General features: G+C 45.2%; 50 protein-coding genes and 1 riboswitch (2 of these 51 running past the window's edge). Of the genes, 29 read left to right on the forward strand and 21 right to left on the reverse strand.

What is annotated here, in order from left to right; genetic code table 11:
• The 5 genes from ACXAD4_RS19530 to ACXAD4_RS19550 form a co-directional block, all read left to right on the forward strand.
• On the forward strand, positions 1-185 hold the 3' portion of the coding sequence (locus ACXAD4_RS19530) for a hypothetical protein (protein WP_475243536.1). 37 nt of this gene lie to the left of the window's left edge; 185 of the gene's 222 nt are visible here — the last part of the coding sequence; its start codon lies beyond the left edge, outside the window; the stop codon is at positions 183-185.
• Positions 186-604: 419 nt separating this feature from the next.
• A complete protein-coding gene (locus ACXAD4_RS19535; RefSeq protein WP_475243538.1) occupies positions 605-3,025 on the forward strand; it encodes a multicopper oxidase family protein in 2,421 nt (806 codons plus the stop codon).
• A gap of 65 nt (positions 3,026-3,090) precedes the next feature.
• On the forward strand, positions 3,091-4,014 hold the full coding sequence (locus ACXAD4_RS19540) for an SCO family protein (RefSeq protein ID WP_475243540.1): 924 nt from the start codon (positions 3,091-3,093) through the stop codon (positions 4,012-4,014).
• Positions 4,015-4,748: 734 nt separating this feature from the next.
• A complete protein-coding gene (locus ACXAD4_RS19545) occupies positions 4,749-6,821 on the forward strand; it encodes a multicopper oxidase domain-containing protein (protein ID WP_475243541.1) in 2,073 nt (690 codons plus the stop codon).
• A gap of 387 nt (positions 6,822-7,208) precedes the next feature.
• Positions 7,209-8,000, forward strand: coding sequence for a hypothetical protein (locus ACXAD4_RS19550; RefSeq protein ID WP_475243543.1), 792 nt, complete (start codon positions 7,209-7,211; stop codon positions 7,998-8,000).
• 88 nt (positions 8,001-8,088) lie between these two features.
• Here ACXAD4_RS19550 and ACXAD4_RS19555 read toward each other — a convergent pair whose 3' ends face one another.
• Positions 8,089-8,514 (reverse strand): hypothetical protein, encoded by a 426-nt coding sequence (locus ACXAD4_RS19555; protein ID WP_475243545.1) that lies wholly within the window; start codon positions 8,512-8,514, stop codon positions 8,089-8,091.
• Positions 8,515-8,713: 199 nt separating this feature from the next.
• Here ACXAD4_RS19555 and ACXAD4_RS19560 point away from each other — a divergent pair, with 199 nt between their 5' ends.
• The 10 genes from ACXAD4_RS19560 (at position 8,714) to ACXAD4_RS19605 (ending at position 19,714) form a co-directional block, all read left to right on the forward strand.
• A complete protein-coding gene (locus ACXAD4_RS19560; RefSeq protein ID WP_475243547.1) occupies positions 8,714-9,256 on the forward strand; it encodes an RNA polymerase sigma factor in 543 nt (180 codons plus the stop codon).
• Positions 9,256-10,017 (forward strand): hypothetical protein, encoded by a 762-nt coding sequence (locus ACXAD4_RS19565; RefSeq protein WP_475243549.1) that lies wholly within the window; start codon positions 9,256-9,258, stop codon positions 10,015-10,017. Before ACXAD4_RS19560 ends, ACXAD4_RS19565 begins: the two co-directional genes overlap by 1 nt.
• Before the next feature lie 145 nt (positions 10,018-10,162).
• Positions 10,163-10,612 (forward strand): hypothetical protein, encoded by a 450-nt coding sequence (locus ACXAD4_RS19570; protein ID WP_475243551.1) that lies wholly within the window; start codon positions 10,163-10,165, stop codon positions 10,610-10,612.
• Positions 10,613-10,663: 51 nt separating this feature from the next.
• Positions 10,664-11,155: a copper chaperone PCu(A)C gene (locus tag ACXAD4_RS19575; protein WP_475243552.1), complete on the forward strand. Its 492-nt coding sequence runs from the start codon at positions 10,664-10,666 to the stop codon at positions 11,153-11,155.
• Between the two features lie 142 nt (positions 11,156-11,297).
• Positions 11,298-12,179 carry a LysR family transcriptional regulator gene (locus tag ACXAD4_RS19580; RefSeq protein WP_475243553.1) on the forward strand — a complete coding sequence of 294 codons (882 nt, stop codon included), beginning with the start codon at positions 11,298-11,300 and terminating at the stop codon, positions 12,177-12,179.
• A 165-nt stretch (positions 12,180-12,344) separates the two neighbouring features.
• Entirely contained in the window at positions 12,345-13,523 is a 1,179-nt protein-coding gene (locus ACXAD4_RS19585; RefSeq protein ID WP_475243555.1) for an efflux RND transporter periplasmic adaptor subunit, read from the forward strand.
• A 9-nt stretch (positions 13,524-13,532) separates the two neighbouring features.
• Complete coding sequence (locus ACXAD4_RS19590) at positions 13,533-16,622, forward strand: efflux RND transporter permease subunit (protein WP_475243557.1); 3,090 nt, start codon at positions 13,533-13,535, stop codon at positions 16,620-16,622.
• Entirely contained in the window at positions 16,609-18,063 is a 1,455-nt protein-coding gene (locus tag ACXAD4_RS19595; RefSeq protein WP_475243559.1) for an efflux transporter outer membrane subunit, read from the forward strand. Before ACXAD4_RS19590 ends, ACXAD4_RS19595 begins: the two co-directional genes overlap by 14 nt.
• A gap of 226 nt (positions 18,064-18,289) precedes the next feature.
• The gene (locus tag ACXAD4_RS19600; protein WP_475243561.1) at positions 18,290-19,039 is read left to right on the forward strand and encodes an MBL fold metallo-hydrolase; all 750 of its coding nucleotides are present in this window, start codon (positions 18,290-18,292) and stop codon (positions 19,037-19,039) included.
• Between the two features lie 72 nt (positions 19,040-19,111).
• Positions 19,112-19,714 carry a sigma-70 family RNA polymerase sigma factor gene (locus ACXAD4_RS19605; protein WP_475243562.1) on the forward strand — a complete coding sequence of 201 codons (603 nt, stop codon included), beginning with the start codon at positions 19,112-19,114 and terminating at the stop codon, positions 19,712-19,714.
• Positions 19,715-19,791: 77 nt separating this feature from the next.
• On the opposite strand, the gene ACXAD4_RS19610 is transcribed toward ACXAD4_RS19605, so the two are convergent.
• Entirely contained in the window at positions 19,792-20,625 is an 834-nt protein-coding gene (locus tag ACXAD4_RS19610; RefSeq protein ID WP_475243563.1) for a MalM family protein, read from the reverse strand.
• Between the two features lie 20 nt (positions 20,626-20,645).
• A complete protein-coding gene (locus ACXAD4_RS19615) occupies positions 20,646-21,908 on the reverse strand; it encodes a maltoporin (protein ID WP_475243565.1) in 1,263 nt (420 codons plus the stop codon).
• A 698-nt stretch (positions 21,909-22,606) separates the two neighbouring features.
• Between ACXAD4_RS19615 and malE the strand changes: the two genes are divergently transcribed.
• Together malE and malF are read left to right on the forward strand one after the other, a co-directional pair.
• Positions 22,607-23,788: a maltose/maltodextrin ABC transporter substrate-binding protein MalE gene (gene malE, locus ACXAD4_RS19620; RefSeq protein ID WP_475243566.1), complete on the forward strand. Its 1,182-nt coding sequence runs from the start codon at positions 22,607-22,609 to the stop codon at positions 23,786-23,788.
• Between the two features lie 48 nt (positions 23,789-23,836).
• Positions 23,837-25,393 carry a maltose ABC transporter permease MalF gene (gene malF / locus ACXAD4_RS19625; RefSeq protein ID WP_475243567.1) on the forward strand — a complete coding sequence of 519 codons (1,557 nt, stop codon included), beginning with the start codon at positions 23,837-23,839 and terminating at the stop codon, positions 25,391-25,393.
• 8 nt (positions 25,394-25,401) lie between these two features.
• Here malF and ACXAD4_RS19630 read toward each other — a convergent pair whose 3' ends face one another.
• Positions 25,402-25,989, reverse strand: coding sequence for an AAA family ATPase (locus tag ACXAD4_RS19630; RefSeq protein ID WP_475243568.1), 588 nt, complete (start codon positions 25,987-25,989; stop codon positions 25,402-25,404).
• A gap of 319 nt (positions 25,990-26,308) precedes the next feature.
• On the opposite strand from ACXAD4_RS19630, the gene ACXAD4_RS19635 reads away from it, so the two are divergent.
• The 4 genes from ACXAD4_RS19635 to ACXAD4_RS19650 all read left to right on the forward strand — a co-directional run bounded on the left by ACXAD4_RS19635 (position 26,309) and on the right by ACXAD4_RS19650 (position 29,542).
• Positions 26,309-27,328 carry a permease gene (locus tag ACXAD4_RS19635; protein ID WP_475243569.1) on the forward strand — a complete coding sequence of 340 codons (1,020 nt, stop codon included), beginning with the start codon at positions 26,309-26,311 and terminating at the stop codon, positions 27,326-27,328.
• A gap of 35 nt (positions 27,329-27,363) precedes the next feature.
• Positions 27,364-27,600, forward strand: a complete 237-nt coding sequence (locus ACXAD4_RS19640; protein ID WP_475243571.1) for a thioredoxin family protein — start codon at positions 27,364-27,366, stop codon at positions 27,598-27,600.
• Positions 27,601-27,763: 163 nt separating this feature from the next.
• Positions 27,764-28,189: a cupin domain-containing protein gene (locus ACXAD4_RS19645; protein ID WP_475243573.1), complete on the forward strand. Its 426-nt coding sequence runs from the start codon at positions 27,764-27,766 to the stop codon at positions 28,187-28,189.
• 130 nt (positions 28,190-28,319) lie between these two features.
• Positions 28,320-28,419, forward strand: a riboswitch (purine riboswitch).
• A gap of 112 nt (positions 28,420-28,531) precedes the next feature.
• Positions 28,532-29,542, forward strand: coding sequence for an adenosine deaminase (locus ACXAD4_RS19650; RefSeq protein ID WP_475243574.1), 1,011 nt, complete (start codon positions 28,532-28,534; stop codon positions 29,540-29,542).
• Between the two features lie 112 nt (positions 29,543-29,654).
• On the opposite strand, the gene ACXAD4_RS19655 is transcribed toward ACXAD4_RS19650, so the two are convergent.
• The 3 genes from ACXAD4_RS19655 to norV are packed head-to-tail and all read right to left on the reverse strand — an operon-like array spanning position 29,655 to position 32,716.
• Positions 29,655-29,999, reverse strand: a complete 345-nt coding sequence (locus ACXAD4_RS19655; RefSeq protein ID WP_475245594.1) for a TehB family protein — start codon at positions 29,997-29,999, stop codon at positions 29,655-29,657.
• Between the two features lie 47 nt (positions 30,000-30,046).
• Positions 30,047-31,207, reverse strand: coding sequence for an NADH:flavorubredoxin reductase NorW (gene norW, locus ACXAD4_RS19660; RefSeq protein WP_475243575.1), 1,161 nt, complete (start codon positions 31,205-31,207; stop codon positions 30,047-30,049).
• A gap of 3 nt (positions 31,208-31,210) precedes the next feature.
• Positions 31,211-32,716 (reverse strand): anaerobic nitric oxide reductase flavorubredoxin, encoded by a 1,506-nt coding sequence (gene norV / locus ACXAD4_RS19665; protein WP_475243576.1) that lies wholly within the window; start codon positions 32,714-32,716, stop codon positions 31,211-31,213.
• Between the two features lie 226 nt (positions 32,717-32,942).
• Between norV and norR the strand changes: the two genes are divergently transcribed.
• Positions 32,943-34,535: a nitric oxide reductase transcriptional regulator NorR gene (gene norR / locus ACXAD4_RS19670; RefSeq protein ID WP_475243577.1), complete on the forward strand. Its 1,593-nt coding sequence runs from the start codon at positions 32,943-32,945 to the stop codon at positions 34,533-34,535.
• A 5-nt stretch (positions 34,536-34,540) separates the two neighbouring features.
• Here the strand turns inward: norR and ACXAD4_RS19675 are convergent, their stop codons facing one another.
• The 7 genes from ACXAD4_RS19675 to ACXAD4_RS19705 form a co-directional block, all read right to left on the reverse strand.
• Positions 34,541-36,427, reverse strand: a complete 1,887-nt coding sequence (locus tag ACXAD4_RS19675) for a methyl-accepting chemotaxis protein (RefSeq protein WP_475243578.1) — start codon at positions 36,425-36,427, stop codon at positions 34,541-34,543.
• Positions 36,428-36,651: 224 nt separating this feature from the next.
• Positions 36,652-37,995 carry a VpsR-related response regulator gene (locus ACXAD4_RS19680; RefSeq protein WP_475243580.1) on the reverse strand — a complete coding sequence of 448 codons (1,344 nt, stop codon included), beginning with the start codon at positions 37,993-37,995 and terminating at the stop codon, positions 36,652-36,654.
• Positions 37,996-38,292: 297 nt separating this feature from the next.
• Positions 38,293-38,802 (reverse strand): hypothetical protein, encoded by a 510-nt coding sequence (locus tag ACXAD4_RS19685; RefSeq protein WP_475243582.1) that lies wholly within the window; start codon positions 38,800-38,802, stop codon positions 38,293-38,295.
• Between the two features lie 8 nt (positions 38,803-38,810).
• A complete protein-coding gene (locus ACXAD4_RS19690; RefSeq protein WP_475243584.1) occupies positions 38,811-39,485 on the reverse strand; it encodes a C39 family peptidase in 675 nt (224 codons plus the stop codon).
• A gap of 79 nt (positions 39,486-39,564) precedes the next feature.
• Entirely contained in the window at positions 39,565-40,131 is a 567-nt protein-coding gene (locus tag ACXAD4_RS19695; RefSeq protein ID WP_475243585.1) for a hypothetical protein, read from the reverse strand.
• Positions 40,132-40,305: 174 nt separating this feature from the next.
• Complete coding sequence (locus ACXAD4_RS19700) at positions 40,306-40,641, reverse strand: carbon storage regulator (RefSeq protein WP_475243586.1); 336 nt, start codon at positions 40,639-40,641, stop codon at positions 40,306-40,308.
• Positions 40,642-40,686: 45 nt separating this feature from the next.
• Entirely contained in the window at positions 40,687-41,283 is a 597-nt protein-coding gene (locus ACXAD4_RS19705) for a hypothetical protein (protein WP_475243587.1), read from the reverse strand.
• 431 nt (positions 41,284-41,714) lie between these two features.
• Between ACXAD4_RS19705 and ACXAD4_RS19710 the strand changes: the two genes are divergently transcribed.
• From ACXAD4_RS19710 to ACXAD4_RS19720, 3 genes are all read left to right on the forward strand, one after another.
• The gene (locus ACXAD4_RS19710) at positions 41,715-42,749 is read left to right on the forward strand and encodes a transporter (RefSeq protein WP_475243588.1); all 1,035 of its coding nucleotides are present in this window, start codon (positions 41,715-41,717) and stop codon (positions 42,747-42,749) included.
• 124 nt (positions 42,750-42,873) lie between these two features.
• Positions 42,874-43,272 carry a DUF2750 domain-containing protein gene (locus ACXAD4_RS19715; protein ID WP_475243590.1) on the forward strand — a complete coding sequence of 133 codons (399 nt, stop codon included), beginning with the start codon at positions 42,874-42,876 and terminating at the stop codon, positions 43,270-43,272.
• 70 nt (positions 43,273-43,342) lie between these two features.
• Entirely contained in the window at positions 43,343-43,702 is a 360-nt protein-coding gene (locus ACXAD4_RS19720) for a HopJ type III effector protein (protein WP_475243592.1), read from the forward strand.
• Between the two features lie 50 nt (positions 43,703-43,752).
• Here ACXAD4_RS19720 and ACXAD4_RS19725 read toward each other — a convergent pair whose 3' ends face one another.
• Positions 43,753-44,082, reverse strand: coding sequence for a hypothetical protein (locus tag ACXAD4_RS19725; RefSeq protein WP_475243593.1), 330 nt, complete (start codon positions 44,080-44,082; stop codon positions 43,753-43,755).
• Between the two features lie 371 nt (positions 44,083-44,453).
• On the opposite strand from ACXAD4_RS19725, the gene ACXAD4_RS19730 reads away from it, so the two are divergent.
• The 3 genes from ACXAD4_RS19730 to ACXAD4_RS19740 all read left to right on the forward strand — a co-directional run bounded on the left by ACXAD4_RS19730 (position 44,454) and on the right by ACXAD4_RS19740 (position 46,786).
• Positions 44,454-45,242 carry a phosphoribosylglycinamide formyltransferase gene (locus ACXAD4_RS19730; RefSeq protein ID WP_475243595.1) on the forward strand — a complete coding sequence of 263 codons (789 nt, stop codon included), beginning with the start codon at positions 44,454-44,456 and terminating at the stop codon, positions 45,240-45,242.
• A 269-nt stretch (positions 45,243-45,511) separates the two neighbouring features.
• Positions 45,512-46,291 carry a RelA/SpoT domain-containing protein gene (locus ACXAD4_RS19735; protein WP_475245595.1) on the forward strand — a complete coding sequence of 260 codons (780 nt, stop codon included), beginning with the start codon at positions 45,512-45,514 and terminating at the stop codon, positions 46,289-46,291.
• Between the two features lie 207 nt (positions 46,292-46,498).
• Complete coding sequence (locus tag ACXAD4_RS19740) at positions 46,499-46,786, forward strand: Rho-binding antiterminator (RefSeq protein ID WP_475243597.1); 288 nt, start codon at positions 46,499-46,501, stop codon at positions 46,784-46,786.
• Positions 46,787-46,838: 52 nt separating this feature from the next.
• Here ACXAD4_RS19740 and ACXAD4_RS19745 read toward each other — a convergent pair whose 3' ends face one another.
• From ACXAD4_RS19745 to mrcB, 4 genes are all read right to left on the reverse strand, one after another.
• Entirely contained in the window at positions 46,839-48,125 is a 1,287-nt protein-coding gene (locus ACXAD4_RS19745) for an L-cysteine desulfidase family protein (protein WP_475243598.1), read from the reverse strand.
• A gap of 369 nt (positions 48,126-48,494) precedes the next feature.
• A complete protein-coding gene (locus ACXAD4_RS19750) occupies positions 48,495-49,073 on the reverse strand; it encodes an NUDIX hydrolase (protein WP_475243599.1) in 579 nt (192 codons plus the stop codon).
• 62 nt (positions 49,074-49,135) lie between these two features.
• Entirely contained in the window at positions 49,136-50,827 is a 1,692-nt protein-coding gene (locus ACXAD4_RS19755; RefSeq protein WP_475243601.1) for an asparagine synthase-related protein, read from the reverse strand.
• A gap of 213 nt (positions 50,828-51,040) precedes the next feature.
• Positions 51,041-53,392, reverse strand: a complete 2,352-nt coding sequence (mrcB, locus tag ACXAD4_RS19760; protein ID WP_475243603.1) for a penicillin-binding protein 1B — start codon at positions 53,390-53,392, stop codon at positions 51,041-51,043.
• 196 nt (positions 53,393-53,588) lie between these two features.
• Here mrcB and ACXAD4_RS19765 point away from each other — a divergent pair, with 196 nt between their 5' ends.
• Entirely contained in the window at positions 53,589-54,044 is a 456-nt protein-coding gene (locus ACXAD4_RS19765; RefSeq protein WP_475243604.1) for an exoribonuclease R, read from the forward strand.
• Positions 54,045-54,171: 127 nt separating this feature from the next.
• Here ACXAD4_RS19765 and ACXAD4_RS19770 read toward each other — a convergent pair whose 3' ends face one another.
• Both ACXAD4_RS19770 and ACXAD4_RS19775 read right to left on the reverse strand, forming a co-directional pair.
• The gene (locus ACXAD4_RS19770; protein WP_475243605.1) at positions 54,172-55,878 is read right to left on the reverse strand and encodes a phospho-sugar mutase; all 1,707 of its coding nucleotides are present in this window, start codon (positions 55,876-55,878) and stop codon (positions 54,172-54,174) included.
• A 211-nt stretch (positions 55,879-56,089) separates the two neighbouring features.
• Positions 56,090-57,671 carry the 3' portion of a DEAD/DEAH box helicase gene (locus ACXAD4_RS19775; protein WP_475243606.1) on the reverse strand. It continues 308 nt past the right edge of the window, so the window shows 1,582 of its 1,890 coding nt (coding positions 309-1,890); the start codon falls outside the window, past its right edge; it ends in the stop codon at positions 56,090-56,092.

Genomic DNA, 57,671 nt, shown 5'->3' on the forward strand with positions numbered 1-57,671 from the left:
TTGTACAAAACAAGGCGCCAAAACGAGAGTTAGATGTAGCAATAGATTTACTTAAACAACGCTATGATATCGACCTGTCCCGCTTAGAGAGAAAAAGGCATCGTCCGCAAAACCGGTTCGATATTAACAGCTATGGTGCAGGCGGATCACGAACAATGAATCAAACCCGTCAGATGCAATCTTAAGAACATTAAATAAGTCATATCTGATAAAGAGTAAAGTTAAATTTGTATAACAATTTATCAATAACTTAAATTCAACTTACTGACTAATAGAGAAAAGGAAAAATCAAATGACATATAATTAATGATAAATAATTTACCGTGTATTAAAACCACACCGTTCTATTTCAAATGAATTTTAAAAAGTTACTTTTATATATAGAATCGATATATAAAAAAATAATTGCAACCTTTTCCAGACATTACAATCCAACTTGACAATCACGACATTGAACAGGCCTCAATAAATCAATATCTTATATCAGCAAATAGAAAGTAGTCTTATTGTGATATTTCTTGTCGCTGCTACGATATAACTTGCCATTTTTTATAAACTTAGTTCTATCAAAAACGCTAACCTCTCAATTTGTATGGAATTCAAAATGAGTGATACAGCCCCCAGAAATATAGTAAGCGGTACAAATATTGAAATTGAAAAAGCTGCATTCAAAGCAGACATATTCAAAACCAACACATTTAAAACAGGAGCCTTAACATGTATAATCACATGCCTATTTTACTCCGTTAACTCAAACGCTGACGGATGTGATATACCAACCGGTGCACCTCTCAGCCCTTTATTTGATGCGCAGCCTTTCACCCAGGCGCTTTATCGAATGGAGGAGTTTGGAACAAGACCCATACCGTCATCAGCTCCGACTTCAAATTGGGATTCCTTCCCTCAACCTACTAGAGGAGATAACTCCCCTGACGGCCCTCTTTTAGATAGCTTCCTCGCTCAATCTCTGTTTCCAATTCCATCAAGAAAATTAAAGGGAGCAGAAGCTAATATCAGTGACCACAACCCTTGGCAGACAAGAATTAACCAGATCCTCAATCTCAATTTAACCAATGCTCCCGCTGAGGGTCGTCCACCGGGTAAGGATTGGGCCCATCAACGTTGGGAAGAGTTCTACCCCACCGAATATACTATTACAGCCCAAGCAGGTGTTCGTACCAACAACGGGTTTAGAAACCGTTTCCAACGCCACGAGTATAATTCAGTAGAGTTTGGAGAAAACGGGCTTTACCATTCAACACTTCAGTGGAGCAATGGATCAGAGTCATTAAACATAACTGGCACCACCGCAGGTATTCCTCCTCGATTCCATCCTAAAATGCCGTTACAAGACAGAAATTCATTATGGACTTTTGACGGGACATTTCCGCCAAAACTCCTCAAGATGCGTTATGGGGAATCGTTGTTATTTAGGCACTACAATGCCCTACCGATTTCACCCAAAGCGAATAATGGCTTCGGCCTTCATACTATTTCTACCCATCGTCATAATGGGCACAATCCTGCAGAGAGTGACGGCTACACCCAAGCGTTTTTCTTCCCAGGTCAATACTTCGATTACCGTTGGCCAATGGCTCTCGCTGGCCATGATTCTATCAACATAGATGCCAGTGATAAGCGTGCGGGAGGTCCTGACGGTGCTGGCGGGATCAAGAAGGTACAAGGTGATTACCGGGAAACCATTAGTTCCCAATGGTTCCATGATCATATGCTCGATTACACCGCACCTAACGTTTACAAAGGCAATGCCGCTCTTTTGAATATATACAGTGCGCTCGATCGGGGGAAAGAAAACCACTACGACAAGGTAAACCTGCGTTTTCCTAGTGGTACCGACCTCGACTGGGGAAATAGAGATTACGACATAAATCTATTGATGGCAGACAAAGCCTGGGATAAAGATGGGCAGCTCTTCTTCAATATTTTTAGTGTTGATGGCTTCCTCGGCGATCAAATGCTGGTCAACTGGCAATACAAACCTTATCTCGATGTCAGGGCCAGAAAATACCGATTTAGGCTACTTAATGGATCTGTCTCCCGGTATATGAAAGTGGCGGTCATGACGGAGGATAGAGAACCTGTTCCCCTCTATATGATTGCCAACGATGGCAACATCATGGAGCACAGTGTGTACTTTGCCAACGGTATCCTTCCTACTCAAGCGATTGCTGAACGCTACGACATCATTATCGACTTCAGCCAATTTGAAAAAGATACCAAAATCTATTTCGTTAACCTAATGGAACACAAAGATGGCCGCGAACCAGAGGGGACGCTTGGTCGCAACAAAGCATTCAATGACCCATTTGAACGAGGTAACACCTGTGACCCAGCCGTCGGTAAATTCCTTGAAGTCAGGGTGCATGAGTACGGAGGCAAAGATCACAGCATGAACCCAGCCGACTATGTCAAAGGGAAGAAGAAAATGATCCCTTTGCCTAAGTTCACCAATAAAGAGTTGGCCAATGCCACGCACCGAACGTTTGATTTTGGCCGCAGCAGCGGGACAGACACCTCGCCGTGGACCATAAAAACTGATGGTGGCCAAGGCCTTACCGCAGATCCCCGGCGCGTATCAGCAGCACCCACGGTTGGCGATGTCGAAATCTGGCATTTTAAATCCGGTGGGGGCTGGAGCCACCCTATCCATGTCCACTTTGAAGAGGGTCAAATCCTCAGCAAAGACGGAGAAAAACCACCAGAATGGGAACGCTGGGCAAGAAAAGATATTTACCGGCTGGGTGATGAGGTCAACAGTAGTCGGGAAATAACCATTGCCATTCGGTTTAGGGAATTTATGGGCAGTTATGTGGAACATTGCCACAATACCCAGCATGAAGATCATGCACAACTACTTCGCTGGGATATTGAAAATCCGAATCAAGCGATCCCTATACGCAGTCCTATGCCGAGTTGGGAGGGCGTAAAGTATGTCGATTCCTTCACTCTTCCCACCTATAAAACCGGCGATGAAGATGCAAAAGAAGACTTTAACGACGATTAATTCAGATTGACGAAAAACGTTTAACAGGTGGCATCAATGACTGATGCCACCAAGGAGATATGATAATGAAAATAAATAAATCACTGCCAATTTTGGCAATCTGTGGTTTTATACTTCTGTTAAATAGTTCCCCAACCTTTGCCGCAAAATGGCGCGAAAACTACTTCCCTAATACTGAACTCACAACACACAACAACACCAAAGTTAATTTCTATAGTGACCTACTCAGAGACAAAGTTGTACTCATTAATTTCATCTTTACCCGCTGCCAGAATGTCTGCCCAATGGAAACAGCCAGGCTGGTTGCTCTGCAGCGAAAACTCGGAGATAGGGTCGGCAAAGATATATTCTTTTACTCTATATCCATCGATCCTGAGTATGACACACCTGAAAGGCTCAACGACTATGCTAAACAATATCAAATTGGCCCAGGCTGGCTTTTTCTGACCGGCAAGAAAGACGAAATTGATGAGCTCAGAACCAAGCTTGGCCTATCCATTGATGATTTGGAGATCTCAGAGGACGGTCAACTAGATCACAATTTAAGCCTTATCATAGGTAACGAAGCTACGGGTCGTTGGATGAAACGCTCCCCCTATGAAGATACCGCTGTTCTTGCGGCTATGATTGGTGATTGGCTTCATAATTGGCAGTCTCCTTCTAGCCAACAACTCGCCTCCTATGACAAAGCACCAAAGCTGGATGAAGAATCCCATGGCAAATATCTCTATCGCACACGATGCGCAACATGCCATTCTTATTCCGATAGCGATGAAATGCTTGGCCCTAATTTATCTGGCGTGACTGAGCGCAGGAAAGAAGAGTGGCTGCGCCGCTGGCTCAAAGAGCCTGATATCATGCTTGAAGAAGACCCTGTTGCTATCGCCATGCTCAAGCAATATAACGGGGTTCGCATGCCAAACTTCCAGCTTAGCGACACCGACATAGACAGCCTGATGTTATTCATGAAAGAACAGGACAGCCAGTAAACAGTTCAATGTTGTCGTTTGAGATACCTTGTGTAAGTCATTATTACTCACATAATGGCTTACACTCGTGCAGCTTAAATCTAATTGAAGCTGTAACGCTGATGACCATTTATATTATCAATATCAAGTAAGTGACAAAATAGTATTTTAAATGACAACATAAAAAACATATATTTTCTGAAATTATAATAGGTTCATATTATAGAATAATTAATTCTAACAGGAATAAATGTAGTCATTTCCAGACATTGCATCAGGGTTTAATACCCACAATTTTAGAGTGGATAAAATATCAACAACTTAGCAAACTGTAATAAATACATAATCTTTGTGATATTAATCTCGACTGCTAGGCTTTTAAATTAATTTATAAGCGGTAAAAGAATCCATCAGATACGTCCAACAACCCTATTTGTATGGTATTCACAATGAATAATACAAATTCTACTAATAACGTCAGCGGTACACGGAATTCTCTTCAAACAACAAAAATAGGAGCTTTAACATGTCTCATTTCATGTATTCTTTACTCCAATAATTTATTGGCTGACTGTGATATTCCAACAGGCGCATCGCCAAGTCCATTATTTGGCGCCGAGCCATTTACTCAAGCCTTATATCGATTAGAAGAATTTGGGACGATTTCCCTGCCAAATTCATCGAACCCAGGAAATCCATTTCCAACCCCTAGCGATAAAAATTCATCGCCAGCGGGTTATAAATTGGATAACTTCATGGGGCAGACTCTTTACCCTATACCGGACTCATCACACTCTGGTTCCTACGCTAATACGTCGGACCTGAACCCTTGGAAAGCCAAAATTAACAGCTTCCTTGGTCTTAACTTGGTGAATCCCCCAGCTGAAGGCCGGCCACCTGGAATAGATTGGGCGCACCAACGCTGGAGTGAGTTCTACCCAGAAGAGTATACGGTGACTGCGCAATCTGGCGTGAGGGTAAACCTCGGCTTTCGAGATCAATACCAAAGTCATGAGTTTCAATCCCATGAGTTCAAAGAAGGCGGTTTATACCACTCAACCTTCAACTGGGATAAACAACCTGATCTCAGCGATGACTTCAAAGCAACAACCAATGGTATACCGGCGCAGTTCCATCCGAAGATGCCTGTCCAGCAAGCCAATACCTTGTGGACATTTGATGGCACGTTTCCGCCTAAATTGCTGAAGATGCGTTATGGCTATCCAGTATTATTCAGGCATTACAATGCTTTGCCTATATCACCTTCAGCCAACAATGGTTTTGGCCTGCATACCATCACTACCCATCAACACAATGGTCATAACCCAGCTGAAAGCGATGGGTATACCCAAGCGTTCTATTTCCCTGGCCAGTATTATGACTATCGTTGGCCGATGATTTTGGCAGGACACGACCATAGGAACAAGAAGGCAACGGATTATCGAGCAGGCGGTCCAAACGGTTATGGAGGTATTCGGAAGATCCCCGGCGATTACCGAGAAACCATGAGCTCACTCTGGTTTCATGATCATATGCTCGATTTCACCGCCCAGAATGTTTACAAGGGCAATGCTGCTTGCTTGAACCTCTACAGTGCCCTGGATAGAGGTAATGAATACATTGATGACGGCGTTAACCTCCGTTTTCCCAGTGGCACCCATTTAGACTGGGGAAACCGTGATTACGACGTAAACCTGATGGTGGCCGATAAAGCCTGGGATAGGAAAGGCCAGTTATTTTTCAATATTTTCAATCTCGATGGCTTTCTTGGCGACCGAATGCTAGTCAACTGGCAATATATGCCTTACATGGATGTCAGGGCACGTAAATATCGTTTCCGGGTCCTTAACGCTTCGGTCTCACGCTGGATGAAAATCGCGGTGATGACTGAGGACAAAGACCCTGTTCCACTCTACATGATTGCCAATGATGGCAACATCATGGAGCACAGTGTATTTTTTGAGAAAGGAGAACTTCCCACCCAAGCTATTGGTGAACGCTATGACATCATCATAGACTTCAGCCAGTTTGCTCCCGGCACCAAAATTTACTTAGTAAACCTTATGGAGCATGAAGATGGCCGTGAACCAGAAAGTACCCTAAGTCGCTCTAAAGCCTTTAATGACCCATTCAAAAAGGGAAACACCTGTGATCCTGCAGTCGGCAAGTTCATGGAGTTTAGAGTTCATGAGTATAATTATGTCGACCACAGTATGAATCCTGCGAATTACGTTAAAGGCAAGCAGAAGATGATCAAGCGTCCGAAATTCACAAAAACAGAATTAGCCAACGCCCGTCATCGCTCCTTTGAATTTGGCCGCAGTAGCGGAACAGATTCAGCCCCTTGGACCATCAAAACCGATGGCGGCTCTGGCTTTGCTACCGATCCAAAAAGGCTCTCTGCTGCCCCTAACATTGGTGATGTTGAAATTTGGCACATCAGTGGTGGCGGAGGTTGGAGCCATCCTATCCATATCCACTTCGAAGAAGGGCAAATCCTCAGCCGAGACGGTGGTAAACCTCCTGAGTGGGAGAAATGGGCAAGGAAGGATATCTACCGAATAGGCGATGTCAAAGACAGTAGCCGCGAGCTCACGGTAGCTATCCGGTTCAGGGAGTTTATGGGCAGTTATATGGAACATTGCCACAATACTCAGCATGAAGATCATGCCCAGTTACTCCGATGGGATATTGAAAAACCGGGGCAAACTGTACCCATCAGAACCCCAATGCCCACATGGGAAGGCGTCGGTTATGTGGACTCCTTTACCCTGTCCACTTATAAAAAAGGTGATGTGGACGCTAAAGAGGACTTTAACGACAACTAAGCTATACATTTTCACTCTCTCCTAATTATGGCGGTATCACTTTGATGCCGCCTTGGATGGAGTTGATACGATTAACTTTTGGCTCTCTGTCATATTCCCTTACATTTACCGATATAAACTTGCAGTGATTTTCACTTACACACACACTTCACCACAAGATCATGCTCGTATTTAAAAACAGCGTTTTTAAAATCAAGCACATAGAACCAAGCGCTTAATCGCTAAACGCTAGCTGAAAAATGCAAGTATTTTTACATTTTGAAATATAAAAAACACCGTTCAATTCATACAGGAATGATTCAGTTTACAGTTGGTAAATTAGCGCCATAACAAAACGCAATCACATCAGTGATAAGCCTTAAAGCATATTTATCAGCAGGAATCATCATGAACACTTTCGCCAAAACTTCTATTGCTTCTATCATCGGCCTGGCTCTTCTTACTGGCTGTGTTAACCCTGACAACCAAGATGATCCAAACGCCCTAACCAAACAAGGCGCAGCCGGTGGTGCCCTACTTGGCCTGACCCTGGGTGCTTTGACTGGTGATGCAGACCTAGCAGTTAAAGGCGCTATCGCCGGCGGTGTTTCTGGTGGCGTAGCAGGTGCTTCTGCTGATATTCAAAACAACCGTGAAAACCAGCGCCATGACAGCCGTAACGATGCATTGACTCAAATCGGCAGCGGTGGTCAGGTTGCTGCAACCAACGCACAGCCACAAAACTGGGATAAGTTGGATAACTTCACCGGTAACTGGAACGTAAGTATTTGGAGCGGTGCAACCGAGCAAGCCGTCAACGCAACGGCGAAAGCAACTGGCTCTCTGGCTAAAACCACAGAAGCTAGCGTAAACATCAACAACATGAGCATTGACGGTCAATCACAGGCGCTCTCTTTTACTGCTAACTTTGCCTATACGCCTGAAACTGGTTACAGCCTGACCGTGACTGATAACGCAAGCAATGTTCCGGTTACTTTTGCCGGTGAATTCCAGCAAAGCATGAACCGTTACAACTTCTACCCAACAAATGCACAGGCCAGCATTTACGAAAACTTTGACTCTTCAACAGTTCGTCTAGAACTTGGTTTTGCAGGCCCAAGCGTATGGATGGTTGACACCTACGCTCAGGTTGATGGCCAAGAGCAAAAGATTCAAACTTACCGCTTCACCAAAAGCTAATCAGTACTTAACTGAAACCTAGTTTCCTGTAGCGCTGTGCCTTTCTAGATATCAAATCTGATATCGATAAAAGACACAGCGTCTTTTTTTAGAAAGAGCAGCTCAAGTACCCAACTGAAATATGGGTCCCCTTGCCAACATTTTCAGGGAAGTTTTCAGGGAAAGGCTGGCTATCATCATATTTACCCTCAACCTGAGTATCAAACTCCAGATCACCTTGTAAATCATATCCTTGGTAATAAAGCACCATATAGCCTACTTTTTCGTAATTAACATGGACTTCAAGGATGTCTCCAGACTCATAATAACCTTTAGGTGCCGCTTCAAACGAGACATCAAATTTTTCCCTGCCATCTCGCACTTCAAACCTTGCGTCCATACTGGTGTCATAGGGGCCGGGTTCCCAACATTCAAACCTTGTTCTATCTTCATCTTTTGCAACCGTGCCCGTTGAAAAAACAAGCACACCCATTATTCCCGCTGCTGTTAATAGACCTTGAATACCATTTTTCATGTTCTCACCTAATCAAGTTGATTCAATCAAACATGCCACTGCTTTTCCAAGCGGTACTACAAACATCCATGTTTCACGGGTATGAGACAGCTGTCGAGAAATTGTTCCATGTCGATATTGAGAAATATCGTCTGCAATTTTCACTCTATGATTACGACCATGTGTGGAACAAAAATAAAACTATAAGCCTCTTATTAGCATGAGTAGACTCACTCAAACACAGCATGACTACAGTAAGCTTGTGGATCAGTACTATGCAAAGCTTTACCGCTTTGCGTACAGCTTGACGAACTCACAAGCAGATGCCGGTGATCTTACCCAACAGACATTTTGTATTTGGTTGGAAAAAGGCCACCAGTTGCGTGACCAAGACAAGGTTAAGACTTGGCTGTTTACCACGCTGTACAGGGAGTTCTTGCATACAAAGCGTAAGCTCAGTGTGCTTACGAGTGATGAAGATATTGTCGAAGGTTCAACAGAAGACTTAGAAAGCCAAGATCCACTATGCATTGATCCGAAGAAGGCCATGACAGCCATATCAAACTTGAATGAGTTTTATCGTACTCCCTTGATTCTGTTTTACATGCGAGAGCACTCATATCAAGAAATTGCAGAGATCATTGGCGTTCCTATGGGTACGGTTAAATCAAGAATTTCAAGAGGCAAAACAATGCTATACAAGATCATTGAATCTGATTTAACCGACTTTGACGATAGCTTGGAGCAAGTAGGAGCAGACTAATGGATAGCATCAAAGCGAAATCAATTTTAAGACTCTATCGTCCAGGTGTAGATGAAATCACTAAACTCACCTCAGAGGCTCTTGCTTTAGTAGAAGAAGACCGTGAGCTAAAAGTTTGGTATGAAAAGCACTTAGACAATGAAGATGCCATCAGTGAGCAGTTAGACAGTATTGCAATCCCTAGCGACTTGAAAGACCAACTTATCCAGCAGTTCACTGAAAAAGGCGAAGAAAAGACAAAGGCAAATCCTACACTTTCAAAGCGTCATTCATGGCTAGCCCCACTCGCCATTGCGGCTTCATTGCTACTGATCGTATTGTCCTGGGGGATCTTTAAGCCAACAGAAAAACCAAGCTTCTCCCAGTTTCAGCAAGACATGATCGCTTTTGCCAGCCAGCCTTATGAAATGGATATTACTGTCGAAGATCTAACATTGATCAATCAAGAGTTTGGTAAAGCCAACTGGCCAACGACCTATGTCACCCCAGAGCCACTAGACACCATGCATGCTTTAGGCGGCGTCACCCAGTTATGGGATGATAAAAAAGTCTCAATTGTTTGTTTAGAAGATGAGGCCGGTAAATATATTTGGTTGTTTGTTACTCAGCTCAATGTCTTTGGTGAAGACTCGAGTGCTGTGCTTGAACCAATGCTAATCAGTGAAAAACCGCTTCTCACCCATACCGCATGGCAAGATCAACGTTTCCACTACTATATGATTGCTGAAGGCGATATCGACTTTATTAACAGCTATCTCTAGACGATTCCTCCTCAAAAAACCATAGCCGAATTAAACCGGCATGGTACTTTGATCTCAAAATGGCCACAAACTATTAACAAAAACAGTTACATGATAGATATTGCCTGTTACTCTTTATATATCAGAACAATAACAACGAAACTTCATGCCAAGCAATATTCCATTTTCTCATCTCACTTTTTATTCCCGAAAATGGCTCTGTTCGCTGCTGGTTATCGCGTTATTTACCTCTTCCCTACTGTCATCCATTGTTGTTCTTAATCCCCAATATTTTGACAAACAAACGGGTTGGTTAACGGGTGATAACGTCCTGGTTTGTACTTCTGAGGGGTTAAAGTGGGTTTCTGTCTCTTCTCTTGATAGGCACAGTAACCATCAGAGCCATGACGAACATTCAGACTTTAATGCCCACTGCCCTGTTTTTAAACTGCATGACGGAAAAGGCTTCTCGTTCGATGGCGCCTACAATTTTGTAGGTTTTATCCAGTTTGTCGGCCACATTGGAAGCTATCAGTCTCAATACCACAACCTTGCAAATAAGCTATACCGAATTGCGCCTAAACACTCTCCACCTATATCGATTAAATTTTCATAAATTTAATGTATACCCATAATTTTATTGGCATGACGCCAGATGGAGAACGTAATGAAAACAATAAAAAGCATTTTGCTAGGAAGCCTTTTTGCATTTGCCGCCGCAGCTCAAGCACACGACTACAAAGCCGGCGATTTACATATCGATCACCCTTGGTCAAAGCAAGTCCCGCCGACCTCTCAGGTCGCGGCGGCATTTTTCAATATCATGAACCACAGCGACAGTAGTGATGAGCTGATCAGTGCCTCTTCTCCAATTGCAGGAAAGACTGAATTACATGCCCATATCCACGAAGATGGCATGATGAAAATGCGTGAAGTTGGCAAAATTGATGTGCCGGCCCATGGTGCACAAATGCTTAAGCCGGGCGGTTATCACGTTATGTTTTTTAACCTCAATGAAGTACCACAGCTCGGTGATAGCTTCCCTCTGACCCTAAACTTCAAACACGCAGGAACCGTAGAAGTTGAAGTGAAAGTAGAAGAAGCGACCTATGTGCCTGAAGGCATGAAAGACGAGAAGATGGATCATAGCCATCACTGATGCTTTAAGCATCCTCATAACCAATAATTAAAGCCGACATCAAGTCGGCTTTCTTCTTCCCCCTTCATGATATTTATCATTCCCTTGCAAATGCTCGGCATTTACACTGTAAAACAGTGAATAATATCTATAAGTGCCACTTATGCGTCTGGATGACCTCAAACTTTTTACCACGGTAGTAGAACTCGGTAGCTTTTCGGCTGCCGCCAATGCCCTCGACCTTCCTCGGGCCAACGTGAGTCGCCGAATAGGCGAGCTGGAAAAGCACCTCAATGCCCAATTGTTTTTCCGCACAACTCGCAAACTTCGCCTAACCCAGCACGGGGAAGTGCTTTACCAAGAGCTATTGAAAGTGGTTCAGGGGATAGAGAAAGCCCAAGAAGCGATGTACCAGCTCGATAACAAACCCACAGGTAAGATTAAAATCGGTGCCCTTCCAGACAGTGATGAACTGCTGCAACCTATCCTCACCCAATTTCAGCAAGAGTTCCCTGATGTGGAACTGGATGTGCGTTTCAGTACCAATGGTTACCATGATCTGTACGAACAAGGGCTTGATTTAAGTTTTCATGTTGGGCCGCTGCAAGACTCCAGCCTGGTTGCTCGCCACATTACTTCTATCCATCGCTTTTTATTAGCGAGCCCAGCCTATATCGAACAACACGGTGAACCGAGCAGTATTGATGAACTCACTCACCATCGCTGTATTTGCTATCGCTGGCCAGATGGCAGAATCGAGGATACCTGGCGCTTTACAGACACGACTGTAAAAGTAAAACCCGTACTCAGTAGCAACAGTACAGGCTACATTCGCCACTCAATGATCGCCGGCCAAGGGATAAGCTTCCTTCCGTTGCTTCTCGCAATCAAAGCGATGGAATCCGGCGAGTTAGTCCAGATCCTTCCCGACTGTAAATCACAGTCAGAAGATGTATGGCTGATTTATCCCGACCGGATGGGTATAAGCCAAGCAACTCGAGCGCTTATTGACCACTTACTCGAATACTTACCCAAGGCCTTTTGATTGTTGCATTTTTTGAATCAAATACAGAGAACATCCTAATTTAGCAAGAAGAGAATCGCTTTTATTGTCACAAATATCGTGACAGTGTTTCACGTCGCAGCATGATTATTCATCCTCATCCACAACTTAAAATAACACTGTTTTTTTAATTGAGTGGAATGGATGATGAAAACAATAACTCCATATGCATTGGCCCCTATTGCCATGCTCGTTCTCAGCGGCTGCAGTGACATTACGCCACCAGCTGCTGAAAAGTCTCTACGACCAGTGCAAGTTATTGAGCTAGGTAGCCAGCATCAATTTAATACCCGCCAATTTTCTGGGGTACTAGAAGCAATTGATACCGCCAACCTTGCGTTCAAAGTGCCAGGGACCATTAACGAAGTACTGGTAAAAACGGGAGAGCAAGTTAAACAGGGCCAAGTCATCGCAAGGCTAGACCCACATGATTATCAGGTTGCGGTACTTGAACTGGAAGCTAGATTGGATGAGGCTAAGGCCGCTAAAGCATTGGCGGATATCGAACTTAAGCGGGTCAAACAAGCCACCAGCGACAATGCCATTGCTGAAGTAAATTTAGACAGGGCCGTATCGGGCTACAAACGCAGTCAGGCAATGGTCAAGGTGGTTGAGCAGAATCTACAAAAAGCACAAGATGCCCTCTCCTACACCGAGTTGACCGCCCCTTTTGACGGCGTGATTGGCAAACGCTTTAGTGAGCAATTTGAGCAAGCCGCTCCAGGCCTGCCCGTTTTCACTATCCATCAACCTAGCCATCTTCAGGCTGTGGTAGATATCCCTGAAAGCCTCATCAACCAGTTCGAAGGTCAACCAAGCGGAGCGGTGTCATGGTATGGCAATAACACTCCTATCCCTGCCACGCTTAAAGAAATCAGTACGCTGCCAGATCCCATCAAGCAAACGTATCAGCTCACCTACCGGTTGGATCAAAGCGCGCTGACAATGAATGACTCAGCCCTACCAGGAAAAGCTATTCAGCTGAATATCGCATTCGAACAAAGTGATGGCCAGTATTGCATTCCCTATTCGGCAATTATGCAGACAGGCCAAACACATACCGTCTTAACCATCAAAAATGGAACAGCCAATCCAAAAGGCGTAACAATACACTCTCTGCAAGCGAATACAGCGTGTATCTCCGGAGACATAAACGCTGGCGATAAAATCATCACAGGGGGAGTACCTTATTTAGAGCCTAGCCAACCGGTCGGTAAGGTGATCACCACAGCATTAGTGCCACCACAGGCTCAAAAAAATGAGGTAATAGTTGCTTCCGCAGCAGACTCTTCATTGTCCAATGACTCTGCGCCACAAACTCGATAGGTGACCAAGATGAATCTTGCAGAATTTGCCATTCGTCAGCGCACCTTCATTGTATTTTTTAGTGTGCTATGCGTGATCGCCGGTATCACATCCTATTTCAAGCTTGGCAAGCTTGAAGACCCGACATTTACTGTTAAAAGTGCCGTTGTCGTGACGCTCTACCCTGGGGCCTCGGCACAAGAGGTTGAGGAACAAGTCACAGATAAGATCGAGACCAAGTTGCAAGAGATGGAGACGCTTTGGAAATTGCGTTCACTATCACGGCCGGGTAGCTCGATGATTTTCGTCGACCTCCAAGAAGCGACCAACTCAAAAGAGCTTCCCCAGCAGTGGGACTTGCTTCGCCGCAAGGTCAATGACGTTAAGCTCAGCTTGCCGGCAACCGCCCAGATCAGCATTGTTCAGGATGAGTTCTCTGAAGTGTACGGTATGCTATTTGCCGTAACGGGAGATGGTGTTGAGCCTAGCGAACTGCGACTTTATGCCAAAGAGCTTCAGCGCCGCCTAAAAGCCGTCGAAGGTATCAAGAAAATTGAGCTACACGGCGTACGCAACCAAGTCGTGAATATCGACCTACCTGATGAACGTTTGGCTGATTACGGTATATCTTCCGCTCAGGTGATCAACCAACTTGCTAGCCAAAACATGATTTATGAAGCGGGTAAGTTCAAAGCGGGTATCGAACGTATCAGAATCGATCAAGGAAGTGAATTCAAAAGCTTGGATGATGTCCGGAACTTGATGATCAAGGGTGGCATTGGTGATTTAGGTACTGGCCTTATCCGCCTTGGTGATATTGCTACTGTCTCGATGGGTTACCAGACACCAGCCCTTTCTGAGAGCCGCTTCAATGGTATCGATGCCATTACACTGGCAGTAAGCCCTAACTCGGGTATCAATGTGGTGTCACTTGGTGATCAACTCAATCAGGTGATTGATGAATACCAGCAGACCTTACCGCTGGGCGTTGAGATCAACACCGTTGCATTCCAGCCGGAAGAAGTACAAAAGTCGATCAACAATTTCGTTTCCAACTTGGTGGAAAGTGTCGCTATCGTCGTTGTGATCCTATGGCTATTCATGGGCATGAAGAGCGCACTCATTGTTGGCAGTAGCTTAATTCTCACTATTCTTCTGACACTTATCTACATGAAGATAGATGCGATTGATCTCCAGCGGGTTTCGCTTGGTACCTTCATCCTTGCCTTGGGTATGTTGGTAGATAACGCGATTGTCGTAACAGACATGATCATCTCAAAGATCAACAAAGGCATCGATCGTCTAAAAGCGGCAAAAGAGACTGTTCAGGAAACTGCCGTACCGCTTCTTGCCGCTACTTTCATTGCAGTAATGGGTGCCAGCCCTGTGATGTTCTCTAAGACAGACTCTGCTGAATTTTCCGGTTCGGTATTCTGGGTAATGTGTGCATCACTGCTGCTTTCGTGGCTGATAGCAATGACCATCACGCCTTTGATGTGTTGGGCGTGGATAAAACCAAGCAACAAACAGTCGGCATCAAAAAATGCACGATCAGAAAACAAACCTTCCTTGTACCGCAGAGCCGTCCACTATACCGTGCGCCACCCGCTCAAGGGGCTAAGTCTATTAATCCCGCTGCTTGGTGTTACTGCGTTTGTGGTACCGCATATCGCAGTGAACTTCATGCCAACTTCTGATCGCCCGATGGTATTCCTGGATTACTGGCTACCTAATGGCGCTCAAATAGAACAGACTTCAGCAGATATGGTTCGTATCGAAGATTGGCTTCGTGAGCAACCAGAAGTGAAAGACTTTACTACGTTTGTCGGCGCCAGCGCACCGCGCTTCTCGGTAACGGTCGAGCCGGAGCCTTATGATCCAAGTTACGGCCAGATCCTGATCAACACCCATGATTTTGATGGAATAGCGGCGCTTGAACGAAGAGGCGATAAATGGCTGCAGGAACAGTTCCCACACGCAGAGCCTCGTTTTCGTGCCCTCAAGCTTGCTACTAAGGACAAATTCAGCATCGAAGCTAGGTTTATCGGCCCTGATCCTGACGTGCTGCATGACTTATCTAAGCAAGCGCAAGCCATTCTGCAAGCTCATCCAAACACCAAATATGTTCGTGATGACTGGCGCCAAAAAAGTAAGGTCATCGTACCGCAGCTTAACCAAGAGCAAGCGCGCCGAGCCGGTATCAACCGGACAGATGTGGCTCTGGCGATTCAACGGGCAACAGAAGGTGTTACCTTGGCACAACTCCATCAAGGTGATGAGCTGATCCCTATCAAGATACGTAGCGCAGAGGCTGACATTAGCTCGCTAGAAACCCTGCCGGTACGCTCTCTTATGGGTATGCACTCTGTGCCTCTTGGCCAGGTGGTCGACAAATTCGAACTAAAAGACGAAGAGAGCATGATGTGGCGCCGCAACCGCGTACCAGCCATCACAGTACAAGCTGCTGTTACAGGCATGACGGCTTCTGATGTACGCAAAGAGTTGGTCACCGACATTGAAGCTATCGAGCTGCCGTATGGCTATAGCTTCGAGTGGGGTGGTGAATATTACGATGAAGACAGGGCTATTACCGATACCTTCAAACAGCTACCAAAAGCCCTATTGATTATGGTGATCATCCTTGTTGCGCTGTTCAATGGCTTTAAGCAACCCATCATCATCCTGACCACAGTTCCGCTGGCTGCCACTGGTGCAAGCTGGTTCCTGTTGATGACGGATAAACCGTTCGGTTTCATGGCGTTAATTGGTGCCATCGCCCTCTCTGGCATGATCATCAAAAACGGCATTGTGCTAATGGATCAGATCGAATTGGAAAGGAAAAACGGCAAGGAGTTGGAAGAAGCGATTGAGGAAGCAACCTTAAACCGCACTATGGCTATTTCAATGGGTGCCCTAACAACCGCCCTAGGTATGATCCCATTACTGTCGGACCGCTTGTTTGACCAAATGGCGGCGACCATTATCGGCGGTTTGGCAGCAGCGACGGTATTATCCCTGTTTGTGATGCCAGCTCTATATCGCCTGTTTTACCGAGCAGATTTGAAACAAACAACCCAAAGCACTGTGGTTAACGAGGAGCTGACTAATGAAAAAGCGTAATTTATCAGTATTGGTCGCCGCCTTGATCCTAACTGGTTGTGCATCGGCACCTGACTACCAGCAGCCGAGTCACTCGTTGACGGAGACCTTCCTAAATCAATCCGTTGCAGGTACAAGTTCAGGCCAGCGTCTAGCCAATGAACCTATCAGTGCTCATTGGTGGTCACAATTTAATGACCCAACGTTAAATCAGCTGATTAAGGATGCCCAGAACCAAAACATCCCGCTTAAAGTGGCCTCAGAGAGGATCAAATCCGCCCAGGCATTTAACCAGATCGTCGAGTCTTTCAAAGTGCCGACGGTTAGCCTTGGCGCGGGTTATACCTCGTATGGGATCAGTGATAACGACCCGCTGCTCGGTGCCGCAGTGTCATCCAACAACCCACTGGGTACACCTATTCTGGACAGTGATCAAAGCGCATTTCATGCCGGCATGACTATCGCTTGGGAATTGGACTTGTTTGGTCGCATCGACAACCAAGCCAAAGCCGCTTCAATCCGTGCAGAACAAGCTGAGATCATGCGACAAGGGCTGACAACCTTGATCACCAGTGATGTGATTCATAATTACCTGCAATTACGAGGCGCACAGGATCGTAAAGCCATCGCACTCGATCTTATTGAAGATCAACAACAAACCCTGGAACTGGTCGAAAAAGTCCATCGAAGTGGCTACGGCTCGCAACTTGATGTTGCAAGAGCTAAAGCCATGCTGGCGGCAACCAAAGCCGTTATCCCTCAGCTAGAAACGGCTGAAACTGCCCACCAGCAACGCTTGGCAATACTGCTAGGTGAATCACCAAGACAAATGCAGCAGCGACTAGCAGCCACTTCTCCGCTGCCGGCCTTTGACGGTGTCATTCCAACCGGATTGCCATCAGACCTGTTACAAAGAAGACCTGATCTTCGCATCGCCGAACGGGAAATGGCTGCACAGAATGCCGAGCTCGCTGCGGCTGTTGCCAACCAATACCCGAAATTCTACCTGACCGGCGCGCCGGGAGTACTAGCTAACGACTTTGATGATTTGTTTAGCAGTGACTCGGCGACCTGGATGGCGAGTTTAGGTGTTAGTTGGAACATCTTCGACGGTGGACGTACCGATGCCATGATAGAGCTTCAAGAGTCACGCTTTGAAGCTAGCGCCCTTTCCTACCAGCATGCTTTTAACAGCGCAGTTGGCGAGGTTGAAACCTTACTGGCAGGCTACGGCAACAGCCAGCAATACCAAACACTGTTACTAGAGGCTGAAGCCGAAACTGACAAAGCAGTAAACAAAGCGCTTTCACTATACAAGGCAGGCTTGATTGACTACTTGTCGGTACTGGACGCCCAACGCCAGCAGCATGCAATGCGTGACCAAGTGGTAGCCGCCCGCCTTCAGACCGCCAACATGGTTGTTGGCCTGAACAAAGCACTAGGAGGTGACTGGGAAATTTAAATCCGCTCTCTGTTCGTTATTTTTTGCCCGGCAAGTTGCTCGCTCTACCACTCATAACAGGGCTTGCTGGGCCTTTTTCTTCACTTTCATCAGAAATATAACCTACCTCTTTATCCCTTTTCTCCCACACCCATGCATTTCCCTGCTTGATTGGTCTGATGAGTTGTTAAATAATGATTTCATTACGGAAAGGCTCAATCGCTTTCATCCATATAGGGATATCAAGATGAAACTACACCACATCAATGGTTACATTCAGTCGATCTATCTCGTGGAGTATCGTCATGGTTTACTCCTTCTCGATGGCTGCTGCCGGGCGGATATCCCAATTCTGCTGGATTTCATATCTAAACAGCTCAATCGCCCAGCCAAAGCTCTAAAGCTCGTCGTAGTTACTCACATGCATCCCGATCATGCCGGAGCCGCACACCGCCTTCGAAAACTGACAGGCTGCGCAATTGCTGCCGCCAATGTGCCAGGCCATTGGTACCAAGGCATTGACGGCGCATTAATGCATTGGACGGACTTACTGCTGGCGGGTTGGGTAGCAAAGCGAATGAAAAAACCGCGTACGAACTTATGGTATGACGCCAAGTTAAAACCGGACTATCTATTGGATGACCAAGAAGCACTGCCCGGCTTCCCCGAATGGCAGGCATTGGCAACCCAAGGCCATACCGACAGGGATTTATCTTTATATCACAAGGATTCAGGCAAGATTTATGTTGCTGATTTGATAGTGAAAGTAAAAGGGCGCTATATCCCGCCATTCCCTGTGTTCTACCCTAAGCGTTACCGCAGCTCGGTCGAGAAAGTTATCCATCTATCACCTTCAAGTGTGCTACTTGCTCACGGTGGCGAAATCAGCCCTCAAGCAGAGGATTACCAACACCTGCTCGACAAGGCTCCAACAACACCGGTCACCCATTGGCGCTCGGTAAAAACGAAATTCAAACGAGCGATTTCTGCAACGTGAGTTGCCTGTTTTGAAGTCCACTTTGAAGTAATATCTTTGCGTACGTTACGCGCATACGGAAAATACACCACAATGAGCCAGCCTCTTGCAGAAACAGCCACAAATACTGTCGCAGATTTAGCATCAAACGCCCGGCCATGCTTAATGTCGGCGTGGTCTGAACACGCCCAACCTCTCAGCCAATGGCTAAAGGCAAAATCCCACGACGAAGCCCTGGCTGAAGACCTGCTTCAAGAAGTGTTTATCCGCGCCATGCTCAAAGATGCTGATTTCTGTGACATTACCAATCCCCGCGCTTGGCTTTATCGTGTCGCCAATAACCTACTTATTGACAACAGTAGAAAGAAACGTCTTGATCCACTTGAACAAGATATCGAACAAGAACCAAACTCAGAAGCTATCATCGACACGCTTACCCAATGCTTGAGCCGTGTATTAACAGAGCTTCCGGAGCAAGACAGCCACATTCTAAAGGCTTGCGACATAAAAGGTATGGCTCAGCAAGAGTATGCCAATCAACATGATCTAACCCTACCAGCAGTTAAATCTCGCCTGTTACGCGCCCGAGGCAAGTTGAAGAAGCAGTTGATGACTTCATGCAAAGTGAAGCTAGATGCTAATCAACAGGTTTGTTGTTTTACACCACGCGAAGAGAATCAAACAGAAAAGCTATGACCCGTTGAAGCCTCATTGAACTTCACCTGAGTCATAGCTTACATCTAACATCTAATCCATTGATTGCATTTAAGGTGCTAGTTAACTCCCTTTTGGTTCTCAACAGCATTAATGAAGGTTTCCCTGGCGTTCGGTACGCCCCTTTTTTCCGCTTCATTTAGCAAGGTAATGGCCTTATCCATATCACCTTGCTCTACGCTATTTTGAATAGAATCCAAATAGTCTATGTTGCCGCTATCTCTAGCTGGTTGATATTCGGTCGCAGAATAAGCGGAGCCTTGATGACCTTGACCTGACGCCAGTGCCGTTAAATGTAGCTGGCCATACCTACTATGTAATGCCGTAAGATCAGGGATACTGGGTGGCTGGTTTCCTTTTCCAATCGCGAACGCTTTGGCAGGATGCAACACCGTAGTACTCCCTTCAAGATCTTCAGCCGTGGTATAGATTAAGACATTGACCCGCTCAGTACCGAACTTCGGCACGATCGTAAACTTGGCCTGAACTTGATCACCCTGTAAAAGCCTTGCTGGTATATATTTGAATTCCCCCGATTCAATGTGATAAAGCACTTCCCCTTCGGAATCTGTAACCAATACATTTGGGTTATAAAGGGTTAATTTGCTATCCACATAACTGGTCAGCACCATTTCGATCGGCGTACTCGTTACCGGAATAACAAAACTGGCAACCGGGCCTGTGCTTTCGTCACTGACCAATACCTGACTTGTTTCGTTAAATTCAAAATTGATATCTAACGGCATAGCCAGCTCCTGCCAATTTAACTCTGCTGTTGTAACAACTCTATTATTGGCAGGGCTCTTGGCCTGAGTAGTGACTTCGGGTGCTGACGAGCAGCCCGAAGTCATAACAATGCACAGGGATAAAATTATGGTGATTGACTTAAGCATTGCCTATCCCTCTGTACTTCTTACCACCAGGCTTCAACCTGGACACCTAGGTTGTATTCCGAGTCATCCGCATCGCCAATCGAGTTATCTTCATAATCTTCTATGTAACTGGCATACACTCGAAGTTCAGGGCGGGCCCAGAAGCTACTACCGGCTGACCATGCTTGGGCGATGGTAAATTTACTCGCAGAGCTATCGACATTATTGTTATCTTCGGTAAACCAGCCCGCCTCGAACACGGTTCGGTTGTATTCATTCCACTTGTACATCGGACGTGCAACGACGCTAAAAATATCGTGATCATCCCTATTGTCAAAAGTCGAACGAGCATAGACAAGCTGATAACCAATTTCCCATGTATCTGACGGGGCCATCACCCCCCAGTTGATAATTCGATAACCATCACTGCCATCGCTACCATTGGGCTCGCCATCAGGATCAACAGTGACTTGGGGAGAGTTACCTGCACCCAATCCGGCCATTTGTGCACCATAGCTGTTTGTCGCATATTGAAGTATGACTTTGTTCAACCCACCGACAATATCAGCCATGGTAAGTTCGGCAGTCAGCATGAGGGGATCATCGCTGATACCCATTCCCTTCTGGTCATCGGTCTCATTGATAAAGCCATAATTAAAACCAAGTTCGAGATTAGCCTCATCCCATAGCCCAATCTCAGCATAACGGATATCCAAATTATTCACATTAACGTCACCGTCATCTTGGCGAAGAGCGGCTAATGAAAGTTTGCCGGGGCCAGCAGAGATGTTCTCAACCCCCGCACCTGAGCCCGAGGTATCCCAATAGTAAAAATCAGTAATGTGAATGTCATGACGTTGATAGTAACGTTTACCAGCCCAGATAACAGCCGCTGGATCGCGTGCAATCAACCCTTCCGTCTGAACGTTGAACTGGCGAATAGCAAATTGTGCATCATTGTCACAGGAGACAAGGCCATCTGCATCAGGATCCAACTCACAAGAGGTATTTGTCCCCTCAAAGTCGTTACTGCCATCGGAGAGCCAAGCGGCCATGGAATCGACATAAAAGGATTTACCGTTTTGGTTGTAAACCTCTTTGCCCAACTGGACTTCAGCATAGAGGTCATCCTCGTTACCGAGACGGCCAATTTTATTGGACTCGTAACGCACCTGCTGGCCATTATCACCACTGATACCAATACCTGCACGCATGTAGCCGTGAAAATCCACTTCTGCCAAAACTGATGTAGAAACCATCATGGTCGAAATGACACCAGTCAATTTCAGCGTATGCTTTTTCATTTTTAGCGCTCCTATAATGGACCTTTTTGCTTTTTAATTTGTTATATGTTCTTCCTTTAACGAGCAAGCTTTGCTGTGCTCGAGCCTCTAACCAATGCTGACAGCGATTAATTTATCGTTTGTATTTTCTTGTTTTTTATTAAGACAAAAAAATACTTCATATAATTTTTACATGATAAAGAATATCACTATTTTCATATCGTCAATGTATAAATATTAAGACAGGCTATTATTTCTGAGAAATACAATTAAATTGAAGTATTCTTAAATTTGAGAAATCAAAAAGCGCTATATCCACTAAAGCCTAATATCAAAAAACACACAATAATTTATAACAGATGATAAGAAGAAAATAGAATTTGTTAAGGTTGATAACTTTAATTAAAAACAAAATAAAAACCATTATTTATAGCTACCATCCACTTTAAAATAAATAATCATAATGAGCTAAAAATTAAATATGCATCTCTTTAGAAATGCATTCCTTGCTACCACTTAACCTCGTGACCAAAACCACACTTTTGAAAGCTGACTATCATTTAGTTTTGCAGTTTTATCATCAGATTAAGTTGGCTGCCAAAATGAGTCTATAATTTCTCAGGCATAGCAATACAACAATAAAAAGAAATGATCACGAAAATTGTTCTGCAGAGGTTTGTCTGCAGAACAAGCAATCACCACCGAGAAGGATACAAAAGATGAAAAAAGCCCTCACCTCTGCAGCTTTTTGTACCCTTGCCGCAATTGGCTCAGTTAATGCTTTCGCAGCAATCGAAGAAGGCCAGCTCACGATTTGGATCAATGGTGACAAAGGCTACAATGGTTTAGCGGAAGTCGGTAAGAAATTTGAGGAAGATACAGGTGTGAAAGTCACCGTTGCTTTCCCAGATGGCCTGTCTGAGAAGTTCCCTCAAGTCGCTGCGGCTGGTGATGGTCCAGATATCGTATTCTGGGCACACGACCGTTTCGGTAGTTATGCCAAATCAGGTTTGCTGATTGAAGTAAAACCTTCCAAGGAACTAAAAGATAAGATTATCGACTTTACCTGGGATGCTGTTCGGTATGACGGTAAATATATTGGCTACCCCATTGCAGTTGAAGCGCTCTCTTTAATCTACAACAAAGATTTAGTTCCTACCCCACCTAAGAACTGGGAAGACATTGAAGCTCTTGATAAAAAGCTTCAAGAAAAGGGAAAAAAAGCGATCATGTGGAATTTGAAAGAGCCCTATTTTTCATGGCCTGTCATTTCTGCTGATGGCGGTTACGCGTTCAAGAGCACGGATAAAGGCTATGACGTCAAAGATGTTGGTGTTAATAATTCCGGCGCCGAAAGCGGAATGAACTTTATTAAATCACTGGTTGATAAAAAAGTTATTTCGCCAGATATGGATTACAACATCGCTGAGGCTGAGTTCAACAAAGGTAACGTAGCGATGACAATCAATGGCCCTTGGTCATGGGGCAATATTGATAAATCAGGTATTAACTACGGCGTCGCCCTATTACCCGAGCTAAATGGCAGCCCTTCACAGCCATTTGTCGGCATATTGACTGCAGGCATAAGCTCCGTTTCCCCCAACCAAGATCTTGCCGTTGAGTTCATAGAGAACTACCTACTCACTGACGAGGGCTTGGGTATGGTAAATGATGACAAACCACTCGGCGCGGTCGCACTTAAATCATTCCAGAAACAAATAGAAGAAGATGTCCGCATTGCCGCCACAATGGAGAATGCACAAAACGGTGAGATTATGCCTAATGTGCCGCAAATGACTGCATTTTGGTATGCCCTAGGCAATGCCATTCAAAATGTTGTTGATGGTCGCCAAGATGTTGATGAGGCATTGGATGAAGCAGCCGGACACATGCTTAAATAGCTGCTTAAAGTGAAGGTCCCCCTATTTTAATAACAAGGTGACTAGGGTTTGAATTCACAACAAGAAAGCTCCAAATTCAATTTTCGCTGGTGGTTTAAATGGTCACTACTTGGAGCGATCGGCATTATAAACGGTTATGCGACCGTATTGATGTATGCTAAGGGCGAAATCCCTTTTGCACTTCTTACGGTTGTCCTAACCGCACTATGCCTCTACATTTTTGGAAGCAAAAAGACATACGCCCACCGCTATATCTTCCCGGGTGTTGTCGGGATGTTAGTGTTCATCATTTTTCCTTTGGTTTATACCATCGGGCTTTCATTTACTAACTACAGTGCTTCGAATCAACTAACGCTAGACAGGGCTCAAGCCATTCTCTTGCAGCGCAGTTTCCAGTCAGGCAAGAGCTACCTATTTGATCTCTACAAGGTGGATGCTGGTCACCAACTAATCATCAAAGCTGACAACACCCTCCTTGCTTCGGAAGTATTCGACATTTCCAATCCACCAACAGACGATTTCATGGAGCTGCACCCCATTGATGCAGCGCCGGGTGAAAAAGAAATCATTCGTACCATTGTCCAAAATCGCTCAAACCTGAACAAGGTTGAGTTAATCATGCCAAATGGTGAACACATCCGCATGAGCGGTTTGAGGAGGTTTGCAGCTGAGACCTCTCTCTTCACCGTCGAGGAAGATGGCCTGAGCTTGCTCAATAATCAAAATCAGCAACGATATAAACCCAACTTGGAAACGGGCTTCTATCAACCTGTTGATAATGATGGCAACTTTGCAGGAAACCCCATATCACCAGGCTTTGTTGTTGGAGTAGGTAGCGCAAACTTCGAACGTGTAATGACCGATGACGGTATCAAGGAGCCTTTCATTGGGATTTTCATCTGGACTGTTGTTTTTGCTTTTTTGTCTGTTGCCCTGACATTGGCTTTAGGGATGATCTTGGCTTGTATTGTTCAATGGGAGCCTTTAAAAGGCAGCGGTATTTACCGGGTATTATTAATTCTGCCGTACGCAGTCCCTTCTTTTATTTCTATCATTATCTTCAAGGGTCTGTTTAACCAAAGCTTTGGGGAAATCAATATGATGCTCGATGCCATGTTCGGTATCAAACCATCTTGGTTCTCTGATCCTACCTTAGCCCGGTTTATGGTCGTGCTGGTTAATACCTGGCTTGGCTTCCCTTATATGATGATCCTGTGCATGGGGCTCTTGAAGTCGATTCCCGAAGACTTGTACGAAGCATCCGCCATTGACGGTGCTGGCCCAATACATAATTTTTTCATGATCACACTGCCATTGTTGATCAAGCCATTAACGCCTTTGTTGATTGCAAGTTTTGCTTTCAACTTCAACAACTTTGTAATGATTCAACTCCTGACTGCAGGTGGACCAAACATGGTTGGTACCTCAGAGCCAGCAGGCTATACCGATTTGCTAGTCAGTTATACCTACCGTATCGCCTTTGAAGGTGGAGGGGGACAGGACTTCGGGTTAGCCGGTGCAATTGCAACCCTGATCTTCCTGATGGTCGGTGGTATGTCGCTACTTAACTTGAGGCTTAGTAAGTCAACACTTGAGCAGGATTGACAATTCGCCTATTCACGCTGATACCGATTTATCACATTCTCAATCGTCATGATGCCAAACATGATTTTTCTAACAAATGACTCAGAACTACCGACAAAATAAAAATTGTGATGCCTAGCCCAGATATTTTGTAAGGCTATGTCCAGTTTTGCCGCCTGTTCTGATGATTCACTCCGTACCGGGTTGTTACTGCTAATGTCATGGCCTGTAGCGCCCGCAGACTCAAAAAAGATCACCGCATCATAACGGGATATTTCCTCTTCAAACGTTGAGTTCACCTGTTTGAAAAAGTCTTTTTCGCTGCCAGGCCAATAGGCTAAACCGTCCAGTGAGCCACGATCACACACCAGTAGCCGGTCTGGGTAATGTGCCTTATTGATATCCTCTAGGTTTTTTTGCAGTTGGAAGATGGTTTTCTGAATCATCTTGAGTACTTGCTCATCCTCAGAACGTGTGATTCCACCAGAAAAGAGAACGGTTGCCGCCTCAGGGACAACAGCAATTTTGTTTCCTAACTCCCTACGAAATAAGTCCAACGCAGTAGTTTTGCCACCACCTGGCCCACCTGTTACAACCACCTTCAGCTGTTTTTTCATATTAGCGCTTCCAAACAAACCCTGTTATCAGCCTAGCCAACAACAGGTCTTGCTGCTTCTTAGAAAACACTCTTCTAAGAAAGCATTCCCCTTAGTTATCCTCCCGAATAACTGAAACCCACATCTGCATACGAAATCCACGTAAAGTACGCCGCAAAGTGCAATAACATTTAGAGTCATTGAAAAAGCCGTTTTTGGGGACATACCCCGCCCCTTCTACTCGCTTAGGGGGCTTTTTCAATATTTCTAAAAAAATGCGAATCCTTTTCGACCCTGCTTCGTCTTTATCAGTAGTTAGTCATTTTGCTAAGGACGAAGTATGTTCCAAGTTTTCACCGAAATCGCCTCATGGGCAGTGTATTCGGTATTGGGTTTATCGCCTGATACCCAACTCGCCGGAGCCCTACACTTTTTCATTGACGACACCCTCAAGATTTTTACCCTGCTACTGGTAATGATTTACGCCATTGCATTAATAAGGGCTTCTCTCAACGTCGAGCGGGTAAGGGATTACCTAGCCGGTAAACACCGAGCACTTGGGTATTCATTAGGTTCACTTTTTGGTGCCATTACCCCATTTTGCTCATGCTCAAGTATTCCTGTTTTCCTGGGTTTTACCTCGGCGGGGATCCCTTTGGGGATCACCATGGCTTTTCTCATTACGTCACCACTGATTAATGAAGTCGCGGTGTTGCTGCTAGTAAGCCTTCTTGGCTGGAAGTTTACCCTTGTCTATATTGCGCTGGGTATGTCAGTTGGGATATTGGGCGGGATTTTCCTCGATGCCATCAAGGCCGAGCGCTGGTTACAACCCTTTGCTGCCAATGCCCTGAAACAAGGGCAGATAACACAGCAAAAGGGAACACAAAGCGAGGTAGATACAGCAGCGACTGAAGTCCACTCACCCCGCTTATCTTTGGCTGAAAGGCACAGTTTCGCCAAAGAGGAAGTGACCACCATCTTTGGCCGGGTCTGGAAGTGGGTATTCATCGGGGTCGGGCTCGGTGCCGCCCTGCACGGTTACGTCCCTGAAGGCTTGATTGAGTCATACCTTGGTGCTGGCCAATGGTGGTCGGTTCCAGCCGCTGTTGTGCTAGGTATTCCACTTTATTCGAATGCGACTGGAGTTATCCCTGTGATGGAAAGCCTTATTACCAATGGGTTACCCATAGGGACTACCTTGGCCTTTTGCATGAGTACAGTTGCGGCAAGCTTCCCTGAATTCATTTTGCTAAAGCAAGTTATGCAGTGGCGCCTACTTGCCACGCTGTTTGTTGTTTTATTGGTGGCATTCACCCTGATTGGCTGGGTGTTCAATGCCACTTTCCCCATTTTGTAATCTCTATCACTATGACATCAAATAAGGAACCAAACATGAAAAATGTAAAAGTACTCGGATCTGGTTGTAAGAACTGCAAAGTTACTGCTGAATTGATTAATGATGTATTTCAGCACCAAGGCGTCGAGTTTGAACTAGAGAAAGTGCAAGACATGGCCCAAATAATGGCATACGGTGTAATGTCGACACCTGCAGTCGTTATCGACGAAGTGGTTGTACACAAGGGGAGCGTACCTAAAAAAGAGAATGTTGAAAGCTGGTTGACGAACTAAATCAACTCATCGTTACAAGAAGCTAGGACAGGGAGATGCTTTAACTGCGTCTCCCGGTTTCACTCAAATCTAGGATACCGATCGAAAATAGAGATATTTACAACCAATAACCCCAGAAGCTTGTTCTACGCTTATGGCTACCAGTTATGACACGGAACAAGCCATGAATCTAAGGACTATCACCTTCAAAGCACTAGTACCTTTTGTGCTATTGCCGTTAGCGCTATCCAGCTTTTCACTCTCGGCGGCAACATCGAAGGATCTAGTGAAAACAACCACCAGCTGGAATGGTGAGCCACTCCCCTCTATTCAACTCCATCAACCAGAAATCACCATTAAAGAGATTACCGTTGAGCCGGGAGAAAAGCTGCCGTGGCACCAGCACCCCGTTATCAATACAGGGATCTTACTCAGCGGGCAGTTGACCGTTCACACCCAAAATAAGAAAGTCACCATCAACGCCGGTGAAGTGTTGGTCGAAGTGATGAACACCTCCCATTACGGTGAGAATACCGGCGATGAGCCGGCCAAAGTCATCGTGTTTTATATTGGCGAGAAAGACAGTAAGGTCACCGTACTAGATAACTAGCCTTCTCCTGACTGTCCTTGACGTGATGTGTGACTGACCTGATTAAGACTAAGGATTGCATCAATACCGTCGCTATGCGATGATCACGAAAACGTTTGCTTGCACTATTTTGTGATTTATTACTACACTGATTGTAATAAGCAAACGGCTTCGTATAACCCCATTGATATGGTATGGGGGTCTCTACCAGAATCCGTAAAATTCTGATTACGAAGAGTTAAGCGCATGTGTGCTTTTCTCTTTGTATGTCAGTATCCGACACGACAGAAAAGCACCTTAATACTCCACAATCCATACGCCTACCACAGTAAGGCTTGTTAAGAATTATAATAAGGGCTTGATATGAAAGACTTTATCCAAGGACTACCTAAAGTAGAACTGCACTTGCACATCGAAGGCACGCTTGAACCTGAATTAATGTTTGAGCTTGCACAACGCAACAAGGTGGCCATCCCATTTTCATCTCCCCAAGCAGTTCGCGATGCCTACCAATTCCATAACCTGCAATCTTTTTTAGATATTTACTACCAAGGCGCCAATGTGCTCATTACAGAGCAGGACTTTTTTGATCTTACCTGGGCCTACCTATTACGTTGCCGCGAAGACAACGTCGTACACACTGAAATCTTCTTTGATCCGCAAACCCATACCGAACGTGGAATTGCCTTCGAAACAGTGATCAACGGTATTACCCGGGCTCTCGACCAAGCCCAATCTCAGCTAGATATTTCAAGCCAATTGATCATGTGCTTCCTGCGTCATCTTGATGAAGAAGCAGCGTTCGAGACACTCAAACAAGCAATGCCGTTTAAAGATAAGATCATCGCTGTAGGCTTGGATTCCTCTGAACTAGGTCATCCACCAGAAAAATTTGCCAGAGTCTTCCAGTCTGCCAGAGAGGCTGGCTTCCTAACAGTTGCCCATGCTGGCGAAGAAGGCCCGGCCCAAAACATACTCGATGCCATTTATATGCTTGGTATCAGTCGTATTGACCATGGGGTACGCTGTGTTGAAAACCCTGAGTTGGTCAAACAACTTGCTGAAAGCCAGATGCCTTTGACCGTCTGCCCGCTTTCCAATATTAAACTTAAAGTATTCGACAATATGGAACAGCACAATATTGTTGATCTGCTTGAAACTGGCCTGTGTGTCACGATCAACTCTGACGACCCGGCTTACTTTGGTGGGTACATGACCGACAACTTTGCGGCGGTAGTTGATGCACACCCAATCAGCCATCAGCAGATAGCCCAGTTCAGTCTCAATGCCATCGAAGCTAGTTTTATCGAAAACACCCAGAGAGTGACACTGTCACAGAAGGTAAGAGAATACCTGGCTAATTTTAATGCCTGAAATCTGTTACTGCTCTATGGTGCGATTAGCAATGTATCGCAAAAGAAACAGTATCCCTAAAAAAACAGCCCGGCATTAGCCGGGCTGCTTTCTTAAGGGACCATAACCAGAGTTAGTCTGATTTCTTGGCGTGGAACATTGGCTGTCCCGATTTATCCCCTTCTGACCAAAAGTTAATATTGAACTGAGCGTCATCACTCATCTCAATGCGATGCCAATATTGTGGTGGACTTGTTGCGAATTGCCCGGCATTGATAACCACCTTCAGCTCTGGCTCTGTTGCTTCACTGTTGGCGAAACCATAATAGGTAACTGTCCCTTCCATAACACACAGCTGACCAAATACACCTGCCGCAGTATTATGGTGACTAAGTAAAGCAGGTGGAACATTATCTTTGGTAAAGAAAGGCGTAGAACGCTGAACTGTCCAGTGCGCGGGAATTCTTTGATGGCTCATGCTTTGATGGATCATAGAAACCTCTACTTAATTTTCAACTAACTGTATTAACTGTTTAATTCTTTCAACAACGGGAATGCATTAGGTAAATGCTGCTGGGTAACCACATAACCGGTTAACTGCCCATTTTCATCCAATGTTTTTACAGTACTACCGGATGCATTAGCTTCTATCTGCCAACTCAAGGCATCACTGTCATTCCGGCCGACATTCTGCCCTGCAAGCTGAATAGGAAACGCTGGCGTTTTAACTTTTACCATCATGTTTGGCAGCACTAGCACGGTTGATTGGCCTAGCAGAGTTTTGGCTAATGCATTGGCACTCAGCAAAGCCGGTTGCAGGTAGGCCAATACATTGCCATTTATCTCGGCGCAGTCACCAAGGGCATAGACATCACTATTGGAGGTTTGCAGATACTCATCAACCACGATGCCTCGGTTAACCTTAAGCCCAGCATTTGCGGCTAGTTGAGTGTTGGGCTTGAGGCCCGCTGCTGAGATCACCGCATCAACCTCAAGCACTTTGCCCGATGCCAGCTCAACATTTATCGATGAAACCGGTGCAGATACTGATGATATGCTTTCAACCTTGTCAGATAAGCAAATTGATGTACCTTGAGAAGCCATCACCCTTTCAAGCTTTATGGCGACCAACTCCGGCAGCTGATTGGCCATCAAGGCTTGGCACGGGTCGATAACAGCAACGCTCTTGCCACTAGTGGCAAAATCCATCGCCAACTCAGTTCCGATAAGACCGCCACCGATGACTGCAATGCGATTTGCTTGCTGCAAGGTATTTTCTGCATCCTCGTATTCCGATAGGCTATTTAGCGTTAATACTCGATCTGCCGCATCACCACTTATAGGCGGAACAAAAGCCTTAGCACCTGTTGCCAGCACTAATTTTCCATATTGGTAACGCTTTCCATCCACTTCGAGGTACTTCTGTGTGGTATTAATAGCTTCAACATGACAATTGGCATATAACTCGATTTGGTGTTCTTGAGCAAAGTCTTGTCCATTCATACGGATCAAATCACGAGCCGTTTGCTTTTTCGACAATACGTGGCTTAAATCAGGTTTGTTGTAGTCATGGCCGTCGTCAGCGGTAAACACCTGGATTGCTATTGCCTTATCTTGGCGACGAATCGCTTTAACCAGTTGGTAGGCGGCAAAGCCGCTACCAATTATCACTAGGGGTTGCACCATGGTTTACGCCCCTTTAACCGGTTCGAATACGTCTTTACCCAAGCCGCATTCTGGACATAGGAAGCTCTCAGGGATATCTGACCAACAAGTGCCAACTTCAATCCCTTGATTCACCTCACCTACCGCAGGGTCGTAGATCCAGTTACAGACTGTACACAGCATCTTCTGGCTATCTGGTATTGCTTGCTCTACTGGTGTAGACATAGGTGCTTGCTGAGGTTCAAATTCTGTTACTGCAGCTGACGCGGCATCGTAAAACTCAACAGTTTCTTCTTTAGGCTCGGCAGCCAACGGTTGAACCGGCGGCAAGTTTTTCAATGCCCATTGCTTAGCAATCATGCGGCCATGTTCACGACATTCACGCATCGCTTTGCCATCAGGTTTCCATTTCGCTTTCAGCCCAACACTTGTCTCGAATCCTGCATCTGTTAGACGAGAGTGAATACGGTCTACCGCGCCACCATTCCAGCCATAGCTACCAAAGGCACCGGCTTTTTTATTCTTGAAACGAAGCCCTGTGATTTCCTCAAGCATGCCGGCAACTTTTGGCATCATTACGTTGTTCATGGTAGAAGATCCGACCAAGATCCCTTTAGAACGGAACACATTGGCAAGAATTTCGTTCTTATCCTGACGCGAAACATTAAACACTTTCACGGCAACGCCAGGATCAACATCGTGGATCCCCTGGGCGATCGCATCCGCCATCATTCGCGTGTTATTGGACATGGTGTCATAGAAGATCGTAATGCGATCTTCCTGATAGTTATCAGCCCATTCTAGGTATTGATGAACGATCTGGGTCGGATTATCACGCCATACAATACCGTGCGAAGTGGCAATCATGTCTACCGGCACATTGAAGCTTAGAACCTCATGAATTTTGGCTGTCACCAAGCCGCTAAACGGGGTAAGGATGTTGGAGTAGTAACGCAGACACTGCTCCATCAATTCATTCTGATCAACTTCATCGTTAAACAGGCGCTCATCGCAGTAGTGCTGACCAAATGCATCGTTACTAAACAGCACAGCATCACCCGTTAGATAAGTCATCATGCTATCCGGCCAGTGAAGCATTGGTGCTTCAATAAAGATAAGCTGCTTGCCGTTACCGATATCTAGCGTGTCACCGGTTTTAACGACATGGAAATTCCATTCTGGATGGTGGTGGTGACCGACAATGGAATCTACCGCATTTTCTGTACAGTAGATTGGCGTGTTAGGAATACGAGCCATTAATGCAGTTAGCGCACCAGAGTGATCTTCCTCTGCGTGATTGATAACGATATAGTCGATCTGCTCCAGATCGATTTCCATCTCAAGGTTTTGAATAAACTGCTGGCTAAAGCGGTGGTCTACAGTATCAATAAGAACCGTTTTTTCTTCACGGATAAGGTAGCTGTTGTAACTCGTCCCCTTGGTCATTTTATATTCTGTTCCGTGGAAGTCTTGCACTTCCCAGTCACGTTGGCCTACCCAGTGAATGTTGTTTTTAACGTGAATTGTCATCTTGATACCTTATCTATTGCTATATCTATTGCGATGGGTGCGACATGCCACCCGAAATCTGATTAAGGTATAGCATCGACCGTGCCAACTTTTTAAATTGCTGATTTATATGGATTTAATAATATCCCCCCACAATATAGATGTCATTTTGACAACTTAAAATTACTGTCAAAAAAACAATTAAATGTCATAATGACAATGTCTCAATTAAAAAAGCGCTACTAATATGAAGAACACGCCCAAGGAATTAACCCAGCTTGCATTGGATCTCACCCAAGGCATTTCCAGCCAAGACAGGTTTGATCGATTACTCTCTGTAATTAAATCTCTTTTTGGTTGTGACTCATCGGCCCTACTCGCATTCCGAGACCAACACTTTTCCCCGCTGGCGATTAACGGACTTTATGAAGAAGTGCTTGGACGTCAATTTCATATTGATGAACACCCACGCTTAGAAGCCATCGCCAGAGCCGGTGATATTGTCCGCTTTCCTCATGACAGTGATCTGCCCGATCCATATGACGGGCTAATTCCCAGCCATCAAGGGAACCTCCATGTTCATGCGTGTATTGGCCTCCCACTTCTCGCTAACGAGTCACTCATTGGTGCATTGACCATAGATGGTTTTGACCCTCACCAGTTTGACCAATTTAGTGATGATGAGCTCAGGGTGATCAGTGCTCTCGCTGCAGCAAGTTTGCATACTGCACTCCTGATGGAAAGGCTGGAAAGCCAAGTGGTGAACATGCCAACATCTCAAGGCACAACCAACTTCCAAGCTGGTAAACTACCTCAGGTTGGCAAAGTGGAAATGATCGGTAAGTCAAAGGCCATGGAGGAGCTCAGAAATCACATCCAAGCCGTGGCTGCGACCGAACTAACAGTATTAGTCACAGGGGAAACTGGCGTGGGTAAAGAGCTTATCGCCGCATCCATCCACCAAGCTTCCCACCGAAGTCAACAGCCGCTGGTTTACCTCAACTGTGCTGCACTGCCAGAGTCAGTCGCCGAAAGCGAGTTATTCGGTCATGTGAAAGGGGCGTTTACCGGCGCTATCAGCGATCGAAAAGGAAAATTTGAAATGGCAGATGGCGGTACCCTATTTCTTGATGAGGTAGGTGAACTGCCCCTCGCTTTGCAAGCGAAGCTTTTGCGAGTCTTACAATATGGCGATCTGCAACGCGTTGGTGACGATAGCGTATTGAAAGTGAATACCCGAATTGTGGCAGCCACAAACCGCTTGCTACATGAGGAAGTGAAAGAAGGTAAATTCAGGGCCGATCTCTACCACCGCTTGAGTGTGTTTCCCATTATGGCTCCACCACTAAGAGAGCGTGAGAACGATATACTGCTTTTAGCAGGTTTTTTCATGGAGCGTTGTAAAGGCAAGCTTGGCATTCAATCCATGCGCTTGAGTCATGAGGCAGTTACACAGCTCGGAGCCTATTCATGGCCGGGCAATGTCCGGGAGCTTGAGCATGCCATCAACCGGGCATCTGTGGTGGCAAGGGCAGAATCAAACAACTTGGACTTCATTGAACTCCAACCCCAGCATTTTGATTTCCACATCGAATCTCATGGGGAGACTGCATTAGCTTCCACCAGCACTGAGACTCATAGCTCAACCGAACAGCATGGAAAAAGCCCAATATTAGTGGATACCAATATTGGGCTTAAAGATGCCACCAACCGCTTTCAGTACCTGTTTATCGATGACTGCTATCAACGTAACAACCAGAACTGGGCGGCAACAGCCAGAGAGCTTGAACTAGACGCTGGAAACCTCCACCGTCTAGCCAGGCGCCTCGGTCTAAAGTAACACCATTAGACGATGAAGGTGGATACCTTATCATTCAAGCTTGCCGCTTGCTGGCTTAGGCTCTCAGCTTGCTGGCGGGCTTGATGGGCATCTTCAGTTAGCTGATCACTCACATCCTTAATCGTGGTGGTGTTTTGAGTGATTTCATCAGTCACATGGGTTTGCTCTTCGGCGGCGGTCGCTATCTGAGTGGCCATATCGCTGATCATCGCAACCGAAGCATTGATTTGCTCCAGTGCCACATTGGCTTCGTCTGCATCCTCAACGGTACACTGGGCTAACTTGGAGCTGGTCTCCATCAGATCTACCGCTTTGGTAGTGATTTGCTGCAAGGTTGCGATCATGCTCTGGATCTCCTCTGTCGAAGTATGAGTGCGCTGTGAAAGGACGCGTACTTCATCGGCAACCACCGCAAAACCTCTGCCCTGCTCACCTGCACGCGCAGCCTCGATCGCTGCATTCAATGCCAACAGGTTCGTCTGCTCAGCAATACCTTGAATCGTCGACAAGATACTATTGATACCCTGAGCATGCTCATTTAGCTGGCTAATCACTGTAGATGCTTCATTCACCTCATTGGCCAAGTTCGAAATCGAATGGCGGCTTTGGATAACCAGTTCTCGGCCACTGTTGGTATGAGAGGTGGAATCCTGTGCAGCTCGTGCGGTTTGCTCAGCATGTGAGGCGATTTCCTGCGTAGCAGACGCCATTTCAGTGACTGCCGTTGCTACCATGGTGATTTCATCTTGCTGACGCTGGAGCTCCATCGCTTGCTTATCAGCACGAGACTCACTTTGTGATGCACTTTCGCCTAACTCTTCACCCTGATGGCGCACATGACGGATCAATGTTTGAAGGCTTGCCACGAACTGATTGAAATTTCGTGCCAAATCACCCACTTCATCTTGAGTATCAATATTAATTCGCTGGGTTAGATCACCGCCCCCCTGTGCAATCACACCCAAAGCCGAAGACACCTGCTGCAGCGGCTTAAACAAGTACATGCACAGTAAGTTAAACAAGAATGCACAGACAACAACGACCAGAATTGTCAAAAACATCTGCTCATACAAAGTACTGTATAGTGGGTCCAATACCGATTTGGCATCAATCACAATCACCGTTTGCAATGGCTTGCCTGCAATTGGCGCGACATACAGGTAACTATCTGTGCCATTGATATCGACACGCTCGACATGGCGGCCTTTAGCCAAACGAGCCAGCAGGCGGTCGGTTAAATCACTGTCTTTATAATTGGTTGGCTGGTTCAACAGTGAAGTATCAGCGTGCGCAAAAATATTACCTTGGTCATTGGCTATAAACATGTAGCCTGAACCCGGCAGTACCACGTTATCCAACTGACTGATAATATTCTTGATCTCTACATCCGCGCCAAGCACCGCTTGGTTGCCCTGCACATTCACGGCTTTACCCATAGATACCACGCTAGCACCCGTTGCTGCCGCAACTGTCGGGTTTTCAACGGTCACTTTACCGTTTTGTCCAATTGCATGCTGGTACCAGTGCCATTGACGGGGATCGTTATTGCCTTCAGGTAGCAACACTTGATTGGCATTCACCTGGGAACCATCCGTAAAAGCCAAGAAGACATTATCAAAGCCTGCTGAATTCTTTACCTGACGAAGATGGGCTGGAATATCTTGAGTATCGATATCTTGTGGAAAAGCCGATAGCGCCATGGCTTTCGAGTCCAACCAATCAACAACGTATTCATTGTAAGCTACAGCAACTCCGCGAAGCCTGGCATTTAGATCTTCATCCAACCGATTGAGAGACGAAACGAAAGAAAGAACAGTGACCAATGCACCACCGAGGATAATAGCGATACTGGCCGAGACAGCCAGCTTTTGCCGTAGAGATAAACTAAACATCAGTTTCCTTTTATTATTCGCATTATTGCTCTATTTAATTCACGGCTCGAATTATTACATTTTTATCTCAGTATGAATATCACTTACTAGCATTTTTCAGTCTAATACGCTTATAGAAGAACACTTTAATTACGAGCTTGGGTATATATTTATCAAGTGAATAACTATACGCCTCACAATAAAAAGGCCCCTTTCGGGGCCCTTAAAAGTTAATGAGTTCTTTATCAATCTCTGGCATAACCATTGTTATAATGACGTACATCAGGGACGATATTGTGCTTATTCAGCAAGCGATACATGGTAGCTCGTGAAACGCCGAGATCTTTTGCCGCTGAGGCAACTTGTCCACGATGGGTTTCAAGCACCGCAACCAAAACATCTTTTTCGGCTTCGTCTTTAATATTACGCAAACTCTGTTTCAAGTTCGATTTACTCGGTAAATCAAAATGCTCAGCCTTCACTTCGTTACCTTCGGCAAGTAAGGCTGCACGCTTAACTTGGTTAATCAACTCGCGCACATTACCAGGCCAGCTATAGCGTAACAGTAATTGCTTTGAGTCTTCAGAGAATGACGATGCCATTGTGCTGTATTCACGGGCAAACTTGGTCAAGAAGGTTTCCGCTAGCAAAAAGATGTCAGAACCACGCTCACGCAATGTTGGCACTTTGATATGGAACACATTCAAGCGATAGAATAATTCTTTACTGAATGTGCCGCTTGCTACTGCTGCATCCAAATCAGCACTGGTGGAGGCGATGATACGCACATCTCCAGAAGCTTCCCCTTCCAAACTGTCACTGCTAGGTGATTGAAGGTAGGTCAACAGCTCTTCTTGCATCTCTTTGCAAAGCTCATCAACGTTATCCAACATCAAGGTACCGTTGAATGGTGTACCATCTTCCTGGCGGTAACTACCATCAAGCAAAGCCATATTTTCATCTTCACGGTTTATAGACGCGCAGTTAACTGCAATGAACGGCGTATTCTTACGTTTTGATAGATTATGGATGGATTTTGCAATCAGCTCTTTGCCTGTGCCATTTTCCCCGGTGAGGAAAACATTCACTTCAGTCATGGCTACCCGACGTACCATGTCTCTGAGCTGCTTGATTGATTTAGATTCACCGTACAAGCCCATGTCATGCTGTGAGGTAATCTCAACCCATGAGCTGGATTCGATTTCTAGCATACCAAGCTGATGACCAATGGTGCTCAGAAGGTGGCTGCTTGGAATTGGAACGGTAAAGTAGTCAACGCAGAAGTTATTGATAAATTGACAGATTGCATCAGTTTTAAGCTGTTCCTTCTTAATAATTGCAATCCACTTCACTTGTTTGGTTTTATTTGCCCTCAATGAAATGCTGTTTAAGCTAAAATCATTATTGCTTAAATCAACAACACAGATACACGGACTGTATTCTTCCAAAATTGAATCAACCGTACGTAAATCATAACAACAGTGGGTTTTCCATCCAGATTGTTCTAAAAGCGCAATCCAAGGTTCGTAGTTACATCCCAGTGCTACTAAACGACCATCTATTGATTTATTTTGACTTTGAGTCACCATCGAAGTCACCTTCTATCAACTTATATTTATTGTGTTTGTATTGAAAATATAGGTGACATTTTTGTGTTGTGAGGCGTTTCAAATCTAAGAAAATTAAGTATGTGAATTGCAACAGTAGGAACAGAGCAATAACTTACCATCTTATCAATAGGTTACAGGTATAAAAATGTTAAGAAAAAAATTGAACTTTTTCTTAAAGACAACAGGATTACAGGAAATAAAAAAAAGCATTGTTAAAAAAACAATGCTTTTGATGACAAAAAAGTACCAAACCGCAAAAAATGTATTGCAACAGGGTTAATAGCCGTTATGTAAAATGGCATGCTCCAACCTATTGTTGAACAAGTTCTGCCTGTTAAAACCTTCTATATCTGCATCTATATCCAGCACGGTTTCAACTTTAATTGAAGTATTATCAGCTGAATTTTGCACCACAGTACCTATAGCATCCTGCGATGACCCTATGTTGGCAATATTATTTTCACCGACACTAATAACCTTTAATGGGTCATCATAGTCATAGGTCCGCATTCCATCATTGCTGGTCAAAATACCATTACTGATAGTAAAGTCGGCAATATGTGTGTTTAAAACAGTTTCACCATTAACTTCTGTTGTCACAGACAGACCAATATTAATTATATTGTCGTTAATAGATACAAAACCGCCCCTGAGTGTGGACATTTCATCATCAGAAAGGGTTGTCAATCCCAAGTCATCGATACTAAGAAAACCAATAGATGCATGCGTAATAAGAGCAGAAGCTCCTATAGTCGATGCGACAATTAACCGTGTTAACCTTTTCATACTAGCCTCTAATAATCATTACTACCAGGCAGAGTAATACTAAACGTTGATAGTGAGTCTCTTACAACAGCCTCTGACACGGGTGATGGATTATATATATTATAATTATCTGCTGTGATAAAACTTCCTCGCCCTTGTTCGACTCGGTTTTTTACCAGCAATACCGTTCCTTTATAGACTTGCTTGAAGTCTTTAATGGGAATCAATAATGTTCCTCTAGAAGGGTCACCAAGAATGACATTTTCCTGGTTCATTCCTTTGATGACGACAAAATGCATATAGCCATCAAAGTTCACTATGGTTATGGCAGGAATTCGTAGATCATGGAATTTTTCTAGAGGAATATTGTAGCCATTTGCATCGAGACCAACAGAATTCATGTAGTTTTTCATATCTAACATCGAAAAACCTTGCTTCTCTATCTGCTCTTTGTCCCCATGCTTAAACATAAATTCAAAAATGGTATTCTCTTGGGATTCAATATCGTAATGATAAGTCAGCAATGAGGCTACAGCTGCAGAACCACAACTGAAATCGTATTGCTGCCTGAATACATCACCAAATAACTGCTCTTGGTAGCTTTTAACTTGAACATTATATCCCCCTCGACTCGGAAAATAGTCTAGGGCGTGTATGCTTGATGATGCTAATACGCTGATAAGCATGATAATTGATTTCTTCATACGCTAACGCCTATCAAACAATGCATTTACGATATCTACTCCAGGGCAAAGCAAGAAAGGGCCTTTCGGCCCTTAAATCTTAGTATGAGCCGCCGCCACCAGGAAGGCTTGCTCCACCTGAGCCAACAAGCGCTGCATTTGTACTTGTAGTTTGTTGTACCATTGAGTTGTTACCCACGTTCTGACCAGCAATATTGATACCAGAAGCCGCTTGGTAACCACTATGCATTGTATTCGCGTGGTCTACATAGACATCACCTGCTTTACCCTGACAGCAAGCACCACCATAAGTCACTGTGTTACCCATAACTGCGCCGTCAACCAAAGATTCAGCTAACAGTTCATCCCACTCATGATGACCCTTTGAAACTTCAGACCAGTCATTTTGAGAGTTGTCTTCTAGGTCAACATCATAAGTGTTACCTACGTTGTACATCAGTAGTTTGTCGTTATCTTCGTTACCGACATAATCTTCGGTATACGTTTTATTTACTGTTGCATCAGCATTCAAAGTCTTAGTTTCGTTGAAGCTCCCTTCAATGGTTACATCATCAAAATCGCTATAACCACCGTAATCATAATCGTTTGCCATTGCGAAAGGGGTTGCGACTAGCGCTGCTAACAGCATAATTTTAGTTTTACGCATGATTTTACTCCAAATTTGTATTTGTAATAGTTTTACAAGTCCGTTTGGTCAAGACTAATCTCACATAAATAAATCTTTATAAACCAGAAGCATTTTTGTTACGCCCTGCGAAACCAAAGATAATAGTTTGGTTTAATTGCTGACAATTTCCTGCCAGCAAAGATAGACTAACAATTACTTCAATGTCAGGTTTATCACGGTTGCATTTTGAATTAATACATTACTACCGGTGTTTTGTACGATATTATAAACCCCTGAAGAATTACTTAAGGCACCGCCATCAATAATATTATCCCCAGTGATATTGTTGTACGCACTATTACCTGTAACATCGCCATACATTTCTGAACTTGCTTGGAGGCTTTCACTCTCCAGTTCGTATTCTCCACCACGAGACTGGGTCATAAAGTCTTCAGTCAAAACTTCAGAACTTGCTAGAATATCCAACTCATCAGTAGCTGCTGCACTAAGTGTTATAAATGTCGCCACCATCAGTGTTAAATATTTCATGACATCCTCCTGAGAGCTGCAAAGCAGCTCTCAGTTATGTATGTATTAATTACCAGCCAATACCGCATTGGTGCTAGCACTCTGCTGTACCAAAGAGTTGTTACCTGCGTTCTGACCCGCAATGTTGATACCAGAAGCACCAGAGAAAGCACCACTCATGTCATTGGTATGATTAACTGTCAAAGATCCAGCGTCACCGCCTGAACCGTAGCCACCGTAACCGCCGTATGGGTCATAGCTATGCTCACAGCAAGCACCGCCGTACTCAACATCAGAGTAAGTTACGTAACCATGCAGTTCAGATTTGGCAACATGGTAGGTCTGCAGCTCAGTAATATCGATATCCTGGCTGTAGTCATTCATGCTGTTATCTGTCCACTCTTTGCTGTAAGAGTTATTGACGTCTTTCATTTTAAGAGTGTCATTATCTTCGTTGTAAGAGTCTTTAATGGTGTACTCTTTATCAACATCTAAAGTCAGTGTTTTATCAAGGTCAGTATTGTAAGAGTCAGTAATTGTTTTATCATTACCATCATCATACGGGTTGTATGGGTTATATGGATTGTATGGGTCATAACTATTCGCTAGCGCAAGTGGAGAGCTAACAACTGCTACTAAAAGTGCGATGTGTGTTTTACGCATGGTCATACTCCAAATATATTTAGTAGTTATTTTCTTATAATCACTCGCCGTGTTCGCGAGATAACTTAACTATAGTGTTGGCAAGAAAAGTTCCTGTATTATTTTTAATAATTTTTTGTGCTTTTTATTCTGAACTTTTCCTTTTAATTCCTAGTGTTTATAACGTAAAAAATATGAAATTAATTCTCATTTTTTCAATAATTAGAATGCTGCTTCATTTTATCAACAACAATATCATTTTCTCAATTTGAAGAATTAAAATATATATTCTCATTAGTAAGACCGAGAATAAGATTCTTAAGTACCATATAATTCTCACCTCTACTATGATTTTCTTATCCATAGCTATCAGTTTTTTACCTCGTAGCTAAATAAAAGCAATAACCACAATATTACTTATGGGTAAGCTAAGTAAATTAAGTGAGGAAATCGTGAGTATTTTCAATGACAAAAGCTTTATCGCGCTTCTTGCTTTGATATCTGGGGCGGTTGCAGCAGAAACCGATCAAGCAACCAACTCATCGCAACCAAGTGAAAAGCCTAAACGAGTGCAAACCTTCGGCGATCTCCTTGACCCCGATCTACCTGGTGTTCTAACACCTAAGGGCTCATTTGTACTTGATACCAGCTTATCTTTTACGCAGAACTCTTCTAACACAGTATCTGTAGTGGGCTATACGGTTCTGCCGTCACTGATCGTTGGACTTATCGAGGCAAATGATACGGATAGAACCACCCTGACGTTTGGGCTTACCGGCCGCTACGGTATTACCAATCGACTTGAGGTAGAAGCTCGAATCCCCTGGGTTTACCGCTATGATTCGATTTCACGTAGAAGCATAAACTCAGGCAGTGACGGTTCTGAAACACGAACCTTCGACAGCAGTGATCTTGGTGATATTGAGGCTGCCTTCAAATATCAAATCAATATGGAAACGGCGCCTTACTGGATTGCTGGTTTACGTTTCAAAACCACCACGGGGACTTCGCCATACGATGTGCCTGTTGATACTACCTTTGGCTTCGAAGAGCTGCCAACAGGTTCTGGCTTCCCAAGTATCGAACCCAGTGTCACTATGATCATGCCGATGGATCCTGCCGTTATCTATGCCAACCTCAGTTACATCTGGAACATTAAAGATGATGTCACTTCAGAAATTGATGGTGAGAGTATCCGCAATGAAATCGACCTTGGCGATACCATTGGTTTCAGTGCCGGTATGGGTTTTGCGGTTAACCCTAAATTTTCATTCAGTTTAGGTCTTAGCCACAAAACCATTTTGAAATCAAAAGTGGATGGCTCAACACCATCGGATGCTAAGCTACTTCAACTTGATTCGATCTCTATGGGTGCTAACTATGCCATCAACCCCGAAACTACATTGAACGTTGGTGTGAGTGCAGGTTTGACGGCTGATGCTCCTGATTTCCAGCTAACAGTTCGAGTCCCTTATACCTTGCGCTAACCTTTTAGTTAAACTGCCTTTCATTAAATAGCCTTACCCTATACGGGTAAGGCTATTTCCATGACTAAAGTCTAATTTTCCTCTATGCTATGTCGCTACTACTATGTGTAACAGGAAAATAAGAATGTCGACGCCATTAGATCCAAGCCAAATCGAACAAATTCAAGGCTATGACGCTGAAAAGCGCTACAAGTATTTGGTGAAAGAAGTGGTGAGCAACCGCGAGATCTGGATTCTGACGGATGAACATGGTTGTGTCATGCTCAATACCGATGACGAAGACTGTGTACCTGTATGGCCAAATAAAGAATTTGCCGAGTCATGGGCAACAGGTGAGTGGGATAATTGCAAAGCAGAAGCTATTTCCCTCAATAAATGGCACAGCCGCTGGACAGTCGGCCTTGAAGACGATGAACTTGCTATCGTTATTTTCCCAAACCAGGATGAAGATGGTCTTGTGGTTTTCCCTGATGAGCTGGATTTTGAACTAAAACAGCAAGCAAAAAAGTCAGGTAACCGCTAAGCCAACCAATAGCAACCAATAACTCGGGGGCGATATCGTAATTTCGCCCCTCACTTGAAGGATATTAGCCATGGAAGCGCTTCTCGCTAAGCTTAAATCCCAGCCAGATTCAGTCTCATTTCCTGAAGTAATGAGTGCTATTGAGAGGAACTACACATACCACCCGGTTCCGTTCACTAATGGATTAGGTAACGATACTCTGGTCAATGACGCCGGCACAAATGAAGGATCATGCCGGATCTTTGGATTTGCGCAACTCAATAAGCTCTCTGAAGCTGAAACCCTCGCCTGCTTTGGTGACTACTACCGTATTGATGTTCTTCAAAATCCCGACGGCAATGACCACCAGAATATTCGCCATTTTATGAAATACGGCTGGCAAGGTATTCAATTTGATAAGGCCCCACTGATTGAAAGGGCCTGCGCTTAGGAAATTGGGCTAGATATACCCAAGGTATCCAAGGTAAATGTGCTCTTAAATTACAGTTTTCTCTGGCAATGAGAGCACTTCTCTGGCGGGTTCATAAAAAATGGAGAGCGTGATGGGTTTCCGCATCCATCACAAAACTTGGTTGAGCGAATCGTCAACCAAGTAAGTGGAACCATAAACGCCAATAATCCCAGCATCATAGCCAGAGGTGGTTGCAAATAAACAATCACTGCGCCGATCACCACATTGCTAGCAATGGTGTATATCGGCCACAGCCGACGCTTTCTTGCAACATCTGTCCCTCTTTGAAACAGCATATAACTGCCTGCCGCCATTGCCAGCCAAATCGCCGCAAAGATAATCATTAAATTTTGTTGCATCACTCATCTCTTAATTAACACCAACAACGCATTCTACCACTTTGTGCAAACTCAGCGTAATTCTTCCCTATATACCCAAGCTACTACAAGATGCAGGTTCAGCGAGAATTTATAAGCTATAGACAAGGCTCTTATTGGATACAAAATAATCAAGTGTGATAGTGAACTCACTTTGCAGCCGTACGGCCCTTAAAAGGATAACTTCCTATTTTTGGCCTCGATCACATTGCAAATCTGTTGATTGGGAAGCGCGTCACAGGATGATAATTTGCCACCCACTTTTCGTCTTGGTTCATATTGAAAACCCAGGCTTCGCCCAGATATCTTACGTGTACCGCTTGAAGTTAGAGCGGTGATACCAAGGAGATCCAATGATCGCGAAGTCTTTGTTCAGAACTTGTTTTGTTCTGTTATGTGTTTTCGGACGTGGCCCCGTTGCCAATGCGGCAGTACCACAATTTACTGATTCGGAGTTTAAGCTTCCATCCCCAACACAAGACACCAAGGATAACTTCCAACGCTCACTAAGCGGTTTATTTTCAATACCTAGCTTCCGTCAAGAGACTTTGAGCCAGCCTTACCACAACTTCGAAGAGCTATACCATCACGCTCATTCTGCCCAGCAAGAACTGGAGCAACTACTGACTCAAGTCAGCCTTCACACTGAAGCTAAGCCTATTATTCCGGGTATTAAGTCTCGCCAACGCGCAGAGCAAAAAATCGCCACCGAACTCAATGGTCAACCCGAAAAACTGACTGATCTCGCCCGCGGGACACTGGTTGCCAATAATATCTCTTCTTTAGTCGACGCATTTAACCACCTTAGCCGTGAGAGCACTATCGTAGAAACTAAGAACCGCTTCAAGCAGCCAGCATCTTCTGGTTACCGTGACTTAAAAATGTTGGTTCAGCTTCCTCAATCAGGCTTAATTGCAGAAGTACAACTTCACCTCGATAGCATTGCCGAGATCAAAAGTGGCCCAGAACATGACATTTACGAATCAATTCAGCACATAGAGCGCCAAGCAAACATTGAGCAGCGTGACTTGAATGATATCGAAGTGGCCAAAGTCAAAGCATTGCGTAAGCAATCACAGCAAATGTATCAGCAAGCCTGGCACCAGTACTTACAGCCTGAACCGCTTGCCATGGCAAGTTAATAGAAAATAATTTTCCAGGGGGAGCAGTTTGCTCCCCCTTTTATTTCAGCTGCTTACCACTTACTCTGTCAGACCTTTGTTAACTCTCATCAATGAATTTTCCAAATTCATCCAGCGTTCAGATAACTTTGCTAATCTAGCAAGCGTAGAGTAGCTAGCAACTCAAAAAAATACGTCGCTTTTTCTGAGCAGGTCTTTACCCGCTGAGATGCACCTTTTTACGTATGATGCCCGATGTGATCGGGCAACCAAGGAGTTGTTTGATGGACTTGAAATCTGTACTTCGAACGTGTTTTGTTCTGTTTTTCCTGACCCGCGGGTCAGCGATGGCAACACCATTGATGGCAGACTACTCTGGGCAAGATTATGAGGTATCACCAAAGCATTCAGAAGCCAGTAAAAAGTCGTTCCAGAAAAGCCTGAGCGGTCTTTATAGCATTGAGAGCTGGCGCGCTGCTGATATTAAGCAGCCTCACCAAAATTTTGAAGATTTATACAATGTGGCTCCTTCAGCCCAACAGGAACTGGCAAACCTGATGAATGAAGTGGGTCTGATGACAAACACCAATATCGTTATGCCCGATGTGAAGTCGCGCGAACGAGCAGAAAAGAAAATCGCCACCGAGCTCAATGGCGATGCTAGTAAGATCACCGACCTTGCACGTGCATCCCTAGTCGCTGACGATATTCCAGGTCTGGTTCATGCTTTTGAGCTGATTAGTAAAGAAGCAACCATTGTATCGGTTAAGAACCGCTTTAAGTCGCCAACAGATTCAGGCTACCGTGATTTAAAGCTGCTAGTTCAGCTGCCTGGCTCTGAAATGATTGCTGAAGTTCAGTTGCACCTAGATGCCATTTCTGACGTGAAAAATGGTGAAGAGCACAAGATTTACGAGCAAATTCAGCACATCGAGCGTACCGCGCTAAGCCAGAGCCGCCCACAGAGTGAATTTGAAGTGGCTCAAATCAACAAGCTGCGTGCTACTTCGAAGGCACTGTATCACGATGCGTGGCAGCAATACCTACAGCCTGCAAGTATCGCTGTTTAAACTTCCCCCAGAGGTCACTACGATTGGGTAGTGGCCTCTACCCCTAAACGACTATTCATCCATTAAATCATTTCAAGTTGTTTCAGTTTTAAGCGAGATTCTCATTCTTGACTACGCTTTTATGTGGTGGCTATGGAATCTTGATCCAACTTCAACTCAACTTGGGGCCATAACAACAACGCAGCCCCTAATCACAGAGACCGCGTTATGACCAATAGATACCAACCCATAGACTACACGTTGCAAAATTATCTCGAACAAGCCTGCGATGCCCACTATGACGTCCTGCTTGAACTCACGGATGACAGCACTGTAGAAGGACAATGTATCAACACTGAGATTCACCCAGACCGCTCTGAATGGCTGGTGTGTAAAACTCAATACCAGTACACCAAAATACGGCTTGATTTCATTGCCAAAATGAAGTCATTGACTCCGGGTTCGAGTTTTTCTGAAGTCACGTCTTCTTCGCCTCAGGCCATTTTCAAAGGATAAAAAAGAGCACCTAGGTGCCCTTCTTCACTATTTGCGATGCACTAGTTAGTGATCATTTATGAACCATGATTTCCAAGATCTGAACATCGGTTTGGGTCATTGCGCCGTTGGCTAGTGCTGACATATTGCGAATTGAAGCATCAACATCATCAGCAACAATACCTTCATTGCCTGTTACTCGAATGCCATCGAGCGCCATCAAAGCCGCTTTAATCGCTGCGCTTGCAGACGATGATACTTTCATTGCACAGCTTGTTTTGGCTCCGTCACAAATAATGCCGGTGATATCACCAATCATGCTGCAAATTGCGTTGCTAATATGGCTAAACTGGCCGCCAAGCAACCAAGTCATACCCGCTACAGCCCCCATAGAAGCGGTCGTTGCCCCGCAAAGGGCGGACAGCTTGTTTTGGTAGCTCTTGATATAAATAGCCATCAGATGAGACATCATTAGAGCGCGAATGGTTGTTTCATGATCCGCTGTTACATGCTCAGCTACCACCACGACCGGCATCGTTGCTGCGATACCTTGGTTACCTGATCCTGAGTTGCTCATTGCCGGTTTCATCGCACCATCCATGCGGGCGTCAGAAGCGGCTGATGTACGACGAAGAATATCTGTCAATAAACCACCTGACAGTAAACCACGATCAACATTACGCTGGAATGTTGCGCCGATTTGTAGGCCATATTTGCCTGTCAGGCCCTCTTTCGACAGCTCATCGTTTAGCGAATAAGCCTGTGAGATAAATTCGATGTCTTCAATCGGTGCATTCAACGCAAATTCAAAAATATCGTGTGCTGTTGCTTGCTCGAAAATATTCTCTTTTGCTGCAGGCTGCGCAGCATCTGTTTGATCGGCAATAAACAACACCTGGTCATTTTTTTCAATAGACACAACACGTGTGTGACTATCTGCAATAACCACTGTTACGCAATCAGTACCTCTACAAACAGTCACTTTGGCAAACAAGATGTTGCTAACATCGGCCACGCCTACAGATACTGATTGGCTATCCAGCATTACCTTGGCTTTATCGACATCTGCTGGCGTAATATTTTTTAGTACTTCAAGACCAGCATCGGCATCACCCGCGATTGCGCCCACTGCAGCAGCAATTGGCAAACCGACCATTCCGGTACCAGGGACACCAACACCCATACCATTTTTCATCAGGTTAGGTGAGACAAAAGCATCGATTTGGGTTGGGATATCCCCCAGTTCGCGCGTTGCTAAAGCAGCGGCCAAAGCAACAGAAACAGGCTCGGTACAACCCAGCGCCGGGACAACTTCACGCTTTACAGTTTCAATGAAACCATTCCATAGATGCTTTTTCATGTTCATCACCTTTATGCTATTCGGTAGGGCTACGGGCTTATTGAAATGCAAAATGAGGAAATATAAGCCCTTATATTTATAAGGCTAATGTACAGCTATCTTGAGGAAAATGTTTTCTTATTTAGCCTATCCTTAGCCTATCTTTTAGAAAGTTTTTCTCCACAAATCACTTCATGTGACATAAATCATGCGTTATTTCACCACCAATGCAAAGGATCACACTACTCAACTGTAACCCTCACCTATCCAAGCAGCGGAGATAAAACGTTATGACATGTCTAGAAAAGCTATCTTCTCCGACCATAAAAAAACGGCCTCATAAGAGGCCGTTCAAAGAAAAAGATTCTATGTCTTATACCAGTAGCTTTGTTAGCTGGCCGCTTTCATTTCAAAAGCACTCGCTTCAGGCACTTCCTGACCAAGAAGCTCGGCGGCAATGGTTTTCAACAAGAAGGTTTCACGTTCAATCGACATGCCTTTCTTTTCACTGTTGGCTATGGTGTGTTCATTATGAGCAATAGCATCAAAGATATTGATCCAAACCGGCTTCATGCCGTTTTTCACTTCATAGTCTTCCAACTTGGTATCGCCAAGTTTCTTATCGATTGTACAAACATAACAGTAAGAGAGCATGTGCATGATATCAAAATCAGGCTTATACCAAGGGCGATACTCTTCATAAATACCAAACTCACGAATATCACGAATGTTCTGCGCGCCAGTCTCTTCTTCCAGTTCGCGTATCAAACCTTCGATGGCATCTTCACCCTCATCAATACCACCACCAGGTAAGGTGTAATCGTGGTAACGCTCGGTATACAGCATTAAGATATTGTCACCATTAAGAATGATGCCTCGTGCTGCTTTACGATGAAACGTATTTTGATGAAGTTCAGACGTTTCTAAATGTTGTAAATCAGGATGCACGGTCGCTTTCAGTAATCGCATGTATATTTTCCGAACGTTTTAACAAGCGGTGCATTCTAGCCGATAACATCGCGATTCCCAAGTCAAAGCATGAAAGTATTCATTCGCTTGACCATGGTCAGCCCGGGCGTACAGTCATATAATCTCAATGCAGTTAATAAACACTGCATACCCAATATCGAGCGATTGAACACTGTGGCATTTTCACTGAATACAGTAGAAAAGCCTTCACGGAGCAACTGGTTCTTGGTCTTTGTCGGTAAAGAAAACTGCCACTGATTTGCTTTAGGTTTATCTACGTCAATTGGGCATGGAATATGGCCGGGGTATGTCTGCCAGGGCGTTTTTAAGGCTTGCGGATAATTCTGCTGCAACCATTCCATGTAGATACCATGTTTCAATGCCCAGTGAGTATCCATCGCAAACATAGCTGCCAATACTGATTTGCTGTAGTACGGTAGGCAGAAATCCAACTGAAAAAGATCCATATCTTCAAATGGTAAGGCGACATGATGATGTTGATCATTTTCCCACAAGAATAATTGGTAGGCTTTTAACAGCGGTAAATGCGCATACTCCCTGAAGCTATCTATAATGTTCTCCCGCAGTCGCTGCTGAAACATTGCGCCTTGCTTTATTAGACGCTGAGGAATATATGCCATCTGCTGTTCTAAATAACAGTCAACCAACTTCTCAAGATCGTCTTGTTTGCATGCTTCTACAATGGCTTCGCCCGTATAGATCTGGCCAACGCAGACACTGCCACCATTCCCAGACCAAAAAAGCCTTGGGCGTGATAGTTTATCATAATATTCAAAGCTCTCTGATTGCCAATGCTTTCCAAGTCTTTGCTCTACGGTCAGCTCTTGGGTATCAGTCACTCGAATACTATGGAGAGGAATATGATGACAGGCAGCGAACTCCTGTCCATACGAAGCATCTTGGGAATGGTTACGCGAAAAATTCAGGCACTCTAACTCGACGCCTCTGCGCTGCAATTCTGTGGCAATAGTACGGGAATCCAACCCACCAGATAAAGTACTGATAGTTGACGTATCAGAACCAAGATAACGCTCCACCGCTTGTTTAAAACCGGCATCTAACCGAGCTACCCCATCTTCCAGCGAACAAGATGCAATATCAGCGTTTGCCCAAGAAAAATATCGACGTTGCTTGATGTCTACGGAAACTTCCATCATCTTCGGGTTTGATATTTCTACCATCTCTCCCGGACGGGACGCTATCACTTGGTTATAGGGCGTTTTACTCGCTAATGGATAACCTAGCGTCGCTATTTCTGTCAGTGTTTCGAGGTTATTGTCTAATGGAACGCCGAGCTCAGGGAATATGCGAAGGCAAGTACTGAATATGACCGCTCCCTGGTAGTGCATGAAATAAAACGGCCTTATCGCCAAGCTATCTGTGTATATCGACAAGATCTGTGCACTCTTTTGATAATGGAAAACACAAAAAGTCCCTTCACCTTCCAATAACTGCTGTTCGGGCTCAGCACTATCTAAAAGTGTTTCTAAATCCTGTTTAATACATTGAGAAAGCAACGGATGGCCCGCTGAAACAGCAAAACTACGTTCGTTGTCGGCTTTTGCTGGCTTGCCGAAACACTGGTAATCGACATGACAGAGGAACAATGAGGAGTCGGTAAAAATTTGGCGTTTATCTTCTTGATTGCGAGATATATGCCTCTCGATATTGTGTTTTACTGCGCTCAGCTCCGGCGTCCAGCGTGTAGAAAAAATACCTGCGATTATACTCATTGCCCACTCCTTTTGATCTATACGAACAATTAGGCAATTTGTAAGCCAACTCAGACATGATGATAAGAGACTGTTTTTATTGCCTTATTTATAGTCGATAATGAGCCAATAGCTATTTTTTGCTAATTGCAAAGCAATACAAAAATACCCCAAGCCAAAAATTGGATTGGGGTATTCAGTCATTGTGCTGTTTCTCGCGATCAATCGGCGCGATTAATTAAAATCAAATAACCGCTTGAAGAAACTCTCTACCTTCTTAACACAGCCTTGTTTCAATGTGCCTTGAGGATCCCAAGCTGGCAGGTGGGTTTTTCCTACACAGCTTTGTGAGAGAACGCCTCGTTGATCACGATAGTAATCAAAATCGGTAACCTGAGCCGGTGTTTGTAAAACCAATGGCTCAGGATCTCGGCTCTGGATATAGTCTGCATACAAACGCAATGGGCCAGAGGAACCTGTCAGTTTTACTGCCTTGTTATCATCACGCCCCATCCATACCGTCACAACTTCACGGCCATCGACACCGACATACCAGCTATCTCGCCCTCTATCTGAGGTACCGGTTTTGCCAGCTAAACGTGAAGATGGCAGCAAAGAATTCAGGTAACGTCCAGTACCTTCAGTGACAACACGCTGCAAGCCATACATGGTCAACCAAGCCGCCTGAAGTGATACAGCCTGAGTCGATACAGGCAAGGATTGGTAAAGGATCTTCCCTTCACTATCAACCACCGCACCCAATGCCGATAATTCCGTTCTATGGCCACCGCTGGCGATAGTTTGGTACATCTGAGTTACTTCTACCGGAGTCAAGGTAAATGCACCCAACAACATAGACGGCAACTTCGGTACTTCGTTTTTATCAATACCCAGCTTTTCCATGGTATTGATAACTTCATCCAAGCCAACAGCCATACCGAGGTTCACCGTAGGGATGTTATATGACTTAGCCAATGCACTATACAATGGGACTTCTCCCCGGTATTGGCGATCATAGTTTCTCGGTGACCAGTCTTCCCCATTTTGACCTTTTAACGTCAATGGCCTGTCTTGTAAGCTGGTAGCTAGGGAAAAGCGCTTTGGCATCTCAAGTGCTGCCAGGTAGACCGCCGGTTTTACAACTGAACCAATTTGGCGCTTTGCATCAACCGCACGATTAAAGCCATCATACCCCGGACGTGAGCCCCCAACCATAGCGCGTATTTCGCCACTGACCCGATCAGCAACAACCACGGCAGTCTCAAGCTGGTCGCCAGCTTTTGATTCTAACTTCGGAATGATCTTACGTACTGATTGTTCAGCCATTTCCTGCGAACGTGGATCCAGAGTCGTAAATAACCTCAGTCCCTGCCCCGCCTGATAATTCTGTACTTTTGCAGCTAGCTCTCGTTGCAATTGGCCAAAATATGCCGGCTGGCGATTTGAGATAGTACCTTTTCCTTGAATATCAAGTGGCTTCTCAACGGCTGCAAGATAATCTTCTTGCTCCAGAACACCGTTTTCAAACATCAGATGTAACACTAGGTCGCGGCGGTTCTTGGCTCGCTCAGGATAGCGCCAAGGATTGTAATATGACGGGCCTTTAACTAAGCCAACCAGCAAGGCTTGTTGATCGACACGAAGCTCAGACAACGGCAAGCCAAAATAAAAGCGCGAGCCAAGCTCAAAACCGTGTACGGCATCTCGGCCACTTTGTGCCAGATACACCTGATTCAAGTACGCATCGAGAATTTGATCTTTGCTGTAACGATAATCAATGATCAGTGCCATATAGGCTTCACGGGCCTTACGCCACAAGCTGCGCTCGCTGGTCAAGAACATATTCTTAGCCAACTGCTGAGTTAACGTACTGCCCCCTTGAACCGTGCGACCCGCCTTTAGGTTAGCAATGAAAGCTCGCGCGATTGCCGTAGGCGAGACACCATCATGCTCATAGAAGTCTCTGTCTTCTGTCGCAATCAGTGCACCTATCAAGTCTTCAGGCATTTCTTCCATCGGACGGTAGATACGTTGCTCTTCCGTTTGCGCCTCGAGCATACCAAGCAATTTCGGCTCAACACGGATATAGCCAAGCTCGCGGTTTGACTCAACTTCGGTGATTGATTTGACCTTGGAGTAGTCAAACTTGACAACAACATGCCGGGCTTCCTGCTGACCATCACGAAACTCAAAAGGACGGCGGATCATTTCCACCGTTAGACGGCTGGTAGAATATTCACCAGGACGGGTTGGGTTGCTGACCTTTCGGTATTTCAGCGCCTCCAGCTCATTGATCAAATCTTCATAACGAACCAGCACTCCCGGTTGTAGCGACAGTTCACGCGCATAGACAACTGATGGAAGCTGCCACAATTGCCCCTCAAACTTTGCTGTCACTTCATCGTTTATATCAAAACCCATTTTGACAATGCCACCAGAGGTAAGCAGGCATACACCCAGTAGCGCAAATTTCAATTTACGGTACGAACGGCGAGGCTTTGCACTTTTCTTCGGTGCTGGGGATTCAGATGATGAGATGCTCAGGTCTGTTATTTCAGGCTCAATACGCTTCTGTTGCTTGGTCATAATGTCGCTTTCGTTACAAATTCGCGCCGACCATACCGCAAGGTTCAAGGTGCTTTGTCAGTACTCTGTCAAAGCATTTCCGCCCCAAACCGACTCATCTTCCTTCTAACAGCGCTAACTCCACCACATAGCTGGAAATTAAGCTCAAAATCACGCAAAATACGCGCCCCACAACTGATAGCCAAGCAGAGAAACAATGGAACGCGATTATAAACTAGAGTGCCTGATGACGATGCCACGCCATGAGCTGGAAGAATTCAGCTTACGAGTGATTGGCCGCATGGTACCTGAAGATATGATGCAAGAGATCTTTACCTTTGAGCAGGAAGAGATCGACAGCGAAGATCGCATGAAATCGGCACAATTTGATGCCATGCTGCGTATGACTGCCATTGCGCTTGGTGAAGTCAGTGCCGCATTTGCTGAATCAGACAACGCCCAGCAGAATACCGAACGCATGACCCGCTTAATTCTATGGCACTTCTACGCAATGTCGTTCAACCTTGAAGAAGCGGTAACACTTGAGCAGCACTGCGAACAGGTTGAGAAGCTGCTTATCAATGCACCGAAAGATGCATTTGGCTGGATTAAAGTACTGACAGATTTGCTGCACACTTATGCTGAAATCAACGAGCAACGCAACAACCAATAATTTACACCATACATAATCCACACCATACATGGGCGGATAATACTCAGCGCTGGAAAGCACATGCAGCGCAGCCAGAACCCTGAACAAATGTGTTCTGGCTGAGCCTGTAGCTTGGGTATATATGATTTTACCCTAACGATGCCTGATGTTTAGCGATCAGGTCATTCATCGCCTCCTCTGCCCGCTGCTGGACGTGATTAAAGCAATCTTCGTGACTCATCGCCTCAATGACCTCGTAATAGCATTTGAGCTTCGGCTCAGTACCTGATGGCCTAACAACGACTCGGGAATCATCATCAAGGTGGTAAATCAGCACATCACTTGGTGGCAGATCTATCGCTTCCGTTTGCCCATTTGCGTACGTACGCTTTGATGTTTTCAGGTCATCAACAATTGCCACTCCTCGCCCTGCGATATGGCTTGGTGGTGATGCGCGCAAACTATCTCCTACTGGAGGCGTGCCAGGTTGTAGCGCAATACTCCGCTGGGCGTTGATATACAGACCATGTTCACGGTAAATCGATTCAAGCCGATCCCAAACCGTTTTCCCATTTGAAGCAAGCTCTGCGGTTAATTGGGCAAAAGCAACCAGCGCAGATAAACCGTCTTTGTCCCACACCACATTGCCCACGGTATAGCCCAGCGCTTCCTCATAGGCGAACAAAAACTGGTTCTCCTCGGTCTGCTTTTCCATTGCAACGTTAGTTAGCCATTTGAAACCAGTCAGTGTCTGATAAAAAGAGGCGTCTACAGACTCGGCAATTTTTTCAAGCAAGGTTGAAGATACAATCGTTGTACCAACCAAATTCTGTACTGGTGCTGCGTGGGTTAACAGATAGTGGCCTAACAAAGCCCCCACTTGATCACCTGTCAGCATTTGATATGAGCCCTCTTCGGTTCGCACCGCAACCGCAAATCGGTCTGCATCGGGATCATTAGCACAAGCCAATGTTGCTTGGTGTTTTTCCGCCTCTGCTATCACCATATCCATCGCACCGGGCTCTTCCGGATTAGGGAAATTAACGGTCGGGAATGAACCATCGGGCTCACGCTGTGCGGCAACACTGTAAACCTTGCCAAAGCCCGCATCGGCAAGTAAGGATTCAGCCAAATCTGCGCCTACGCCATGCATCGCCGTGTACGCAAGACTGAGCGCTTCAGGTTCATTGTGGTTTGATAGTAACGAGCTGTTATTTAGCGCTTTGCGGTATTCGGTATAGAAGTCACCGTTAAGCCAATGCAGTAGCCCTTCCCGTTCACCATCTTCAATTGAGTGCTTAGGAAGCGACTCAGAAGCCGCATTATCAATTTGCTCAGCAATACCAGAGTCATGAGGCGGGATAATTTGTGCACCATTGCCCCAGTACACCTTGAAGCCATTATAGGCCGGAGGGTTATGGCTAGCAGTGACGACCACACCTGCCGCTGCATTCAAATGGCGGACACCAAAAGCGACCACTGGAGTCGGTGCAACTTTTTCAGTCAGGTAAACCTTGATACCCAATGAGGTCAGCATTGAGGCCGCATCATGGGCAAACTGGCGTGAATCTGGACGACCGTCGTAGCCAATCACAACCCCGTTCGCTGCCGACTGCGGATCTACCTGCAAAAGGTACTTGCCCAGCCCCAAAGCCGTTTCATGAATAACCAACCGATTCATCCGATTTGGCCCAGCGCCGACAATCCCGCGCAGCCCTGCCGTACCAAACGCCAAACGAGTAGAAAACCTGTCAGCTAACTCTGTTTGGCGATTAGCATCCACTAATTGCTGCAACTCTTCACGTGTTACCGGATCAGGATCCCGTGCTAACCATGTTGAGATTTCTGGTGTCATGTCGGTATTCCCTATAACTAACCATTTGGGAAAGTATAGAGGGTGTGCCACAAGGGACAATTATCTCTGTCTCAAAATACAGACTTAGCGGTATTAAAAATAAGTCATTGGAATGACTGAAAGAAGAGGCAACTGACAGGCATAAAAAAATCCAGCCCCTTTCGGAGCTGGATTCTCAAATCATCTGACTAGATTGTGTAATCTATGTCGATTAGTCTTCGAAGCGAGGCTTACGGTCGCGACGAGGAGCACCATGGTTACGCTCACCACGGTAGCTACCACGGTTGTCACCACCACGGTTGCGGTCGAAACGACGCTCGCCGTCACGACGTGGGCGGTTGCCATCGCGGTTACCATCACGGTTGCCACGGTAGCCACCACGATTACCATCACGGTTGCCATCGCGGCCGCCACGACGGTGCTCACGCAGTACATCGTCAGCAACAACAACTGCTTTTGCTTCGTTCTGGCGAATACGTAGCTTCTTAAGCTGCGCAGCCACTTCGCTGGTCATCTTCTTAGGAAGCTGAACATAAGTGTGCTCTGGTGCAAGCTTGATAGCACCGATGAACTCTTTGCTTAGGCCAAGTTCGTTTGCGATTGCACCAACGATATCTTTAACCTGAACACCTTGCTCACGGCCAACCTGAAGCTGGTAAGTATCCCAGTCTGCAGTATTGAAGTTACGACGCTCACGACGCTCGCCACGCTCACCGCCACGGTCTTCACGACGACGCTCACGGCGCTGCTTGTCACGCTCGATAGCAGCGATCATTGGGTCTGGACCTTTGTAGAACAGAGGACGGTTACCCTGCTGGCGCTTAAGTAGCATTGCAGCTAGTGTAGCAGCATCAACTTCGATGGTTTCTTGTAGCTTCTCAACAAGCTCAACAAACGCTTCTAGGCTTGATTCTTCTTTCTGTGCTTCTAGCTCCTGACCTAGACGGTTCAGGCGAGCTTCGGCAACAGCATCACGTAGAGGAAGTTGGATTTCTTCCATACGAGACTTAGTTACACGCTCGATAGTACGCAGCATGCGGATCTGGTTAGTACGAACCAATAGGATCGCTTTACCAGTACGACCAGCACGGCCAGTACGACCAATACGGTGGATGTATGACTCAACATCAAATGGGATGTCGTAGTTGAATACGTGAGTGATACGTGGAACATCAAGACCACGAGCAACAACGTCAGTTGCCACTAGGATATCGATAACACCTTTCTTGATGTGATCAACAGTACGCTCACGAAGAGACTGAGGAATGTCACCGTGAAGTGCAGCAGCTTTGAAGCCACGTGCAGATAGCCAGTCAGCTAGACGCTCGGTGTCCTGACGAGTACGTACGAATACGATTGACGCATCAGTATCTTCAGTTTCAAGAAGACGCATCATTGCTTCGTCTTTCTCTACGCCTTTAACAACCCAGAACTGCTGCTCAACCTGAGAAACAGTACGGTTTTCACCAGCAACGTCGATGCGCGCAGGCTCACGTAGGAAACGGTCAACGATTTCTTTAACCATTGGAGGCATAGTTGCAGAGAACAGAACACGCTGTGCTGTTTCTGGCGCTTGCTCCATGATCCAAGTAACGTCGTCAACGAAGCCCATTTTCAGCATTTCGTCTGCTTCATCAAGTACAAACGTGTGTACTTCATCAAGGTGTAGACGATCACGCGTGATAAGGTCTTTAACACGGCCAGGAGTACCAACAACAATGTGGGCACCGCTCTTAAGGGCACGCATTTGATCAACGATAGAAGCACCACCGTAAATCTCTAGAACCTTAAGA

This window comes from Photobacterium sp. AWH4_225 (assembly GCF_056158405.1).

What these genes read in the sequence shown, in the direction of transcription:
- ACXAD4_RS19690 (WP_475243584.1), bottom strand. Translation starts at nt 39,485, where the DNA reads ATGAAGAAATCAATTATCATGCTTATCAGCGTATTAGCATCATCAAGC.
- ACXAD4_RS19540 (WP_475243540.1), top strand. Translation starts at nt 3,091, where the DNA reads ATGAAAATAAATAAATCACTGCCAATTTTGGCAATCTGTGGTTTTATA.
- ACXAD4_RS19750 (WP_475243599.1), bottom strand. Translation starts at nt 49,073, where the DNA reads ATGCGATTACTGAAAGCGACCGTGCATCCTGATTTACAACATTTAGAA.
- ACXAD4_RS19650 (WP_475243574.1), top strand. Translation starts at nt 28,532, where the DNA reads ATGAAAGACTTTATCCAAGGACTACCTAAAGTAGAACTGCACTTGCAC.
- ACXAD4_RS19715 (WP_475243590.1), top strand. Translation starts at nt 42,874, where the DNA reads ATGTCGACGCCATTAGATCCAAGCCAAATCGAACAAATTCAAGGCTAT.
- ACXAD4_RS19585 (WP_475243555.1), top strand. Translation starts at nt 12,345, where the DNA reads ATGAAAACAATAACTCCATATGCATTGGCCCCTATTGCCATGCTCGTT.
- ACXAD4_RS19595 (WP_475243559.1), top strand. Translation starts at nt 16,609, where the DNA reads ATGAAAAAGCGTAATTTATCAGTATTGGTCGCCGCCTTGATCCTAACT.
- ACXAD4_RS19635 (WP_475243569.1), top strand. Translation starts at nt 26,309, where the DNA reads ATGTTCCAAGTTTTCACCGAAATCGCCTCATGGGCAGTGTATTCGGTA.
- malE (WP_475243566.1), top strand. Translation starts at nt 22,607, where the DNA reads ATGAAAAAAGCCCTCACCTCTGCAGCTTTTTGTACCCTTGCCGCAATT.
- ACXAD4_RS19770 (WP_475243605.1), bottom strand. Translation starts at nt 55,878, where the DNA reads ATGACACCAGAAATCTCAACATGGTTAGCACGGGATCCTGATCCGGTA.
- ACXAD4_RS19675 (WP_475243578.1), bottom strand. Translation starts at nt 36,427, where the DNA reads ATGTTTAGTTTATCTCTACGGCAAAAGCTGGCTGTCTCGGCCAGTATC.
- ACXAD4_RS19615 (WP_475243565.1), bottom strand. Translation starts at nt 21,908, where the DNA reads ATGAAAAAGCATACGCTGAAATTGACTGGTGTCATTTCGACCATGATG.
- ACXAD4_RS19565 (WP_475243549.1), top strand. Translation starts at nt 9,256, where the DNA reads ATGGATAGCATCAAAGCGAAATCAATTTTAAGACTCTATCGTCCAGGT.
- ACXAD4_RS19730 (WP_475243595.1), top strand. Translation starts at nt 44,454, where the DNA reads ATGATCGCGAAGTCTTTGTTCAGAACTTGTTTTGTTCTGTTATGTGTT.
- norV (WP_475243576.1), bottom strand. Translation starts at nt 32,716, where the DNA reads ATGACAATTCACGTTAAAAACAACATTCACTGGGTAGGCCAACGTGAC.
- norR (WP_475243577.1), top strand. Translation starts at nt 32,943, where the DNA reads ATGAAGAACACGCCCAAGGAATTAACCCAGCTTGCATTGGATCTCACC.
- ACXAD4_RS19630 (WP_475243568.1), bottom strand. Translation starts at nt 25,989, where the DNA reads ATGAAAAAACAGCTGAAGGTGGTTGTAACAGGTGGGCCAGGTGGTGGC.
- ACXAD4_RS19725 (WP_475243593.1), bottom strand. Translation starts at nt 44,082, where the DNA reads ATGCAACAAAATTTAATGATTATCTTTGCGGCGATTTGGCTGGCAATG.
- ACXAD4_RS19600 (WP_475243561.1), top strand. Translation starts at nt 18,290, where the DNA reads ATGAAACTACACCACATCAATGGTTACATTCAGTCGATCTATCTCGTG.
- ACXAD4_RS19765 (WP_475243604.1), top strand. Translation starts at nt 53,589, where the DNA reads ATGGAACGCGATTATAAACTAGAGTGCCTGATGACGATGCCACGCCAT.
- ACXAD4_RS19555 (WP_475243545.1), bottom strand. Translation starts at nt 8,514, where the DNA reads ATGAAAAATGGTATTCAAGGTCTATTAACAGCAGCGGGAATAATGGGT.
- ACXAD4_RS19610 (WP_475243563.1), bottom strand. Translation starts at nt 20,625, where the DNA reads ATGCTTAAGTCAATCACCATAATTTTATCCCTGTGCATTGTTATGACT.
- ACXAD4_RS19755 (WP_475243601.1), bottom strand. Translation starts at nt 50,827, where the DNA reads ATGAGTATAATCGCAGGTATTTTTTCTACACGCTGGACGCCGGAGCTG.
- mrcB (WP_475243603.1), bottom strand. Translation starts at nt 53,392, where the DNA reads ATGACCAAGCAACAGAAGCGTATTGAGCCTGAAATAACAGACCTGAGC.
- norW (WP_475243575.1), bottom strand. Translation starts at nt 31,207, where the DNA reads ATGGTGCAACCCCTAGTGATAATTGGTAGCGGCTTTGCCGCCTACCAA.
- ACXAD4_RS19570 (WP_475243551.1), top strand. Translation starts at nt 10,163, where the DNA reads ATGCCAAGCAATATTCCATTTTCTCATCTCACTTTTTATTCCCGAAAA.
- ACXAD4_RS19535 (WP_475243538.1), top strand. Translation starts at nt 605, where the DNA reads ATGAGTGATACAGCCCCCAGAAATATAGTAAGCGGTACAAATATTGAA.
- ACXAD4_RS19645 (WP_475243573.1), top strand. Translation starts at nt 27,764, where the DNA reads ATGAATCTAAGGACTATCACCTTCAAAGCACTAGTACCTTTTGTGCTA.
- ACXAD4_RS19720 (WP_475243592.1), top strand. Translation starts at nt 43,343, where the DNA reads ATGGAAGCGCTTCTCGCTAAGCTTAAATCCCAGCCAGATTCAGTCTCA.
- ACXAD4_RS19740 (WP_475243597.1), top strand. Translation starts at nt 46,499, where the DNA reads ATGACCAATAGATACCAACCCATAGACTACACGTTGCAAAATTATCTC.
- ACXAD4_RS19605 (WP_475243562.1), top strand. Translation starts at nt 19,112, where the DNA reads ATGAGCCAGCCTCTTGCAGAAACAGCCACAAATACTGTCGCAGATTTA.
- ACXAD4_RS19550 (WP_475243543.1), top strand. Translation starts at nt 7,209, where the DNA reads ATGAACACTTTCGCCAAAACTTCTATTGCTTCTATCATCGGCCTGGCT.
- ACXAD4_RS19695 (WP_475243585.1), bottom strand. Translation starts at nt 40,131, where the DNA reads ATGCGTAAAACTAAAATTATGCTGTTAGCAGCGCTAGTCGCAACCCCT.
- ACXAD4_RS19745 (WP_475243598.1), bottom strand. Translation starts at nt 48,125, where the DNA reads ATGAAAAAGCATCTATGGAATGGTTTCATTGAAACTGTAAAGCGTGAA.
- ACXAD4_RS19700 (WP_475243586.1), bottom strand. Translation starts at nt 40,641, where the DNA reads ATGAAATATTTAACACTGATGGTGGCGACATTTATAACACTTAGTGCA.
- ACXAD4_RS19560 (WP_475243547.1), top strand. Translation starts at nt 8,714, where the DNA reads ATGAGTAGACTCACTCAAACACAGCATGACTACAGTAAGCTTGTGGAT.
- ACXAD4_RS19590 (WP_475243557.1), top strand. Translation starts at nt 13,533, where the DNA reads ATGAATCTTGCAGAATTTGCCATTCGTCAGCGCACCTTCATTGTATTT.
- ACXAD4_RS19545 (WP_475243541.1), top strand. Translation starts at nt 4,749, where the DNA reads ATGGGGCAGACTCTTTACCCTATACCGGACTCATCACACTCTGGTTCC.
- ACXAD4_RS19580 (WP_475243553.1), top strand. Translation starts at nt 11,298, where the DNA reads ATGCGTCTGGATGACCTCAAACTTTTTACCACGGTAGTAGAACTCGGT.
- ACXAD4_RS19640 (WP_475243571.1), top strand. Translation starts at nt 27,364, where the DNA reads ATGAAAAATGTAAAAGTACTCGGATCTGGTTGTAAGAACTGCAAAGTT.
- ACXAD4_RS19680 (WP_475243580.1), bottom strand. Translation starts at nt 37,995, where the DNA reads ATGGTGACTCAAAGTCAAAATAAATCAATAGATGGTCGTTTAGTAGCA.
- ACXAD4_RS19655 (WP_475245594.1), bottom strand. Translation starts at nt 29,999, where the DNA reads ATGAGCCATCAAAGAATTCCCGCGCACTGGACAGTTCAGCGTTCTACG.
- ACXAD4_RS19705 (WP_475243587.1), bottom strand. Translation starts at nt 41,283, where the DNA reads ATGCGTAAAACACACATCGCACTTTTAGTAGCAGTTGTTAGCTCTCCA.
- ACXAD4_RS19685 (WP_475243582.1), bottom strand. Translation starts at nt 38,802, where the DNA reads ATGAAAAGGTTAACACGGTTAATTGTCGCATCGACTATAGGAGCTTCT.
- ACXAD4_RS19575 (WP_475243552.1), top strand. Translation starts at nt 10,664, where the DNA reads ATGAAAACAATAAAAAGCATTTTGCTAGGAAGCCTTTTTGCATTTGCC.